At 71.8% G+C, this 55,460-nt stretch carries 54 protein-coding genes and 1 pseudogene (2 of these 55 cut by a window edge); 32 read left to right on the forward strand and 23 right to left on the reverse strand.

All coding sequences use genetic code 11. The features are described 5' to 3' along the window. Together AB0M83_RS07275 and AB0M83_RS07280 are read left to right on the forward strand one after the other, a co-directional pair. Positions 1-1,158: the 3' portion of a PepSY-associated TM helix domain-containing protein gene (locus tag AB0M83_RS07275; RefSeq protein WP_364513798.1), read on the forward strand. The gene continues 174 nt to the left of window position 1, outside the view; only the last 1,158 of its 1,332 coding nucleotides appear in the window; the start codon falls outside the window, past its left edge; the stop codon is at positions 1,156-1,158. Then, a complete protein-coding gene (locus AB0M83_RS07280) occupies positions 1,155-1,769 on the forward strand; it encodes a DUF5134 domain-containing protein (protein ID WP_364513802.1) in 615 nt (204 codons plus the stop codon). The genes AB0M83_RS07275 and AB0M83_RS07280 overlap by 4 nt, the downstream gene beginning before the upstream one ends. A gap of 402 nt (positions 1,770-2,171) precedes the next feature. On the opposite strand, the gene AB0M83_RS07285 is transcribed toward AB0M83_RS07280, so the two are convergent. Continuing rightward, a complete protein-coding gene (locus tag AB0M83_RS07285; RefSeq protein ID WP_364513805.1) occupies positions 2,172-2,399 on the reverse strand; it encodes a hypothetical protein in 228 nt (75 codons plus the stop codon). 73 nt (positions 2,400-2,472) lie between these two features. Beyond that, entirely contained in the window at positions 2,473-3,210 is a 738-nt protein-coding gene (locus tag AB0M83_RS07290; RefSeq protein ID WP_364513808.1) for a zf-HC2 domain-containing protein, read from the reverse strand. 62 nt (positions 3,211-3,272) lie between these two features. On the opposite strand from AB0M83_RS07290, the gene AB0M83_RS07295 reads away from it, so the two are divergent. Then, positions 3,273-3,845 (forward strand): sigma-70 family RNA polymerase sigma factor, encoded by a 573-nt coding sequence (locus tag AB0M83_RS07295; protein WP_364513811.1) that lies wholly within the window; start codon positions 3,273-3,275, stop codon positions 3,843-3,845. A gap of 96 nt (positions 3,846-3,941) precedes the next feature. Here AB0M83_RS07295 and AB0M83_RS07300 read toward each other — a convergent pair whose 3' ends face one another. The 3 genes from AB0M83_RS07300 to AB0M83_RS07310 all read right to left on the reverse strand — a co-directional run bounded on the left by AB0M83_RS07300 (position 3,942) and on the right by AB0M83_RS07310 (position 7,718). Further along, a complete protein-coding gene (locus AB0M83_RS07300; RefSeq protein ID WP_364513814.1) occupies positions 3,942-4,946 on the reverse strand; it encodes an SMP-30/gluconolactonase/LRE family protein in 1,005 nt (334 codons plus the stop codon). 25 nt (positions 4,947-4,971) lie between these two features. Further along, a complete protein-coding gene (locus AB0M83_RS07305; protein ID WP_364513816.1) occupies positions 4,972-6,603 on the reverse strand; it encodes a PQQ-dependent sugar dehydrogenase in 1,632 nt (543 codons plus the stop codon). 146 nt (positions 6,604-6,749) lie between these two features. After that, positions 6,750-7,718: a helix-turn-helix domain-containing protein gene (locus AB0M83_RS07310; RefSeq protein ID WP_364513819.1), complete on the reverse strand. Its 969-nt coding sequence runs from the start codon at positions 7,716-7,718 to the stop codon at positions 6,750-6,752. A gap of 175 nt (positions 7,719-7,893) precedes the next feature. Between AB0M83_RS07310 and AB0M83_RS07315 the strand changes: the two genes are divergently transcribed. Beyond that, positions 7,894-11,301 (forward strand): S8 family serine peptidase, encoded by a 3,408-nt coding sequence (locus AB0M83_RS07315; protein ID WP_364513822.1) that lies wholly within the window; start codon positions 7,894-7,896, stop codon positions 11,299-11,301. Positions 11,302-11,433: 132 nt separating this feature from the next. After that, entirely contained in the window at positions 11,434-11,643 is a 210-nt protein-coding gene (locus tag AB0M83_RS07320) for a helix-turn-helix transcriptional regulator (RefSeq protein WP_364514086.1), read from the forward strand. 246 nt (positions 11,644-11,889) lie between these two features. Here the strand turns inward: AB0M83_RS07320 and AB0M83_RS07325 are convergent, their stop codons facing one another. Continuing rightward, positions 11,890-12,774: an alpha/beta hydrolase gene (locus AB0M83_RS07325; protein WP_364513825.1), complete on the reverse strand. Its 885-nt coding sequence runs from the start codon at positions 12,772-12,774 to the stop codon at positions 11,890-11,892. An 84-nt stretch (positions 12,775-12,858) separates the two neighbouring features. Between AB0M83_RS07325 and AB0M83_RS07330 the strand changes: the two genes are divergently transcribed. From AB0M83_RS07330 to AB0M83_RS07345, 4 genes are all read left to right on the forward strand, one after another. Next, positions 12,859-13,431: a TetR/AcrR family transcriptional regulator gene (locus AB0M83_RS07330; RefSeq protein ID WP_364513828.1), complete on the forward strand. Its 573-nt coding sequence runs from the start codon at positions 12,859-12,861 to the stop codon at positions 13,429-13,431. A 281-nt stretch (positions 13,432-13,712) separates the two neighbouring features. After that, positions 13,713-14,033 (forward strand): MFS transporter, encoded by a 321-nt coding sequence (locus AB0M83_RS07335; protein ID WP_364513831.1) that lies wholly within the window; start codon positions 13,713-13,715, stop codon positions 14,031-14,033. Between the two features lie 14 nt (positions 14,034-14,047). Continuing rightward, a complete protein-coding gene (locus tag AB0M83_RS07340; RefSeq protein WP_364513834.1) occupies positions 14,048-15,016 on the forward strand; it encodes an MFS transporter in 969 nt (322 codons plus the stop codon). A gap of 32 nt (positions 15,017-15,048) precedes the next feature. After that, on the forward strand, positions 15,049-15,603 hold the full coding sequence (locus AB0M83_RS07345) for a DUF305 domain-containing protein (RefSeq protein WP_364513837.1): 555 nt from the start codon (positions 15,049-15,051) through the stop codon (positions 15,601-15,603). A gap of 125 nt (positions 15,604-15,728) precedes the next feature. Here the strand turns inward: AB0M83_RS07345 and AB0M83_RS07350 are convergent, their stop codons facing one another. After that, positions 15,729-16,796 carry a DUF1996 domain-containing protein gene (locus AB0M83_RS07350; RefSeq protein ID WP_364513840.1) on the reverse strand — a complete coding sequence of 356 codons (1,068 nt, stop codon included), beginning with the start codon at positions 16,794-16,796 and terminating at the stop codon, positions 15,729-15,731. A gap of 597 nt (positions 16,797-17,393) precedes the next feature. Here AB0M83_RS07350 and AB0M83_RS07355 point away from each other — a divergent pair. Further along, complete coding sequence (locus tag AB0M83_RS07355; protein ID WP_364513843.1) at positions 17,394-17,585, forward strand: hypothetical protein; 192 nt, start codon at positions 17,394-17,396, stop codon at positions 17,583-17,585. Positions 17,586-17,588: 3 nt separating this feature from the next. Here AB0M83_RS07355 and AB0M83_RS07360 read toward each other — a convergent pair whose 3' ends face one another. Next, positions 17,589-18,797, reverse strand: a complete 1,209-nt coding sequence (locus AB0M83_RS07360) for a hypothetical protein (protein WP_364513846.1) — start codon at positions 18,795-18,797, stop codon at positions 17,589-17,591. A gap of 364 nt (positions 18,798-19,161) precedes the next feature. On the opposite strand from AB0M83_RS07360, the pseudogene AB0M83_RS07365 reads away from it, so the two are divergent. The 3 genes and pseudogenes from AB0M83_RS07365 to AB0M83_RS07375 form a co-directional block, all read left to right on the forward strand. Further along, positions 19,162-19,272: pseudogene (locus AB0M83_RS07365) on the forward strand (NAD-dependent epimerase/dehydratase family protein); the annotation flags it as partial. Between the two features lie 256 nt (positions 19,273-19,528). Then, positions 19,529-19,657: an SRPBCC family protein gene (locus AB0M83_RS07370; protein WP_364513849.1), complete on the forward strand. Its 129-nt coding sequence runs from the start codon at positions 19,529-19,531 to the stop codon at positions 19,655-19,657. Between the two features lie 25 nt (positions 19,658-19,682). After that, positions 19,683-19,976: a hypothetical protein gene (locus AB0M83_RS07375; RefSeq protein ID WP_364513852.1), complete on the forward strand. Its 294-nt coding sequence runs from the start codon at positions 19,683-19,685 to the stop codon at positions 19,974-19,976. A gap of 129 nt (positions 19,977-20,105) precedes the next feature. Here the strand turns inward: AB0M83_RS07375 and AB0M83_RS07380 are convergent, their stop codons facing one another. Both AB0M83_RS07380 and AB0M83_RS07385 read right to left on the reverse strand, forming a co-directional pair. Beyond that, the gene (locus AB0M83_RS07380) at positions 20,106-20,861 is read right to left on the reverse strand and encodes an MBL fold metallo-hydrolase (RefSeq protein ID WP_364513855.1); all 756 of its coding nucleotides are present in this window, start codon (positions 20,859-20,861) and stop codon (positions 20,106-20,108) included. 16 nt (positions 20,862-20,877) lie between these two features. Further along, entirely contained in the window at positions 20,878-21,663 is a 786-nt protein-coding gene (locus AB0M83_RS07385; RefSeq protein WP_364513858.1) for an alpha/beta hydrolase, read from the reverse strand. 92 nt (positions 21,664-21,755) lie between these two features. Here AB0M83_RS07385 and AB0M83_RS07390 point away from each other — a divergent pair, with 92 nt between their 5' ends. Continuing rightward, complete coding sequence (locus AB0M83_RS07390; protein WP_364513861.1) at positions 21,756-22,178, forward strand: MarR family winged helix-turn-helix transcriptional regulator; 423 nt, start codon at positions 21,756-21,758, stop codon at positions 22,176-22,178. On the opposite strand, the gene AB0M83_RS07395 is transcribed toward AB0M83_RS07390, so the two are convergent. From AB0M83_RS07395 to AB0M83_RS07410, 4 genes are all read right to left on the reverse strand, one after another. Beyond that, a complete protein-coding gene (locus tag AB0M83_RS07395) occupies positions 22,143-23,225 on the reverse strand; it encodes a maleylacetate reductase (protein ID WP_364513864.1) in 1,083 nt (360 codons plus the stop codon). The genes AB0M83_RS07390 and AB0M83_RS07395 overlap by 36 nt on opposite strands. Next, the gene (locus tag AB0M83_RS07400; protein ID WP_364513867.1) at positions 23,222-24,082 is read right to left on the reverse strand and encodes a dioxygenase; all 861 of its coding nucleotides are present in this window, start codon (positions 24,080-24,082) and stop codon (positions 23,222-23,224) included. The genes AB0M83_RS07395 and AB0M83_RS07400 overlap by 4 nt, the downstream gene beginning before the upstream one ends. Continuing rightward, positions 24,082-26,766 (reverse strand): bifunctional 3-(3-hydroxy-phenyl)propionate/3-hydroxycinnamic acid hydroxylase, encoded by a 2,685-nt coding sequence (locus AB0M83_RS07405; RefSeq protein WP_364513870.1) that lies wholly within the window; start codon positions 26,764-26,766, stop codon positions 24,082-24,084. Before AB0M83_RS07405 ends, AB0M83_RS07400 begins: the two co-directional genes overlap by 1 nt. Before the next feature lie 125 nt (positions 26,767-26,891). After that, the gene (locus AB0M83_RS07410; RefSeq protein ID WP_364513873.1) at positions 26,892-27,884 is read right to left on the reverse strand and encodes a cyclase family protein; all 993 of its coding nucleotides are present in this window, start codon (positions 27,882-27,884) and stop codon (positions 26,892-26,894) included. 52 nt (positions 27,885-27,936) lie between these two features. Between AB0M83_RS07410 and AB0M83_RS07415 the strand changes: the two genes are divergently transcribed. Then, the gene (locus AB0M83_RS07415) at positions 27,937-28,974 is read left to right on the forward strand and encodes a LacI family DNA-binding transcriptional regulator (protein ID WP_364513876.1); all 1,038 of its coding nucleotides are present in this window, start codon (positions 27,937-27,939) and stop codon (positions 28,972-28,974) included. 27 nt (positions 28,975-29,001) lie between these two features. Here the strand turns inward: AB0M83_RS07415 and AB0M83_RS07420 are convergent, their stop codons facing one another. Next, a complete protein-coding gene (locus tag AB0M83_RS07420; RefSeq protein ID WP_364513879.1) occupies positions 29,002-30,159 on the reverse strand; it encodes a mandelate racemase/muconate lactonizing enzyme family protein in 1,158 nt (385 codons plus the stop codon). Positions 30,160-30,406: 247 nt separating this feature from the next. Here AB0M83_RS07420 and AB0M83_RS07425 point away from each other — a divergent pair, with 247 nt between their 5' ends. The 8 genes from AB0M83_RS07425 to AB0M83_RS07460 all read left to right on the forward strand — a co-directional run bounded on the left by AB0M83_RS07425 (position 30,407) and on the right by AB0M83_RS07460 (position 42,294). Beyond that, a complete protein-coding gene (locus AB0M83_RS07425) occupies positions 30,407-31,306 on the forward strand; it encodes a PhzA/PhzB family protein (RefSeq protein WP_364513882.1) in 900 nt (299 codons plus the stop codon). 23 nt (positions 31,307-31,329) lie between these two features. Continuing rightward, positions 31,330-32,796 carry an aldehyde dehydrogenase gene (locus tag AB0M83_RS07430; RefSeq protein WP_364513884.1) on the forward strand — a complete coding sequence of 489 codons (1,467 nt, stop codon included), beginning with the start codon at positions 31,330-31,332 and terminating at the stop codon, positions 32,794-32,796. Positions 32,797-32,844: 48 nt separating this feature from the next. Continuing rightward, complete coding sequence (locus AB0M83_RS07435) at positions 32,845-34,242, forward strand: MFS transporter (protein ID WP_364513887.1); 1,398 nt, start codon at positions 32,845-32,847, stop codon at positions 34,240-34,242. Positions 34,243-34,252: 10 nt separating this feature from the next. After that, on the forward strand, positions 34,253-35,284 hold the full coding sequence (locus tag AB0M83_RS07440; RefSeq protein ID WP_364513890.1) for an AraC family transcriptional regulator: 1,032 nt from the start codon (positions 34,253-34,255) through the stop codon (positions 35,282-35,284). Further along, positions 35,281-36,084: a CmcJ/NvfI family oxidoreductase gene (locus AB0M83_RS07445; RefSeq protein WP_364513893.1), complete on the forward strand. Its 804-nt coding sequence runs from the start codon at positions 35,281-35,283 to the stop codon at positions 36,082-36,084. The genes AB0M83_RS07440 and AB0M83_RS07445 overlap by 4 nt, the downstream gene beginning before the upstream one ends. Before the next feature lie 359 nt (positions 36,085-36,443). Continuing rightward, a complete protein-coding gene (locus tag AB0M83_RS07450; protein WP_364513896.1) occupies positions 36,444-39,428 on the forward strand; it encodes a hypothetical protein in 2,985 nt (994 codons plus the stop codon). 11 nt (positions 39,429-39,439) lie between these two features. Then, the gene (locus AB0M83_RS07455; RefSeq protein ID WP_364513899.1) at positions 39,440-41,290 is read left to right on the forward strand and encodes a LodA/GoxA family CTQ-dependent oxidase; all 1,851 of its coding nucleotides are present in this window, start codon (positions 39,440-39,442) and stop codon (positions 41,288-41,290) included. Continuing rightward, the gene (locus tag AB0M83_RS07460; protein WP_364513902.1) at positions 41,287-42,294 is read left to right on the forward strand and encodes an FAD-dependent monooxygenase; all 1,008 of its coding nucleotides are present in this window, start codon (positions 41,287-41,289) and stop codon (positions 42,292-42,294) included. The genes AB0M83_RS07455 and AB0M83_RS07460 overlap by 4 nt, the downstream gene beginning before the upstream one ends. 50 nt (positions 42,295-42,344) lie before the next feature. Here AB0M83_RS07460 and AB0M83_RS07465 read toward each other — a convergent pair whose 3' ends face one another. Further along, entirely contained in the window at positions 42,345-42,608 is a 264-nt protein-coding gene (locus AB0M83_RS07465) for a hypothetical protein (RefSeq protein ID WP_364513905.1), read from the reverse strand. Positions 42,609-43,401: 793 nt separating this feature from the next. Here AB0M83_RS07465 and AB0M83_RS07470 point away from each other — a divergent pair. Further along, a complete protein-coding gene (locus AB0M83_RS07470) occupies positions 43,402-43,752 on the forward strand; it encodes a helix-turn-helix domain-containing protein (protein WP_364513908.1) in 351 nt (116 codons plus the stop codon). Positions 43,753-43,972: 220 nt separating this feature from the next. On the opposite strand, the gene AB0M83_RS07475 is transcribed toward AB0M83_RS07470, so the two are convergent. Beyond that, positions 43,973-45,058 carry an acyl-CoA dehydrogenase family protein gene (locus AB0M83_RS07475; protein ID WP_364513911.1) on the reverse strand — a complete coding sequence of 362 codons (1,086 nt, stop codon included), beginning with the start codon at positions 45,056-45,058 and terminating at the stop codon, positions 43,973-43,975. Positions 45,059-45,145: 87 nt separating this feature from the next. Between AB0M83_RS07475 and AB0M83_RS07480 the strand changes: the two genes are divergently transcribed. Then, a complete protein-coding gene (locus AB0M83_RS07480; protein WP_364513914.1) occupies positions 45,146-46,126 on the forward strand; it encodes an AraC family transcriptional regulator in 981 nt (326 codons plus the stop codon). Between the two features lie 12 nt (positions 46,127-46,138). On the opposite strand, the gene AB0M83_RS07485 is transcribed toward AB0M83_RS07480, so the two are convergent. Further along, positions 46,139-46,795, reverse strand: coding sequence for an SDR family NAD(P)-dependent oxidoreductase (locus AB0M83_RS07485; protein WP_364514089.1), 657 nt, complete (start codon positions 46,793-46,795; stop codon positions 46,139-46,141). 26 nt (positions 46,796-46,821) lie between these two features. Here AB0M83_RS07485 and AB0M83_RS07490 point away from each other — a divergent pair, with 26 nt between their 5' ends. After that, positions 46,822-47,136, forward strand: coding sequence for a TetR-like C-terminal domain-containing protein (locus AB0M83_RS07490; protein WP_364514092.1), 315 nt, complete (start codon positions 46,822-46,824; stop codon positions 47,134-47,136). A 6-nt stretch (positions 47,137-47,142) separates the two neighbouring features. Here AB0M83_RS07490 and AB0M83_RS07495 read toward each other — a convergent pair whose 3' ends face one another. Then, complete coding sequence (locus AB0M83_RS07495; RefSeq protein ID WP_364513916.1) at positions 47,143-47,478, reverse strand: hypothetical protein; 336 nt, start codon at positions 47,476-47,478, stop codon at positions 47,143-47,145. A gap of 114 nt (positions 47,479-47,592) precedes the next feature. Between AB0M83_RS07495 and AB0M83_RS07500 the strand changes: the two genes are divergently transcribed. Next, a complete protein-coding gene (locus AB0M83_RS07500; protein WP_364513918.1) occupies positions 47,593-49,089 on the forward strand; it encodes an MFS transporter in 1,497 nt (498 codons plus the stop codon). Positions 49,090-49,101: 12 nt separating this feature from the next. Here AB0M83_RS07500 and AB0M83_RS07505 read toward each other — a convergent pair whose 3' ends face one another. Both AB0M83_RS07505 and AB0M83_RS07510 read right to left on the reverse strand, forming a co-directional pair. Beyond that, entirely contained in the window at positions 49,102-49,953 is an 852-nt protein-coding gene (locus AB0M83_RS07505) for a helix-turn-helix domain-containing protein (protein ID WP_364513921.1), read from the reverse strand. Between the two features lie 56 nt (positions 49,954-50,009). After that, on the reverse strand, positions 50,010-50,912 hold the full coding sequence (locus tag AB0M83_RS07510) for a LysR substrate-binding domain-containing protein (RefSeq protein ID WP_364513924.1): 903 nt from the start codon (positions 50,910-50,912) through the stop codon (positions 50,010-50,012). A gap of 87 nt (positions 50,913-50,999) precedes the next feature. On the opposite strand from AB0M83_RS07510, the gene AB0M83_RS07515 reads away from it, so the two are divergent. Next, positions 51,000-51,788 carry an SDR family NAD(P)-dependent oxidoreductase gene (locus AB0M83_RS07515; RefSeq protein ID WP_364513927.1) on the forward strand — a complete coding sequence of 263 codons (789 nt, stop codon included), beginning with the start codon at positions 51,000-51,002 and terminating at the stop codon, positions 51,786-51,788. Here the strand turns inward: AB0M83_RS07515 and AB0M83_RS07520 are convergent. Then, complete coding sequence (locus AB0M83_RS07520; protein ID WP_364513930.1) at positions 51,739-52,689, reverse strand: LysR family transcriptional regulator; 951 nt, start codon at positions 52,687-52,689, stop codon at positions 51,739-51,741. The genes AB0M83_RS07515 and AB0M83_RS07520 overlap by 50 nt on opposite strands. Before the next feature lie 119 nt (positions 52,690-52,808). On the opposite strand from AB0M83_RS07520, the gene AB0M83_RS07525 reads away from it, so the two are divergent. The 4 genes from AB0M83_RS07525 (at position 52,809) to AB0M83_RS07540 (ending at position 55,011) form a co-directional block, all read left to right on the forward strand. Beyond that, entirely contained in the window at positions 52,809-53,516 is a 708-nt protein-coding gene (locus AB0M83_RS07525; protein WP_364513933.1) for an SDR family oxidoreductase, read from the forward strand. Positions 53,517-53,520: 4 nt separating this feature from the next. After that, on the forward strand, positions 53,521-53,868 hold the full coding sequence (locus tag AB0M83_RS07530) for an SgcJ/EcaC family oxidoreductase (protein ID WP_364513936.1): 348 nt from the start codon (positions 53,521-53,523) through the stop codon (positions 53,866-53,868). Positions 53,869-53,881: 13 nt separating this feature from the next. Further along, a complete protein-coding gene (locus AB0M83_RS07535; RefSeq protein ID WP_364513939.1) occupies positions 53,882-54,181 on the forward strand; it encodes a muconolactone Delta-isomerase family protein in 300 nt (99 codons plus the stop codon). 233 nt (positions 54,182-54,414) lie between these two features. Then, positions 54,415-55,011 carry a hypothetical protein gene (locus AB0M83_RS07540; RefSeq protein WP_364513942.1) on the forward strand — a complete coding sequence of 199 codons (597 nt, stop codon included), beginning with the start codon at positions 54,415-54,417 and terminating at the stop codon, positions 55,009-55,011. Between the two features lie 15 nt (positions 55,012-55,026). Here the strand turns inward: AB0M83_RS07540 and AB0M83_RS07545 are convergent, their stop codons facing one another. Then, positions 55,027-55,460, reverse strand: the end of a protein-coding gene (locus AB0M83_RS07545) for an aminoglycoside phosphotransferase family protein (protein ID WP_364513945.1). Its footprint extends 448 nt past the window's final position; 434 of the gene's 882 nt are visible here — the last part of the coding sequence; its start codon lies beyond the right edge, outside the window — the gene reads right to left on this strand; its stop codon occupies positions 55,027-55,029.

Consider the following 55,460-nt stretch of genomic DNA (forward strand, 5'->3'; position numbering starts at 1 on the left):
GCCGAGCAGGCGGTCTACGACCACGAACTGCACGTCCCGGCGGCGGCCGGGACCGTGCCGCTGGATCAACAGGCGGCGACGGCCCGGGCCCTCGTGCCCGACGGCACCCTGACCGGAGTGCGGCCCGGACCGACGTCCACCGACAGCACGCAGGTGATCTTCGACCGGCCCGGGCTCGAGCCCAGCTTCCACTGGACGGTGTTCGTCGACCCGCACACCGGCGACGTCCGCGGCCAGCTGGAGACCTACGGTTCCGGGCAGGCGATGCCGCTGCGGGGCTGGATCGACGTCCTGCACCGGAGCCTGCACCTCGGCGACTTCGGCCGCCTTTACAGCGAACTGGCGGCCAGCTGGCTGTGGGTGGTCGTGCTGGCCGGGCTCGCGCTCTGGCTCGGCCGGCGCCGCCGCAAGCGCGCGTCGGCGCCGAGCCCGCGGGCCAAGCTGCTGACCTGGCACGGCCGCACCGGCCTGGTGCTGGCGATCGGGCTGCTGTTCTTGTCCGCCACCGGGTTGACGTGGTCGCAGTACGCCGGAGACAGCATCTCCGAGCTGCGCACGCAGCTGGACTGGACCACCCCCTCGGTGTCGGCCACGGTCCCCGTGTCGAGCGGGCGGGACGTCGGGTTGGACGGCGCCCGTGAAGCCACGCTGCGGGCCGGGCTGACCGGCCCGGTCGAAGTGCGCCCGCCGGCCGCGCCCGGCCAGGCCTACGTCGTGGCGCAAATGGGGCGCAGCTGGCCCGTGCAGGCCGACTCGATGGCCGTCGATCCGGCGACCGGAACCATCACCGACACCCTGCGGTTCGCCGACTACAATCTCGCGGCCAAGCTGAGCACGTGGGGGATCGACGCCCACATGGGCTTCCTGTTCGGGATCTGGAACCAGATCGTGCTCACCCTGCTGATGGTCGCGCTGATCGCCGTGATCGTCTGGGGCTACCGGATGTGGTGGCTGCGCCGGCCGACGCGCGGCGAAGCCCGGTTCGGCCGGCCGCCCGCGCGAGGAGCGTGGCGGCGGATCCCGGGACGGGTGCTGGCGCCGGCGCTGGTCGTGGTCGCCGTCGTGGGCTACTACCTGCCGTTGTTCGGGTTGTCGCTGCTGGGGTTCGTCCTCGTGGACGGGTTCCTCGAGGTACGACGGGGGAAGGTGGACGCGTGATCGCGGCGGAGGGTCTGCGCTGGATCCTGACGGTGGTGTTCGTGGCGACCGGGGCGTTCTGCGCCTACCGGTGCACGCGGCAGGGGACCGTCGCGGAGCGGGTGGGCGACGTCCTGCACGTCGTGATGTGCGTCGCGATGGTGGCGATGGCGTGGCCGGTGGGCATGGGTGGCGCGCGGCTGCCGCAGACTGTCCTCTTCGGACTCGCGGCGGTGTGGTTCGCCGGTGTCGCGGTGACCGGTGCGGCACACGCGGACCACGGCGGCCGCCGGGCGGCGGTCTACCACGTGGTGATGATGGCGGCCATGGCGTGGATGGTGTTCGTGATGCCGAGGGCGATGGGCGGCATGTCCGGCGGCGGCGGGATGACGGAGATGCCGGGACACCACGGGATGGCGATGCCCGTCTCCGGCGTCGGCGGCGGCGCTCCGGCCGACGTGCGGGTCGTCGCCCTCGTGCTGCTGGCCGCGTTCGTGGTGGCGGGCCTGGTCTTCCTGTCCCGCGCGTTCGACGACGCGCGGGCGTCGGGGCCACCCCTGCGCTTCCTGGGCCGCGGCGCCGACGGCGCGATGGCGCTCGGCATGGGCCTGATGCTGCTGACCATGGCTTGAGCCGCTGTCCGAAGTGGACGCCTGGCGTGCGTGACCACGGGCCGGATGACGGTCACCGGTGTCCACCCGGCGCCCGGCCGCGGCCGCGGTGACCTGCTGTGGTTCGCCGGGGTCGTCGAGACCGGCTCCGAGCACGCCATCGCCACGGCTGTCGTGACGGCGGCGCGCGCGGAACTCGCCGACCTGCCCGAGGTCACCGGGTTCACGGCGCGCCCGGGCTGGTCGCAGAGGCCACTGTGGACGATCGAGTCGTCCTGGCCGGCAGCCCGAAGCTGTTCGCCGAACGCGAGGCCGGGCGGTCGAGGACCTGCGCGCGGCGGGCGCCCGGGTCGCCATGGGTCGGCGCCGCGATGCCGCTGTCGTCGGTCTTGGTGGTGTCCAGCAGCCTGCGGCTGCGGTCCTTCAGCCGGCCGACGGCGCGAGGACCTTGTCCAGCACGCCGGCCTTCACGTCCGCGACGAGCACCTCGAGCTGTTCGAGGCTCATCTCGATCCGCTGGCCGAAGTCGTCGGTGATGACGATCGCGCGCTCGGGCGGAGCGCCTTCGGCCACGTAGAGCTCAGGGCAGCCGCAGTTGCACTGGCCGCAGAAGGTCGCGATGTGACGGAGGTCGGTCGGCTGTGAGGTCATCGTCGGCTCCTCGAGGTTGAGTTGCTCTCTCGGTAGTCGTCCGGCGAGCCGGGTTGGTTCCCGGCGATCATCATCAGGCCGCGCGACGACGGCTGGCCGGCAGGTGCGGGAACCGGCGACGCCGGCCCTGGCCGCCGTCTTCGGCCCGGGGCTGCCAGCCGAGCGTGACCTCGTTGTGCGCCACGGGCTCGACGCGGGTGCTCGGGCCCGGTGTCGACGTGCGGCGGTGCTGCCGGCGGACGCCGTAGAGGAGCCCGACCCCGGCCACGAGCAGGCCGTGGGACAGCACCCGGGACACGGTGACCTGGCCGTCGAAGAGATCGATGCCCGACACGAGACCGAGAACGGCCACGAAACCGGCCAGGGCGGGCAGCAGCCCCGACGCCGTCGCCGGGCGCATCGCCGCCCAGAGCAAGCCGAACCCCACCGCGAGGTTCCACGCCGCGCTCTCGTTGCCCAGGTGTACCGCCATCGCCGCCATCCCGCCGTGCTCGGCGTGGCCCACGTCCATGCCGAGCAGTTCGGCGAGGCCGAGGCCGCTCTGGACGAGCGCGACGAGGGTCAGGGCGATGCGCAGGCCCCAGCGCTGCGCCGACGGGGCCGGGACCTCGGTGAGGATGCGTTCGGTCAGGTCCGGCACCCGCGGCGCTTCGCGGACCAGCATCAGCCGCCGCAGCCGGACGGCGTCGTCGTGCCAGGCCCGGCAGTGCGGGCAGCCCGCGCGGTGGCGGTCCACCACCGAGTCCGGCAGTGAACCCGCTTCACCGTCGATCCGGGACGAGAGCGCTTCACGGAAGTCGGAGCAGTTCACGTCCACATAGTCGCGCGGAGACCCGTCGGAGTTCCCGGCGGCGTGGGTTACGGTGTCGTGTCGTGGACTCCAGCCGGGATCGTGACGACGAACGGATCACCGCCCTCGCCCTCGCCGCGGCGCGCGGTGACCAGCGCGCCTACGAGGACTGGGTGCGCTCGACCCAGGCCGACGTGTGGCGGTTTGTGGCCCACCTGACCGACTCGGCGGTCGCCGACGACCTGACGCAGGAGACGTACGCCCGCGCGGTGGTCTCGCTCACCCGGTTCGCCGGGCGGTCGTCGTCGCGCACCTGGCTGCTGTCGATCGCCCGGCGGGCCGTGGTCGACCACTTCCGGGCGCGCTCGGCGCGGCCGCGGCTGTCCGGCCAGGACTGGACGGCGGCCGTCGAGGAGGAGTCGGCCCGCAGCCGTGCGGGTTCTTCGGGGTTCGAAGAGGTCGTCGAGGTCGGCTTGCTGCTGGCGGGCTTGGACGGCGAGCGGCGCGAGGCGCTCGTGCTGACCCAGCTGCTCGGGTACACCTACGCCGAGGTCGCGGAGATCTGCGGCTGTCCGATCGGGACGGTACGCTCCCGGGTCGCCCGGGCCCGCGACGACCTGCTGACCGCGCGCGACGAGCGTGGCAACGTCATTTGACCGTCCACAGTGGATCAACTGTGTCGATGGTGGAGAGGCGCCGGGCAGACCGGACCAGCGGCCGGATCCGCTGCGGGCTGCGCTGGCGAGGCGCCTTCAGTACGGGTTGCCGGGCACGTTGAGGCGCACCTGGTAGAGGCCGAACCCGCCACCGGAAACACCGGAGGTGAGGTACAGGGTTCGGCCGTCCGGTCCGCCGAACGCCGCGTTGGTGGTGTTGCGTCCCGCGGAAATGGTGCCGAGCTGCACGCCTGACGGTGAGAAGACGTGGACGAGCCCTTCGTCGTAGGAAGCCCAGTACAGGTTGCCCGCGCAGTCGACCGTCGCGCCGTCGGGAGTCCGCATGCTCGCGAACTTCGTGCGGTTGCCGGTGGTGCCGTCGGGGTAGACGGTGTACTTCATGATCGCGTCGGCGCCGGTGGCCCCCACGTAGAGCGTCTTGCCGTCGGGGGACAGGACGACGCCGTTCGGCTGCGGCAGCGTGTCGTCGACGAGGCCGACCACGCCGTCGCGGACGCGGAAGACGCTGGTGCGGCCGCCTTGCTCGTCGGCGCGGTTGCCGCGCTGGTAGTTCGGATCGCTGAAGTAGGTGGTGCCGTCCCGGCCGGTGGTCAGATCGTTCGGGGAGTTGAACGCGTGACCGAGGTAGTTCGCCGCGACGGTCGTCCGGCTGCGGTCGGTCAAGCTGTAGGAAGAAACGGTGCGGTTGTCGTGCGTGGCGGCGAGCACCCGCGTGCCGTCGGCGGTGATCGCCAGGCCGTTGCTCCCGGAGTCGGCGATGAACGTCTCGAAGGTGGCCGGCGGCGTGTACCGGAGCACCGCCGACGGCTGGACGCCCTGGGGGCCGGTGGGGTTCTGCATGTTCGACAGCAACAAGGTGCCCGTGCGCTGGTCCCACGTGGGCCCTTCGAGGAAATTGAACCCACTTCGGATGAGCTGGGACGCCACCGCCTGGCTCGGCAACGGCGGACCGTAGGTCCCGTCCGGTGCGCACGGTGAGGCCGTGGTGGCGCCGGACGCGGTGGGCGTCACCACGCCCGTGATGACGATCGCCGCCGCCGTCACCGTCCACCTGCGACGGAGTGTCCTGCCGTGAGCCATGACGGCTCTCCTTTCGTGAGGGGGTTCACCGTCCGAGCTCGACCTTGAAGATGCTTTCGTCGCTGTTGTTCGCGATGCTGTCCTTGTCGCCGTGGTTGCTGGTGGTCAGCCACAAGCCGCCGTCCGCGGACGGTTCCACCGTGCGCAGCCGCCCGTACGTGCCGTTGAGGTACTGCTGGACGTCGGTCAGGCTGTCACCGGAAATCGTGGCCCGGTACAGCCGCGCTCCGCGCAGGCAGGCGATGTAGAGGGCGTCGCGGACCACGGCGATGCCGCTGCACGAACCTTCGGCGACGCGGTAGGTGCGCTTGGGCGCGATGAAGCCGGCTTCGGCGCAGCTGCCCGTGGTGCCCTCGCAGCGGGGCCAGCCGTAGTTGCCGCCGCGGACGATCAGGTTGGTCTCGTCCATGACGTTGTTGCCGAATTCCTGTTCCCACAGCCGGCCTTGGGAGTCGAAGGCCAGGCCCTGGGGGTTGCGGTGGCCGTAGCTCCACACCGGGGTGCCGAAGGGGTTGTCCGAGGGGATGCTGCCGTCGGGGTTGATGCGCAGGACCTTGCCGGCGAGGTTCGCGAGGTCCTGGGCCCACTCGCCGTTCTGGCCGTCGCCGGTCGAGATGTAGAGCTTGCCGTCGGGACCGAAGCGCAGCCGGCCGCCGTTGTGGTACTTGTTGCGCGGGATACCGGTGAGCAGCACCTGCGGGGTGCCCGTGAGCACGCCCCCGGTGTAGCGGACGCGCACCACCCGGTTGTCGGTCGAGCTGGTGTGCATGACGTACAGCCACGGGTCGGCCGCGAAGCCGGCGGCCACGGCCAGCCCGAGAACCCCGCCCTCGCCGTCGGTACCCGCCACGTCCGGCAGCCGCCCGGCCACGGTCTTCGTGCCGGTGGCGGGGTCGAGGCGGACGATTTCGAAGGCGTCGCGGCGGCCGTAGAGCACCTGTCCGTCGGGCAGGGTGGTCAGGCCCCACGGCAGGTCGGTTTCGGTGGTGACCCTGGTGACCGAGCACAGCGCCGTGGTGCAGGCGGTGCCCGTGGTGACCGCGATCGCCGTGCTCGGGGCCGATCGGTTGGCCTGGGCGTCGCGCGCCCGCACCTGGTACCGGTAGCGGGTGTCGGCGGCCAAGCCGCTGTCGGTGAACGACGTCGTCGCCGCGCCGCTGGTGGACCCGGCGACTGCGCCGTTGCGGAGCACCTCGTAGCCGGTGACGCCGACGTTGTCGGTGGCCGGCGACCAGCGCACGGTGACCGTGGTGCCCGACGCGGTCGCCGTCACGCCGGCGGGGGTGCTGGGCGGCTCGGTGTCGGCCTGGCACTGCGGCACGCTGACGGTGACCGTGGGACTGGCCTGGGAGACGTTGCCCGCGGCGTCGCGGGCGTTGACGTACAGGCCCCAGGTGGCTCCCGGCACGGCGGTCAGCTCGGCCGACAGCGCCGTGCCCGGCACCGAGGTCATGAGCTGCCCGTCGTGGTAGATGTCGTAGAAGGCCACGCCGACGTCGTCGGACGACGCCGACCACGAGAACGTCACGCCGGTGCACGTCAGGTTCGAGGTGCGGGGATCGGCCGGCGCGGTCGGTGGGGTGGTGTCGGCGTCCGCGGCCGACGCGTCGGGGGACGGAAGCACGGCACCCAGGCCCAGCAGCACCACGGTGGTCACCGCCCGGAGGCCCGTGCGGGTCCTTCTCGGAGTAGCTCGCATGGTGTTCCTCTCTCAGGGACGCGAAGCCACTGGGAGCGCTCCCAGGCACCGTAGCGCACCCGGTTCGCCGCCGACAAGACCGGTGAGCGGTTTTCCAACCACAGTCAGATCCAGCCGCGCCGGGTGGCTTCCATCGCGATCTGGAACCGCGTCCGGGCCCCGGTCCGCTGCATCAGCTTGGTGACGTGGCGCTGCACCGTCCGCTCACTCCAGCCGAGCGCCCGTCCCACGGCCTTGTCGGTCACCCCGGAGGCCAGCAGTGCCAGCAGTTTCGACTCGTCCGCGGACAGCTCGCCGGGGTCGTCGGGGCCGAACCGGACCGGCACGCTGCGCGTCCACACCGACTCGAACAACGCGATCAGCGCGTCCAGCAGCGGCGACGGGTGGATGAGGTACGACGCGGTCAGGGCGGGGTCGCCCGGGCGCATCAGCGGCATGATCGCGAGCCGGTCGTCGGCGATCGCCAGCTTCATCGGGACGTCGCCGGCGATCCGGGCCTGTTCACCGTGCCGCACCCCCAGCTCGATGTCGTCGAGCAGCCCCGGCAGCTCGACCGCGCTCTTGTCGTAGACCACCCGGTACTTGACTCCGCGTTCCAGCAGCGCGAGCTCCACGTGGTTCGGTTCGCCGTGCCCTTGCGGTGCCGCGTACGGCGGCCGGTCGAAGCCGCGCATCTGCACCCGGATGTCCTGCTGCATCCGCGTCCAGCGGTCGTTGACCTCGTCCCGCCCGGAGATCACCTCGACCAGCTCGCCCGGGTGCGCGAACCGGGTGCTCGCGCGGTAGGTCTCCATCAGCGTGCCGATGTGGCGGCGCGTGTCGCGCAGCGCGGCCTCGCGTTCGCGCAGGACGGCCTCGATGGCCCGGTCGGGCGGGACGACCACGTACCGGGGCGGGCGGCCGGCGGAGCGCGTCGCCAGGCCGGCCTCGACGAGCGCCTGCAGCGCCCGCCGGGTCGCGGGCAGCGAGCGGTGCGTGTCCTGGGCGAGTTCGGGGGCGGTCGCCTGGGTGCGCCGGACGAGGGCGTCGTAGGTGGCTTCGTCCGCGCCGCTCACCCCGATCGGTTCCAGCACCGCCGTCGCCCTCCTCGTGTCGGGTTTCCGACACCTGACCGGAATCCGCCGCCTCGATGAGCTTGTCACGCGGTGATCATTAATGCACCGTTTGGAAGTCGACGGCGCGCAACCTCACACGGGGCGCGCCGTCTCGCTTGTCCGCCGCGACCTGACGGAACGAAGGAGTCTCCCCATGTCCCTGTCCGCCTTGCGGACCCGTGGCCGGCACCTGGTGCTCGCGGTGCTCGTCACCGCCGGGGCCCTCGGTGCCGGGCCGGCGGTGGCCGCCGCCGGCCCGCCGCCCGCGGCCGCCCACTCGAAGATCGCCCAGGAACTGCTCGACCGGATGGCCGGTGCCCGATCCGGCCCGGACGCGAAGTTCGAGGCGGTCGTCGTCCTGAAGGACCGCGGGCTGCGGCCGTCGGCCCCCGCGGCCGCGCGCAAGGCGCTCGCCGACTCGGCGGCGGCCATGCAGGCCCCGGTCGTCGACCTCGTCGGGGCCCGCCGGGACCAGGTCGTGGGCACGTTCTGGCTCAAGAACATGGTGTTCGTCCGCGCCACCCCGGACACCCTCGACGCGGTCGCCGCGCTGCCGCTGGTCGACCGCGTGATCCCCAACTTCACGCTGCACTCGCCGACCGAACCTCGGAAGACCCGGCAAGCGGCGGCGGAACCCGGCGCGGCCTGGGGCGTGCAGAAGATCGGCGCCGACCAGGTCCAGCGGGACGGCGGCACCGGGGCCGGGGTGCGGGTGGCGATCCTCGACACCGGCATCGACACCCAGCACCCGGACCTCGCGGGCAAGCTCGTCAGCGCCGACCCGGCGAACCCGGAGCACCCGGGTGGCTGGCTCGAGTTCGCCGCCGACGGGTCCCCGGTCCACTCCACCCCGCACGACAGCTCCTACCACGGCACCCACGTCGCGGGCACCATCGCGGGCGGGCACAGCTCGGGCACGCAGATCGGCGTCGCGCCCGGCGCGGAGCTGATGGCGGGGCTGGTCATCCCGGGCGGCACCGGCACCCTCACCCAGGTGATCGCCGGGATGCAGTGGGCGATCGCGCCCTACGACGCCGACGGCAAGCCGGCGGGCGAGCCCGCGGACGTCGTGAGCATGTCGCTCGGCGAAGAGGGCTACAGCAGCGAGATGGTCGAGCCCGCCCGCAACATCTACCTGGCGGGCGCGTTCCCGGCCTTCGCCATCGGCAATGAGTGCGTCGCGGGCGGCTCGGCGGCGCCCGGCAACGTCTTCGAGGCGACCGGGGTCGGCGCGACCGACGCTGACGACAACGTGCCGGACTTCTCGTGCGGCGGGGTCGTGCGGAAGAAGGACTGGGCCGACGCCCCGGCGAACTGGCCGGACAGCTACGTCGTGCCGGACGTGTCCGCGCCCGGCGTTGACGTCCTGTCGGCGCTGCCCGGCGGTGAATACGGTTTGCTGAGCGGCACGTCGATGGCGACCCCGCACGTCGCGGGCACCGTTGCGCTGATTCTGCAGGCGAACCCGCGCCTGACTCCCGACGAGACGCTGGACATCCTGACCGGCACGGCGTTCTTCGACAACCGCTACGGCGCGCGGCCGAACACCCGCTTCGGCGCGGGCCGGATCGACGCGGCCGCCGCCGTCGCCGAGGCCCGCCTCGCGAGCGGCATCACCGGGACGGTGACCGCGGACAAGTCCCGGGATCCGTTGCGGGGCACGACGATCACCGTGGCGTCCACCGGCCGCTCGTACACGAGTGACGCCGAGGGGCACTTCAAGATCCGCGTGCCCGCGGGCACCTACGACCTGACGCTGTCCCGCTTCGGGTACCACGACCAGCGCGTGCGGGCCGTGGTGACCGGCGGGAAGCTGACGGACCTGCGGATCGCGCTGAAGCCGACGCCGCGGGGCGTCATCACCGGCCGCGTCACCTACGGGCCGACGGGCTCGACGGTGCCGGGCGCGACGGTGCGCGTGGCGGACGTGCTCGACGAACTCACCGCCGTCTCCGATGGAAACGGCCGCTACACCGTCAAGGACGTGCCGGAAGGCACCTACCGGGTGGCCGCCTCGGCGGCCGGGATCTCGACCGCGAACCCGCGCCAGGTCACCGTGAACCCGAGGTGGCCCGCCGCGGCCGACTTCGCGCTGCCGCGGCCGCCGGCGACGCAGCGGGCCTCGGTGACCCGCGACGGCGGCCAGATCCACGCCGAGACCTTCTGGCCCGCCATGAGCGGTGACGGCGGGGTGATCGCGTTCGCCAGCATGTCCTCGGAAATCGCACCCGGCGAGGCGAACGACGACATGGACATCTTCGCCAGGGACACCCGCACCGGCGTGATCGAACGGATTTCGGCCGCGGCGGACGGCACGGGCGCGGACGCGTGGGCGATCAGCCCGACGATCAGCCCGGACGGGCGGTACGTCGGATTCCTCAGCGGTGCCACCAACCTGGTGCCCGGCGACGTCAACGGCGTGCCCGACTCCTTCGCCCGCGACCGGCGGACGGGTGCGAACGAGCTGATCTCGGTGTCCTCCGACGAGCGGCAGGCCGACGGGCTGTCCGGCCAGCCGGTCTTCAGCGCCGACGGCCGGTACGCGGTGTTCCTCAGCCAGGCCACGAACCTGGTGCCGGGGGACACGAACGGCCGGCAGGACGTCTTCCTGCGCGACCGGGTGGCCGGGACGACCGAGCGCGTCTCGGTGGGTGCCGCCGGGGTGCAGGCGGACGGCGACTCGCTGGAGCCGAGCGTCAGCGCCGACGGCCGGTTCGTCGCGTTCGAGAGCGGAGCGGAGAACCTGGTGCCCGGCATTGCCAACGACCACCGCGACGTCTTCGTGCGTGACCGGCGGACCGGGACGACGGAGGTCATCCCCGCGCCGGCCGGGGTGGAGGTGACCCAGCCGTCGCTCAGCGCGGACGGCCGGATGGTGGCCTACGCGAGCAGCGGCCCCGACGCGCCGTCGCAGGTTTCCGTGTACGACCGGCAAACCCGCGCGAGCACGCTGGTGTCGCAGGCGGCGAGCGGGACCGGCGGCGCGGACGCGTACACGGCGAGCCCGAGGATCAGCGGCGACGGGAGTTACGTCGCGTTCTTCAGCTTCGCCGCCAACCTCGTACCCGGCGACGACGGCATGTCGGACGTGTTCGTGCGCGACCTGCGGGCGCGGACGACGGCCAAGGTGTCGGGCGGGGTGGGCGGCCGGCTCGGCGACGCCTACAGCGACTTCCCGTCGATCAGCACCGACGGCAAGTACGTCGCGTTCGAAAGCGAGGCGACGAACCTCGTCGAGGACGACACGAACGGCTACTCGGACATCTTCGTCCACGACCGGGCACCCGGCCCCGAGCCGCGGTTCGCGGTGGCGGACCTGCACACCGACGGCGGCCACGGCCGGTCGCCGGTGCGGATCACCGCGTCGGTGAAGGACGTCGGCGAGGTCGCGGGCACGTACCAGGCGGTGCTGTGGATCGACGGCGCGGTCGCCGCCGAGCGCGCCGTGCCCGTGCGGAAGGACCAGGCCACCCGGGTCTCGTTCGAGGTGCGCGACCTGCCGCGCGGAACCCACACGGTGCGGCTCGGGCCGCTCGCCGGCTCGGTGACCGTGGGCCGGTGAGGGGAGGAGCCGGGAGGGCGTGTCGCGCTCCCGGCTCCTCGCCGGCCGGAAGTACGGATCGAGGGCGGGTCGTTCCGCCGCGGGTGGTGTGATCCGGGCGTGAGCCGTGCCGGAGAGGAGACCGACCGCCGCATGCTGCGTGCCCGCGGCACCCTGGACCGGGACTACGCGAAGCCGTTGGACGTGGCCGCGCCGGCCCGGGTCGCGCACGTCTCGGTGCCGCACTTCAGCCGGACCTTCCGGGCCGCCTTCGGCGAGTCGCCGACGGACTACCGGCGGCGCGGTCCGCTGGCGGACGTGCCGACCTGCTTCGCCATGGCGTGGATGCGGCCGCGGAGCTGATCGTTTCGGATAAGCGTCCCGGCGGTCGCCGAGGCGCAGCACGGCCGCCTCGACCTGGCCGGCCGGGTCGAATCGCCGCCACCACGGATTGTCGTCCTCGCGCATGCCGGTCACCGTGGCCACTCGGACGCTGCCATCGCACACCGGTGTTCCGGCGTCATAGTCCGGCGTTCGCGCGCCCACCTGCCCGCCGCTGCGCGCGGTTGGCGTAGCTGACGAGCAGGAGCGCGAGCAGGGGTTTACGGTTCACGTCCGCGCTTCCGCTTCGGCCAGGAACGCCAGCACCCGTTCGTTGACCGCGTCGGCGGATTCGCCGGCGATGGCGTGGGTCGCTTCGGGCCAGACCTCGACGCACGCGTCCGGCAGCAGGGCGCGAGCGCGAGCGCCCGCCTTGCCGGCGTCGTGGATCACGCTGCGGCCGGCGATCAGCGCGAGGACGGGGAGCGCGATCGACCGGAGCTGCTCGTCGGTCAGCAGTTCCGGGGTGGGCAAGGCGATCCGGTAGGCGCGCATGCCCGCTTCGATGACCGCGGCGACCGGGTCGTCCGGGGCGACCTCGGCGCCGCCGGAGATCCACCGGATGAAAGCCGGGCGTCCCCAGTGGCTGAGGCCGGGTACGAGCGCGAGGGCCGTGCGGAGGAGCAGGGGAACCGGGAGTTCGCCGAAGGTGCGGACCGGGTCGATCAGGGTCAGCGATGCGAGCCGCTTCCCCGAGCGAGCGGCGTAGTTGGCGGCGAGCCAGCCGCCGAAGGAATATCCGACGAGGTGCACGGTCTCGTGGCCGAGCGCGTCGAGGACCTCGGTGAGCCAGGCTGCTTGGCCGGCGCTGTCGCGGATCGGCGCGGTTTGGGTGCTCCGGCCCGGCTCGCCGATCAGGTCGATCGCGTACACGGGGCCGCGGCGCGCCCACGCCGGGAGGTTCGGTGCCCACATGACGGCGGTGCCGGCCCGCCCCGGCAGCAGCACCGCGGGGACCGCCGGCCCCGAGCCGAACCGGTAGACCCGCGCGGTCCCGAAGGACGTCTCGATGTCGTGGTGGGCGGCCGGTGCGGGCAGCGCGGCCAGCCCGCGCTCGTACACCGCGTCGTAGTCCCGTTCGGCCTGCGCGGAGGTGAACCCGCTCAGCTTCATCGCGCCCCCTTGTTTTGCGATACGATCGGATTGTAAAGAGGGTGCGGGCCGGTTCGCAAGCCGACCGTATGGGAAAGGGGACGTGTGCCGAAGGTCGTCGATCACGAGGAGCGCCGCAGGCGGATCGCGGCGACGCTGCGCCGCATCGCCGCCGAGGAAGGCCTCGAGGCGGTCAGCCTGGGCCAGGTCGCGGCGGCCGCGGGCATCTCGAAGGGGCAGGTGCAGCACTACTTCCCGAACAAGGACGAGATGCTGCGCTACGCGGTCCGGACGCTGCGTGACCAGGTCGAGCGCCGGGTCGCGGCGGGGACCTCGGACGCGCCACCGGATCTGCGGGCGGTCCTGGTGGCGCTCCTGCCCCTCGACGACCAGAGCCGGACGGAAGCGTTGGTGGCCAACGCGTTCGTCTGGCGCGCGTTCAAGGACGACGAGATCGCGGCGTGGTTCCGCGCCGGGTACGAGCAGCTGCGCGAGGCGCTCGCCGCCTTCGTGGCAGCCGAGCACGGCTTGACCGGCCTCGACGCCGCCCGCGAAGCGGATCTGCTCTTGGCGCTGACAGCCGGTTTGGCCGACGCGGTCCTGCTCGGTCACCGGACCGGCGAGGAGGCCATCGAGCTGATCGACCGCCAGCTACGGCGGCTCACCGATGGCGGTTGAGCTGCCTTGTTCCACCGGCCGGGGTTCCGGTGCTGCGGCTGGCGCAGCGCGAGCTGATCGAGCACTGGGCATCGCCTCTGGACCCCTGGCCGCCCGCGCCGTCCGCGTTCGGGTCGGGACTGGCGTCGCACCGGCGGTCGGCTTGTGGTGCCAACGCCCCGCACCGCGGTACCCGGGACCGCCTACCCGGTAGCGCACGAAAACCTCGGCGAGGAAGTCCCGGATGAGCTGATTTCGCTGATCGAGCAATCGGTCAATCGATACCGAAGGAAGTCCTGGAAGTGCGGACAGAGGAACAACAAGGTGACGCCAAGGTAAGACTCGGCGGCCGCTTCCACCGGCTCTTCGCTGCCACGCTCGTGTCGGCCACGGGCACCGGTATGCACGTGGCCGCGTTACCCCTGCTGGTCCTCCAGTCCACCAGCAGCCCGGTCGCGCTGAGCCTGGTGGTCGCGGCGGTCGAGATTCCCTGGGTGCTGGTTTCTCTGCACGCCGGTGTCGTCGTCGATCGGCTGGATCGCCGGCGGGTCATGGTGTGGGCGGACGCCGGCCGGTTCGCGGTCCTGGCTGTGCTCGTGGTACTTGTCCTGACGGGCGGGTAAATCTCGCCTGGCTCGTGCTCGCAGCGTTCATCCTCGGCGTCGGGCAGGTCTTCTTCGACATCGCCGCCCAGTCGGCCATTCCCGATTTCGTGTCACGGGACCCACGGCACCTGTCCGCTGCGAACGGGCGGATCGCCGCAGCGGACATCAACGGTGAGCAATTCGCGGGGCCGCCGCTGGGCTCCGCGTTGTTCGGCGTGTGGAACGTCCTGCCGTTCGCCGGCAACGCCCTTTCCTTCGCCGCCAGCGGCGCGCTGATCCTCTCGATCCGGCCGGAGGCCCAGGCCAAAGAGGAGTCCGGCACTCGACGCAAGAGTATCCGGAGGGAAATCGCCGAAGGCATTCGGTGGCTGCTCGGGAACCGCATCCTTCGGGCACTGGCCGCGATCACCTGCCTGAGCAACGTCGTCGCGTCGGCTCAGTTCGCGATGCTGGCGCTCCTGGCCAAGCAGTTCCTCGGGCTACCGGATTTCGGGTTCGGCTTGTTGCTGACCGCCACCGCGATGGGTGCAACGGCCGGGGGACTGGCGAGTTCGGTCGTGAGCAAACGATTCGGCCCCGGCACGGTATTGCTCGCGGGGAAGGCCGGTGTGGGCATGGCCGTCCTGGTACTGGGACTCGTCGCCAATGCCTGGGTCGCCGCTCTCATGATGACGGCGACCGGTGCGCTGACGACCGCGCAGAACGTCGTGACCAGTACGCTGCGCCAGCAGATCGTCCCTCGTCGTCTCCTGGGGAGGGTGCTCTCGTCGAGTAGGATGGTGGTGATGATCGGGGGACCGATCGGCGCGATACTCGGCGGCGTCCTCGCCGACGCGTTTTCCGTTCAGGTCACGTATGTTGCAGCAGGTGTCTTCCTCATCCTGGTGACGCTCGCGGCCTGTCCCAGACTGAACAACCGAGCGCTGGCCGGCGCCACCGACGAATCGGCCGCGCCGACGAAACGGCCGTGCCGAAGCGACGGTAGTCGCGGAGAATGTTGACTTCGCCGGTGAGCATGGCATGTAATCAGTGCATGCGCATTTTTCTCGGCTTGGGCATCCTGGGCATGATATGCGTCGGCGGCTGCGCCACCGGACTCCACAATCACTCCAGCGACCCATCCGCAAGTGCCTCCGTCCCCATTGCGGCGTCGTCGTTCACTGCCACCGACCGCGCTTGGATCGAGATCACCATGGCTATGGACGAGCAGCTCGTTCCCATGCTCGACCTTGTCGACAGCCACACCGGATCCGCGGCTGTCCGCGACCTCCGTGAAAAAGCCGACGCATCGACAAAGTCGGAGCTGTCGGAGCTGCGGCGGCTTCATGATCAGGCCGGCCTTCCGGCGGAAAACCCCCACCAGGGAATGGAGATGCCCGGGATGGTTTCCGCGAACCAGGTCGCGCACGCCGGCGCTTTGCGCGAGGCGGATTTCGACGACTACTTCAAAAAGTGCCTGCGCGAGCACCTGGCTCAAACAGGACGGTTGGCGCTCGGCGAGAAGTCGTCCGGCAAAGAGCCGCAGACGGTGAGCCTGGCTTCGCGAGTCCTGCAAGAACAAGACCATCTCTCCGCGCTGGTCAAATAGTGGTACCGGTGGGACGCGCCGGCGCGATCAGGTCGAACGTGGGTCATTCCCCGTGAAGTTCGAGACGGAGGCCGCCGTGCCGGCCGATCGGGGCGGCACAACACGGCGGCCACTCACCGTCGCTCTCAGCCGCCGGTGAAGCTCGGGGTGGTCCCGCACTTCGCGTTCTGGTTCAGGCAAGTCTTGACCAGTGCGGCCAGTTTGACGTGGTCCCAGCCGTTCATGAAGTCACCGTGCATCGACGACGCCATTCCCGACGCCAACGCGAGGCCGTCGCCGCCCAGGATGTCGTAGTTGAGCATGTACGACAGGTTCGGCACCGCGACCGGGTAGTTTCCCTGACACTTGCCGGCGACCGCGTCCCCCATGTGCGACTTGTGGTCGGGCGAGTCGATGTGCTTGCCGTCCCAGCAATCCTTGAACGTGAGCTGGTAGATCAGGTTTCCGCCAGGGGCGCAAACCGGCCAGTTCCCGTCGGCGCTCCGCCCGACCTCGGCGCTGCCCGCGCACCAGAACTGGTTTCCCTGCCCCTTCTGGGTGGGTACTTGCAGCTTGGCATCACCCTGCACCATCACCAGCCCGGGCGGGAACGGCCGGACGGCCGACGGGTCGGGGAGCCGGGAACCGTAGTAGACGCGCATGCTCTTGAACGGAACGGCCACGCCGTTCCTCTGCAGCTGCGGCACCCAGTAGGCGGCGTTGTCACCCGGGGAGTTGCACGTCGTCGCCCCGGCGGCGAGAAGCGTCTCCGTAGTCATGAAGGCGTCGTTCCTCGGCCCGAAGAACGTGTGCATGTGCGAGGCGCCGGGCAGGCGGGGGAAGACGATCGCATCGTCCTTGGCTTCGTTCGCGATCGTGCAGTCGGTGTGGAACTCGGGGACCCTCGTCGTCCCGGCCGGCACCGGTGGCGGCACGATGCCCTGGTAGTCGGCCAGTTCGCGTTGGTACCGGGCCTGGTCCACATCCACCCAGCCGGCCTCCGCCGCGACGGAGTTGCCCGAAGCTCCGGCGACGGCGGATCTCGGTCCGTCGGTTTCGCTCGCGCCGGCCACGAAGGCCGTACTCCCGGCCAGCGCCAGCGCGAGGGCCGCGGTGAGGACGGCCCGGGTCCGAAGCCGCGACTTCCGAGGTCGACGACCAGCAGCCCAGTTCGACATATTTCGCATGTGCATATCCTTACTTTCGGCCGGCATTTCTTCGAAGCATGGGGACGTGTCACGAAGATCTGAAGCAAAGCAATCGCGGAGACGTCGTAGTTGCCGGTGAAGTGCACGATTGCGCTGAGCAGCCGAACGCGTGCGTTCTCCGCGTCCGCGGCCGCCGATCTCGCGATCGCCGCAGTAGGACCGGATCGTCTCGGACGCCTAGGCCGGCGCACCATTGTTCGCGGTGGAGTCCGCAGCCGCACAGGAGTCCCTAGGCAACGGCTCGACGCCGCGGACACGGGGCAAGACGCGGGCGGAGCGGGCGGCAGATACACCTGCGGCCGCGCTCGGTGGTGCTGTGGTCCGTCGTGGTCGGGAGAACGTCCTTGATCTCATCGAGCCCACCTGGTCAGTCGTGATCCATCGTGTCGCGCACTACGCGCGTCACGATGCGAGCGCACCGCTCGCATCGGCATTCGGATGATGTAGCAGACTTACCACTGAAACTTGGTCACGCCCCATCGGCGAACCGACGGGTATGACGTTCGAAGCAGTGGGGCATCAACCGACCCGAGATGCTGGAGTGGTCCAGGTGGCGGCCGCGGAACCGGTTCCATCGAGGCAACTGTCAGTAAACCGTGTCGATTGGGTGACGTCAAGACGCTTGCCTGCAAATTTCCCACCACCACGCGCCTGCTCGAACTGCTGCGCCGCAAGGAGATCACCGCGCTCGTCGACCGCGTGTTCCCGCTGGAGCAGGCCGCGTCGGGCAGTGCCGGCGTAATCGAGGTGCCCGGGAGAGAGCCATGCGGCAAGTGCGAAGCCCGACCCAGGTGAAGGTCAACTCGGCCGGCTGTCGGACGACTGGAAGATCAGCACGTTGTTGATGTTCACCGTCCAGTCGTTGACGAACCTCTCCGGGTGGAAGTAGGACAACCGGATCTCCTGCATCCTCGCGGCGAGCATGCCGCTGGCGACGCCGGTGAACGCCGGCCGGCCGGGCATCACCTCGAGCAGTACCTCGTCCGCCAGGACCAGCCCGGGCCGCAACGACACGACCAGCGCGGGAGCCACGGGAAAGTCCGACCGGACAAGCACTTCCACTTCGAATCCGGGCGGCCGTGCCGGCATTCCGTCCTGCGGTGACCAGGGCTGTGCCCGCGCGAGCTCGGCGGCGACCACGGCGGCCGCGGTGCCGGGCTGCTCCGGCGCGGCCGGGGACGGCCGGCCCGGAGCCGGCTTGATCTCGCCGAAGGCGACTGTCAACGGGCCGAACCGCAGCGGTCCGGGCGTGGCCGGCCGGACGACCACCTGCGCGGTCCTGGCCAGCCGCTCGTCGTCTTCGTATCCCGCGGGCAGGATCAGGTCCACGTCGGTTTCCGGCCCGAGGTCCTGACCGAGCCCGCGCGCGAGGGCCTCGGATTCGGCAAGCAGGTTGAGAGAAAGGTCCACCACGTCGTCGACCGCGTCGACGAGGTCGCTGCCCAGCTCGTCGATCCGCTCCTCGCGCCGGCCTCGCAGGCCCAGCCGGCTCGAGCGGGGGAGCTGCTTCCGGGCCTTCTCATAGGCTTGGGGGCCGAAGAGCGGAAGCGCCTCGGTCAGCGCCCGGAACGCCGCGTCGTTCACCGTGGCCAGCGCCGCGGGTACGGCGTCGGGACGGCCGGCGGAGAGGGAGCACAGTGCCACGTACCGCTCGGCCACCGCGATCTGCAGCGGGGACTTGGCCGAAGCGGCCGCGGCGGCCTCGCGGAACAAGTCACGCGCGCGGGCCAGCTCGGCGGCCCGCGAGTTCGGCTCGGGCGCGGTGCTCGCGTCGCGCAGCGCCCGCTGCCCGGCGCGCAGCGCGATCGTGTAGCGCTGGTCCAGCAACTCTTCGAGCTGACGGCCGATCCCGGCCAGCTGCTCGCTCAGGCGGTCTTCGCTGGCCACCAGTTCGCCCAGCAGCTCCGAGGCCAGCCCGCTGAGCTCGTCGTTCCCGGTCAGCGCCCGGATCAGCTGGGAAGCGCCGTACTTCGCGGCGATCGTGACGATTGCGGTCAGTGGCTCCACCTGTCTCACCTTAAGCCCACGACAGTCCGAGCCGGCCCGGCCTGACGAAACCCGAGCTGCAGCCACCGTGGCCGAACCGGGACGGCTCGGCCGGGTAATGGGAAGTCGTCAGGCGTAGGTCGGCACGGGCCGGGCCCTCGCCCCGGCACCTGACCTCGACCATGGCCGCCCTCGACGGCTGATGCCCGTGTGGACGGCCGAGCGCGGGTATTCCTGGAAAGAATGGCTCGCATGCCGTATTCGTATGGGGATCGCGGCAGCAACCTCTGTTAGCTTCGAAACGCGAATTCCGCGAGCGGGAAACCGTTTCGTGTCGGCGATTCCGGTCACGACGGGAGCCGGCTTCACTGCTGGAGGTGCTGTTTTGCGCGTGTTCGTCACGGGCGCGTCGGGGTGGATCGGCTCCGCGGTCGTCCCCGAGCTGATCGAAGCGGGGCACGAGGTCACCGGGCTCGCCCGGTCCGCCGCCTCGGCGATCGAGGCCCGGGGTTCGGGCTGCCGCCCTCGCCCTCGCCGGGCGCGGGCTGCGACCGTCGGTCGCGCGGCTGTCGCCGACCGTCCACGGTGAAGGTGACGCCGAAGGCCAGGCCACCAGCAGCACGGCGAGGGCGCGGTGCTGGTCGGGTGCGCTGACGTCGCCGGTCCGGTTTGGAGTGAAACCTCCCCGGATGGGGTATTCGGGGGCGCGGTCACGCGGTGGTGGCCGTGCACGCCGAGGAGAGGAACTGCCTGTGGTCGAAGTGACGCGCACCTTCACCGTCGCGGCGGCACCGCACGAGGTGCTGGAGTACCTGAAGGACTTCGGCAACGCGACCGAGTGGGATCCCGGTACCCGGGTGTGCGACCGAACTGACCTGTGAGCTCGTCCGGTTCGAACCCGGACGGGTGGTCTTCGCCGGCCGCAACGACACCGCCACCACCACCGACGACATCGGCGTCGCCGCCACGGGCGGAGGCGGGAGCACCCTGACCTACCACGCCACGATCGAGTTCCACGGAACCGCGAAGCTCGGCGCACCGATCGCGGAAGTCGTCTTCGAAAAGATCGGCGCCGACACCGAGGACCGCCTCACCCGGGTCTTCGGCACCCCGGGGATGACGACCCCGGTCCCCGCGACCGCACCTGCCGCCGACGCGGACCGGCCGCACCGGCCCTCTGCTCGACAAACCGGAGGATAGGTCGCCGGCCAGGGGATGGCGCGCTTCGGCCTGCGCGCTCACCCGTGGCCGTCTTGTCCAGCCGCTCTTCCTTCGCCGGCTCACCGATCGCCATCCACGCCGTATTCCTACACGCGAACGGCTGTTCGCTTACGGGACCGACACCGTGGTTCCGGGCAGCACCATGCGGACGTCGATCTCCGGGGCGAGCCGGGCGACCGCGTCGGCGTAGTGCCGCGGGTCCTGGTCGCCCTTGGTGATCATCCGGTCGCCCAGCTGTCCACTGTGGAAGGCGTAGTGGTGCGGCACCGCCAAGGCGGGCTTCAGCGCGGCCGTCAGCCCGGCTGCTTCCTCGGCGTCCATGACCACCTGCGCGAAGTTCATCGGCCGGACGCACAAGCCGTTCGTCGGCAGGATGGCCAGGTCGACGGGCCCGAACCGGTCCGGGATGGTGTCCAGCTCCGGCACCCGCAGCGAGTCGCCGCCGAAGAAGACCGTGCGCCCGCCCTTCTGGAGGACGAAGGTGACTTCGTGGACGCCGTGCTTGCCCGGGGTCGCCGTCACGGTGAGGTCGCCGACCGTGGCGGCTTCCCACGCTTCGATGGCGCGGACGTCGCGGAAACCCTTGTCCCGCGCGATGGTCGCGACCGTGCCGGGGCCGATCAGCGGGGTGTCCAGGTCGAAACCGCCGGTGACGAGGGCGTCGAGGTCGCAGTGGTCGTAGTGCTCGTGGCTGACCACGACCGCGTCGACGCGGCCCAGGCCCTCGACCGTCGAGGCGACCGGTTCGCCCTGGTAGTAGGTGGCGGCCTGGGTGAACCACGGGTCGGTCAGGACGCGGGTCCCGCCGATTTCGATCAGCTGGCAGGCGTGCCCGATCCGGGTCACGGTCAACGAGGTCTTCATGGTGTGTCTCCTGAGATCAGTTGCCGAGGTCCAAGAGCGCGCCCAGCAGCTCTTCGGGCGTCTCGACCTGCGGCAGGTGGCCGGTGCGGGGGAGCAGGGTGAACGTCGAGAACGGGATCGCGGCGGCGTAGGCCTTGCCGTACTCCGGGTCGACGATGCCGTCGCTTTCGCCCCAGAGCACGTGGACCGGGACGTCGAGGGCGCCGAGCCGGTCGGCGAGCGTCGGGTCGGCCATGGTCGGGCCGGTGTAGCCGATCAGCGCCAGGACGTCCGGGCTCGGTCCCGTGCCGCCGCCCGGCGGGACGGGGGCCTTGCCGGGGTCGTGGAAGGAGTGCGCGCGGAGCTCGGTGGGGGAGAGGCCGCTGACGTCGGTCGGCGGGTGGCCGTCGACCTCGATGCCGATCCCGTCGATGATCACCGCGCCGCTGACCCGCGGGCTCTTCTGCAGGGCGATTTCGGCGGCCAGCCAGCCCCCGAAGGAGTTGCCGACCACGGTGACGTCGGTGAGGTCGAGCTCCTCCAGCAGCGCGACGTAGGTCCGCGCCAGCGCCTTGACGTCGGTGAGGCTTTCGGCTTTCGGGGTGCCGCCGAAGCCGGGATGGGTGGGCAGCAGCACCCGGGAATGCGTGCGCTCGGCGAGCAGGTCGGCGAAACCGGCCATCGTGGCGACGCCGCCACCGCCGTGCAGGAGCAGGAACGGGCGGGTGCGGTCGCGGTCCTGGAGGGTCACCTCGACCGGGCCGAGCGTGCGGATTTCGGTGCGGGTGGGCCGGAGCGAGCCGGCTGTGGGGCGAGTCGTCATGGGTCCTTCTCGGTGGTGAGGTCGTTACCTAAGCAACCTTATATAAGGTTCCTTAGATAAGCAACCTGACTTCGATCGGTTAGGATGCGAGCATGAAGTACCGCCCCGGTGATGTCGCGCTGGCCGTCAAGCGCCTGCAGTACCGCCACCACCGCGCGCTGAGCCGCGCGCTGGCGCCGCTGAACCTTTCCCTCGTGCAGTGGGACACGCTGCGGCACCTGCACCGCGAGCCGGATGCCTCGCTGCACGACCTGGCGCTGCTGACCTTCCAGACCGACCAGTCCTTCGGTTCCCTGGCCACGCGGATGGCCGAGCGCGGTCTGATCGAACGGGTCCCCGGGCCGGGCCGGGCGGTCCGGCACCGGCTCACCGACAAGGGGGCGCGCTTGCGCGTGGAAGGGCAGGAGCTCGTGGACGCCATCGCCGGGTCTTCGTTCGAGAACCTGTCGGACGCCGAGCTCGACCAGCTCGGCGAGCTTTTAGATCGTGTCCTCGGCCCCGACCCCACGGCTTAGGGTGCCGGACCAGGCTGCTTCGAGGAGGTCGGCAAGGTCCTGCCGGCCGGCCGGGCGTGGGTTCGCGTAGGGCGCCGCAAGAGCTTCTTCGACGACGGCGCGGAGCTGGGCCCGGGTGACCCCGAGCTCGGCGAGGCCGGTGGGGGCGCCCAGTTTGGTGACCAGCTCGTGCAGGGCGGTCACAGCGGCGGGAGCGTCGAGTGCTCTGCTCACGGCGGCGGCCGCGTCCGGTGCGGCGGGCAGGGTGAACGCGGCGACGTGCGGGAGCAGCACGGCGTGCGTTTCGGCGTGGGGCAGGTCGAGCATGCCGCCGAGGACGTGGCAGAGCTTGTGGTGCAGGCCCATCGTCGTCGCGCCGAGGCAGGCTCCGCACAGCCACGCGCCCTGCAGCGCGGCCGCCCGGGCGGCCGCGTCCGGAGTGCCGTTGCCGAGGACTGGCAGCGCCGTGGCGAGATCGCGGATGCCCCGCTCGGCCATGGCCGCCACGGGCGGGGAAGTGTCGGGCGCGTACAGCGCTTCCACGGCGTGGGCGATCGCGTTCAGCCCGCTGGTGACCGCGACGGCGGCGGGTACGGTCGCCGTCAGTTCCGGGTCGTAGACCACCGCCCGGGGCAGCACCGACCGATCCCGCCCGGTCCGCTTGCGTGAGTCCTCGGTGATTCCCCAGACCGGGGTCATTTCGGATCCCGCGTAGGTCGTCGGCAGCGCGACGTAGGGCAGGCCGGCGCGCAGGGCCAGGGCCTTGGCCAAGCCGATCGTCGAGCCGCCGCCGGCGGCGACGCAGCCGTCGGCCCCCAGTCCGGTCGCGACCTCGGCGGCGTCGGTGACCGTGGCCAGCGGGACGTGCCTGCGCGCCCGTTCGAAGACGCCGACGGCGCGGCTTCCCAGGACGGCCGTCGCGTGGTCGGCGAGCTCACGCTGGGTCGACGTGGACAGCACGAGGACGCGGCGCAGGCCGGCGTGCTCGGATTCCTCGGCCAGCCGGGCGACCGAGCCCGCGCCGAAGACGACGCGTGCCGGCAGCGCCTCGTAGACCGCCGCGCTCACGGGACGGCCCGCCTCAGCCGGATGTCGAACCGGGCCCGGCGGAAGGGCGCGGTGACGCCGTATCGCTCGGCCTCCACCGGATCGGTCACTGCGGCGAAGTCGGTGACCAAGCTCGAACGCACCGCGAAGACCGCGTCGCTGTCCACGTAAGGTCCGTCCGCGACGAACATGTGCGTGGTCAGCGGCTCGTGGCCGGCGGCCTCGGCGATCACATGGACGTGCGCGGGCCGGTAGGGGTGCCGGGCGGTCGCGCCGAGCAGTGCGCCGACGGGCCCGTCGGTCGGGATCGGGTAGTGGCTCGGCACGACCGTGCGGAACCAGAACTCGCCGTGGTCGTCGGCGTGGAAGAGCCCGCGACCGTTGCCGGGAGGCTGGCTTTCCGGCTGTTGGACGTCGTAGAAACCGTTCTCGTCGCATTGCCAGACGTCGATCGTGGCCCCGCCCAAGGGACTGCCGTCGAGATCGGCCACCGAGCCGGTGATCACGCAGGGCGTGCCCGTCCCGACGAGGTCGATGGAGTCGCCGAGCTTTCGGACTGGAGATTCGACCAGGTGGAAGGGACCCAGCACCGTCGGCTCGGTGCCGAGGTCGCCGCCGTTGATCGTCTCGACGAGCATCGATACGCCGAGAACGTCGGAGAGCAGCACGAACTCCTGCCTCGTGTCATCGGTCTTGTGCCCGGCCGCGGTCAGGAACTCGATGGCCCGCTCCCACTCCCGGTTCGTGAGGCGCAGTTCCCGGACCGCGGCGTGGAGGTGGCGCGTGACCGTGCCGAGGATCGCTTTCAGCCGCGGGTCCGGCGTGCCGGCGAAGCTGGCAAGGACCGCGTCGAGCAAGGCCTCTTCACCGAAATCCATCACGCACCCCGCCGGCGGTCGGCGAGCTTGGCCGCGAACCAGTCCGAGACGAGAGCGCTGCGTTCGCTCGAGTGGTTGTAGATCGTGTGCTCGCCGTCGTCCCACACCCGCAGGGTCGCGTCGCCGTGATGGGCGGCGGCGTCGAGGAACGGCTGTTGGTCGCCGAGTCCGACGAGGGGGTCCTGACCGCCGTGCAGCACCAGGACGGGGCAGTCGATGCGGTCCTCGGGCCGGAGCGAAATGCGGTCGAAGTTGTCCTGGATCGCGGCCTGGTCGCTGGTGCCGAGCATCGCGGCCGCCTGCTCGACGTAGCTGCGGAAGGCGAGCAGCCGTGGCCGGGCCGGAGCGCCGTTGACGCACACCGCCGCGACGCGCGGGTCGGACGCGGCCGTGGTGGCGGCGTACAGCCCGCCGTTGCTGTTGCCCCACAGCCCGACGGGTCCCAGGTCTTCGCGTCCGGCGACGTGATCGACGAAGGTCCGGTAGGCAGCGCGCACGTCGGCGTCCAGCAGCACGCCTCCCTCGAGACGCGTCCGGCCCTGACCCGGTCCCTCGGCCAGCAGCGCGGCGAGGCCGCGGCGGTTCAGGGCGTCGGCCTGCCGCAGATACGCCGGGCCCCAGCCGCTTTGGCCGCCGAAGACCACGACCGTGCCCAGTACCGGGCCGCGCGGCAGCAGCAGCCAGCCGAACATCCGGCCGCCCGCGAAGGGAAGCTCCACCTCCTGGCAGCGCGGTGGCCGCAGTGCTCCGGCGGCTCGTGTTCCGGCGGCGGACAAGGCCGCGGCCCGCGTGGAAACGGTGGCTGTCAACCGGGAATAGAGTGCGCGCTTGCGGTCGCTGTCGGAGTTGAACGCCATCTGGGCGAACACCAGGCAGGCGATCGCCGATCGGTACGCTTCGTCCGCGGTCACCGTCCGGCCGTCCCGGCCGGCGTCGGCCGCTCGGTGGAGGTGGTGGTCGGCCAGTCCCTCGGCCGCGACGTCCCAGGCCGTTCCGGCGGAGGTGAGGTGCTGCAGTTCGAGCACGTCCCCGAAGTCCATGCCGTAGTCGAGCATCCGGGTCGGCGACATGGCCCGCCAGAGCACCTCGGCCGGCGGGAGGTCGGTCGTCGTGGTCCGGTCGTCGCCGAGCCAGTGCAGGCGGGTACGGAGGTCGTCGACAGCCGCCGGGAGGTCGGCGAGCGCGCCGGCCCAGAAGAGGTGGAAGTCCGGCCGTCCGAGGAACGCCTCGACTTCGTTGTCCCGCAGGAACGCGGCGTAGGTGCCGTCCACGTCGTCGAAGTCCGTGCCGGGTACCGCGGTGGCGACGCCGAGGCGGTCGAGGAAACCCCGCTGGGCCGGGGAAAGCACCGACCGCGGGTCCTTCTCGGCGACCAGGCTGAAGCCCCGTCCGACGACGTCGTCGAACCAGCCCTTCGCCCCGTCCTTGCTCACGATCCCTTGGGGGACCAGGGTTCCGGCCGGCGGGACCGGTCGTCCGTCCGCGCCGTGGTGGACGACGCCGGCCTCGAGCGTCGGGAACGGCGGTGGTGGCGGTGCGGTGCCGTCCCGGAACGCCTGGTCGCGAGCCGCCGCGGCGGCGGGATCGTGGGTGTTCGCCACGCGCCCCAGCGCGCTCGAGATGTCGGTGATCGCCGTGGCGTGCGGGCGGCGCTCGGCTTCGTAGGTGTCCAGCAGTTCCTCGCCGGCGAGCCCGCGCAGGACGAGGTCGAGCTTCCAGCCCAGGGTGAGCCCGTCCCGCATGCCCGAGCAGGCGCCTTGTCCCATGTAGGGCGGGGTGGTGTGCGCCGCGTCGCCGATCAGGAAAACCCGGCCCTGGCGCCAGGTTTCGGCGATCCGGCCCTCGAAGGTGTAGACCACCTGACGCAGGATCCGGACGTCCTCCGGGCCGAGCCCGTGGGTCTCCCGCAGCCACGTCCAGGCGAACTCGGGGCGTTCGAACTCGGCGGCGTCCTCACCTGGCAGGACCGCCAGCTCGAACCGTTGCCGGCTCTTCCCGATCGGCATGTGCATCGAGCCGCGGATCGGGTCGCAGTACTGGGTGAGGCTCGTGAACCGCTCCGGCAGGGGCCGCAGCCGCTCGGTGTCGAGGTTGAGCCAGCGGTCGTCGACACCGTTGTCGCTGCGCTGGATGCCGAGTGAGGCGCGGACGAAGCTGTTGGCGCCGTCCGCGCCCACCACGTACTTCGCGGTGACGACCCGTTCCTCGCCACCGTGCGACCACTGCCCCGTGCGGGACTGCGTCCACGGCCGGGCGGCCAGTTCGACACCGTCGTCGTGCGGCCGGACCGCGACCACCGCCCAGCCCTGGTCGACCTCCACGCGGCCCGACGCCCGCACGTGGGCGTCGATCGCGTCCTCGATGTCGGGCTGGTAGATCGACAGGTGCGCGGGGTGACCGCACGAGCTGCCACTCCAGTCCAGCTCGAGGAGCAGTTCACCGGAACCGTTGAGGTACCGGTAGCTCGACAGCGGCAGCGCGTCCCGGAGGGCGTGGTCGAGGTCCCCGACGGCCTGCACGATGCGCGCGGTTTCGCCGTCGATGTGCGTCAGGCGCGGCAGCCCGTACAGCGCGGGCCAGCGCTCGAACACCACCACCGAATGGCCGGCCTTGCCCAGGGTGGAGGCCAGGACGAGCCCGGAGGGGCCGTAGCCGACGACCGCAACGTCGTAGTCGTGGTTCACGATGAGTTCTCCCGTCGACCCGGAGCGGCTGCGCTCCTGCGAATCGAGGGGGACGGTAGGCCGGAATCCGTGGCGTGCCGATCCGTTTCGCGCCGGTCCGATCCACCGCGCGACGCGAGTTCGGGCTAGACGGTGGCGACGCCGCTGACCGGAGAACCGACGGCACCGGGAAGCCGGAGCGGGGGCGCCGTCAGCAAGAAGCGGGACCGCTCGTGCTCGCGCAGCCAGCGGGCCAGCTCCGCCAGGTACCACATCTCGCCCAGCGGGATGCCCTGCTTGAAGAGGCAGTGGGTGTGCAGCGGGAGCACGGATTCGGCGCCGGGGGCCGGATCCAGGCTGAAGCGCTCCACGGCGAGGTTGTCGGCCACGATCGCCGAGAGCCCGCTGTCGGTGATCCACTGCAGCAACCGGTCGTCCTGGCTGTCCAGCACGGCGCAGCTGCCGTCCAGTGTCTCCTGGGTCAGGTCGTCGCCGAGGTCGAGCATGATGGCGGTGAGTCCGGTGTGGAGGCACAGGATGTCGCCTGCCTCGACGGTCACGTCCTGCGCCGCCATGATCTCGGTGAGCAGGTCGTACCCGACCGCGACGCGCTCGTGGCCGACCGCCCGTTCCAGGTCGACCAGCACGCCCCGGCCCTGAACCCCGGTCTGGGCCATGGTTTCGATGCCGAGCGCGCCGGCGTGCGGCGGCACCGAGCCGGCCGGGTCGCCGATCACGTCGACATCGGCCCGGTACCCGTTGTAGTAGCAGATCGCCGGCTCGCCGGTGCCGTCGAGGTCGAAGACGGCGCCGTGGTGGGCGAAGGAATCCCACTGCGTCGAGTACTGCAGGTAGAGGACCGCGAGGTCGTCGCTGACGACATCGGGCACCGTGGGCAGGAAGCGGTGGTTGTGGCCGAGCGGGGTGCTGCTGAGCACCGGTGGCTTGCGCGGCCCCGCGGCGTACTCACCGCGGGGGAAGTCGAGCGGCAGGCTGAGCGGGAAGGCGATCCCTTCGCGCACCTCGCGGACGGCGGCGAGGCGGCGTCCGGCCGTGATCAGGTTCAGGCGGCCGAGCTGGTCGTCGTCGCCGAACTCGCCCCAGTTCGAGCCTTCCGGCCGCCGGGTCCATCGGGTCATGGTTCTTCTCCTGGTTCGTCTGGTGGCCTGAGGCGGCCCGTACGATGTGCGCATGCCGCAGATGAGGCCGGGTCTCAAGGACGTCGCGGAACGCGCGGGTGTCGGTGTCTCGTCCGTTTCCCGAGTCCTTTCGGGTCACCCGGACGTGAGCGTGAAAATGCGCGACCGGGTCATGGCGGCGGTCGACGCGATCGGCTACCGGCCGGACATCTTCGCCCGCGGGCTCCGGGGCGGGCCCACGATGTCGGTCGGGCTGGTCATCGGGGACATCTCCAATCCGCTGTTGTCGGAAATCAGTCTCGGTGCGGAGCGCGAGCTCCGCCGGGCCGGCTATTCCCTCCTCTTCGTGAATTCGATGAACGACCCCGAACTCGAAGCGCAGAACATCCTGCTGTTCCGGGACCGGTACGTGGACGGGCTGCTCCTGTCGCTCAGCGCCGAGGACGACGCCGGTGTGCTGGCGGCGCTGCAGACCATCGAGGCGCCGCTGGTGCTGATCGACCGGGAAGTCGACGACCCGGGTGACCAGCTGAGGCCGAGCGCGGTGCTGTGCGACCACCGCGGGGGGATGCGGGCGGCCATCTCCCACCTGCTCGATCTCGGGCACCGGCGGATCGGCTGCATCCTGGGCGGGCACGCGCGGTTCGCGCGCATGCGCCGCCAAGGCGTGGAAGAGGCCTACGCCGAGCGCGGCCTGCCGCCGACCTACGGGATCGTCCAGGGCCCGCTCGACGCAGAGCACGGCCAAGCGGCCACGTCGCGGCTGCTGGACATGCGTGAGCAGCCGACCGCCCTCGTCGTCGGCGGGAACCAGCTGCTCAAGGGGTGCCTGCGCGAACTGCGGCTGCGCCGGCTGGTGGTCGGGACGGACCTGTCGCTGGTCAGCTGCGACGAGACCGATCTGACCGAGATGCACGATCCGCCCATCGCCGTCGTGCGGCGGGACACCCACCAGCTGGGCGAGACGGCCGCCCGGCTGCTGCTCCGGCGCATCCGGGAGCCCGAAGACGGCCCCGTCACCACCGTCCACCCCACGCAGTTCGTTCCCCGGGCGAGCGTCGCCCCGGTGCCGGAGGCCGCCGGCGCCTGATCGGCCGGCGGCTCCCGCCAGGTCCACCTAGGCGGCCTCGAGCCGGTGGAAGCGGATGTAGTCCTCGTCGAGCTCCCAGCCCAGGCCGGGGCGGTCGGACAGCGTGATGGCGCCGTCGACCAGGGGTGGCCGGTTCGCGATCAGGTTCCACCAGATCGGGTCCCGCTCCGGATCGAAGCACTCGGCGTAGAGGCCGTGCGGGATCGAGGCGAGCAGGTGGCTCGACAGCTGGGGCTCCTCGTGGTGCGCCATCTTCACGTCGAAGGCGGCGGCCATCCCCGCGACCCGGCGCCACTCGGTGGGCCCGCCCGTCCACGAGGCGTCGAAGTTGCAGACGTCGATGGCGCCGTCGACCATCAGATCGCGGGCACCGCCGGCCGAAAACTCACTCTGGCCCGCGCACACGCGCACGCCGGTGGCGTACCGGACGTCCCGCATCGCGCGCCGGTCGTTGTGCCACTGGCAGGGTTCCTCCAGCCAGTGCAGGTCGAGATCGGCGACCCGGCGGGTGAAGGTGATCGCTTCCTGCACGGTCCAGCCCTGGTTGGCGTCGGCGGCCAGGATGAAGTCGGGCCCGGCGGCCTCGCGGGCCCGGCGGAACCGCTCGGCGTCCTCGACCGGGTCCGCGCCGCCCACCTTGAACTTCATCCCGGCCATGCCCCGCTCCCGCAGGACGGCGATCTCGTCCTCGATGCCGAGCGGGCTGTCGTAGTAGCCGCCGATCGAGATCATCGGCACGGTGTCGCGGTAGCCACCCCAGAGCCGCCACAGCGGCTGGCCCACGAGCTTGCCCACGGCGTCCCAGATCGCGCTGTCCACGCACGCGGACGCGACCAGGCCGAGCCGGCGGTCCCGCAGGATGTCGAAGGTCGCGGGGCGCGCGAGGGACCAGCAGCGCTCGACCGCCCTCGCGTCCTGGCCGATCAGCCGCGGCTCGATCTCCCGGTGGATGATCGCGTCGATCTCGAGCAGGGCCGCGTCCTCGTCGCCGGCGTAGGCCTCGCCGACGATCCCCTCCTCGGTGTGGACGCGCGTGACGATGGTCGACCGGTGGCTCATCTGGTAGTAGCTGCCGCGGAAGACCCGGGCGAGCGGTACGCGGATCGCGACGGTCTCGATCTTGCGGATGGTCAGGCCCGGCAACGTGCGGTTTTCCGCCGCGACCGGCGATACATCGAGCGGCATGGCTGATCAGACTCCTCTGTCGAGCGACTGGGAACGTTGCCAGATTAGCAGTCGCGAGAGGCCCTTCCAAACGTGCTTGCAGCCGCCCTCATTTGTGGCACGTTACGTCGCTGAACATTGCTTATGGTCACTCGATCCGGCATCTGGTCGATCGCTGACCCGACTGGTAAGGTTTCCAGTCGAGGCCGCGAGCGCTGCTGCGTCGGCGGCCGGAAGCCAGGAGCGGACACACGACGGAGGTCGAGTCATGACGACGATCGATGCGGAACTGCGCCGGAAGAACCGGGAGGCCGTCGAGACGTTCATCGACACGAACAAGCGCGACCAGTACCTCGACCAGTGGGCCGACGACGGCGTGAAGGAACTGCCGTTCGCGGTCCTGGAGGAAACGCGCTGGGCCGGGATCGCCGAGGTCCGCCGCAACAGCGAGGAGAACGCCGTCCGGCGCTCCGGGGGCGACGCCACCCGGCTCGACCTCCGCATCTTCGAAAGTGCCGATCCGAACGTCTTCTGGGTGACCAACCGGTGCTCCGAGGAGAAGACCTTCAACGGGGCGCCCTACCCGCAGCGGTACGTCCACCAGCTCGTCCTGCGGGACGGGAAGGTGACCCTCTACCGCGAGTTCTTCAGCTCCCTGGTGCTCGAGCGCGCGCTGCTCCGCCAGGCCCCGCCCGCGCTGCCCGCCTGGACGCCGGTCGCCTACGACCCGCCGCGGGAGTTCGACGAGGCCGCGGCGGCCGCCTCCGCGGAAAGCGCGCGCGTCGTCGAGGCCTGGCTGGCGGCGGACCTGTCGGACCCGAAGTCGCGCGACGAGCTGTGGGCCGAGGACGCCCTCTTCGAGTTCCCGTTCGCCCCGCCGAACCAGGCGAAGGCGGCCTGGCGGGGCCACGACGAACTCCGTGCCCGCGCCGAATGGTTCGCCGAGAACTTCACGGGTTGCGCGCACGTCGACGTCGAGCTGTTCCCGTCCGTGGACCCGGGCCTGGTGTGGGCGCGCAGCCGGATGGCCGGCACGGCCACCGCTTTCGGCCGGCCCTACCCGCAGACCTACCTCAGCGCGTTCAACGTGCGCGACGGCCGGGTTCAGCTGGCGCAGGTCTACCACGACCCGCTGCTGGTGGCGACCGTGCTCCCGCTGGCCGGCTGAGCATGCGAGACGGGAGCGCAACGGTGACCGAATACGAGCTCGCGCTCGGCGGGACCTGGCGGCCGGCGGTGTCCGGGGCCACCTACGAGACGGTGAACCCCTACACGGGGCAGGCCTGGGCGCGGGTGCCGGACGCCGGCGCGGCGGACGTCGACGCCGCCGTCCGCGCGGCGCGGGCGGCGCTCGACGGCGAATGGGGACGGCTGACCGGATTCGACCGGGCCGCGCTCATGCGCCGCCTGGCGGACGTCGTGGAGCGCGAGGCCGAACGGCTGGCGGTCGTCGAAACCACGGACAACGGCAAGCTCCTGCGGGAGACCCGCCAGCAGACGGCCGGGCTGGCCGGCTGGCTGCGCTACTTCGCGGGACTCGCCGACAAGCTGCACGGCGAGACGATCCCGTCGGCCAAGCCGAACTACTTCGTCTACACGCGCGAAGAACCGGCGGGCGTGATCGCGGCCATCGTCCCGTGGAACTCGCCGCTGGCCCTGCTGCACTGGAAGCTGGCGCCGGCCCTGGCGGCGGGCTGCACGCTCGTCGTCAAGCCGTCGGAGTCGACGCCGGCCTCCGCGCTGGAGTACGCCCGGCTCTTCGAAGAAGCGGGTTTCCCACTCGGAGTGCTGAACGTGCTCACCGGGCAAAGCGCGGAACTGGGCCGGGCGCTGGTCGACCACCCCGGCGTCGACAAGATCGCCTTCACCGGATCGCCCGCGGTCGGCGCGGCGATCGCCGCGAGCGCGGGCGCCCGGCTGACGCCGGTCCTGCTGGAGCTGGGCGGCAAATCCGCCCAGGTCGTCCTGCCGGACGCCGACCTCGAGGCCGCGGCGAACGGCGTGATCGCCGGCATCTTCGCCGCCGGTGGGCAAACCTGCATCGCCGGCTCCCGGCTGGTGGTGCACCGCGCCGTCCGCGAGCGGCTGCTCGGCCTGATCGTCGAGCGGGCCAAGGCCATCCGGCTGGGCGACCCGCTCCTGCCCGGCACGGAGATGGGGCCGCTGGCGAACCAGCGCCAGCTCGACACCGTCCTGGGTTTCATCGACCGCGCGGTCGCGGCGGGCGCCTCCGTCGTGACGGGCGGCCGGCGTGATCCCGAGCTGGGTGGGCTCTTCGTGGAGCCGACCATCCTCGCCGACGTGGCGCCGGACGCCGAGATCGCGCAGAAAGAGGTGTTCGGGCCGGTGCTGACCGTGCTGGACGTCGCGAGCGAGGAGGAGGCGATCGCCGTCGCCAACGGCACCGCATTCAGCCTCGGAGCCGGCCTCTGGACCTCCGACGTCGGGCGAGCGCACCGGGTCGCCGCCCGGCTGCGGGCCGGCACCGTGTGGGTCAACAGCTACCGCGCGGTCGCGCCGAACGTGCCCTTCGGCGGCAGCGGGGCCAGCGGCTGGGGCCGCGAAAACGGCCGCCACGCCGTCGACGAGTTCCTCCACACGAAAGCGGTGTGGATCGAGACCACGGGCGAGGTCCGCGACCCGTTCGTCGTCGGCTGACCGCCGGCATCCCGTCCGTCCCCCTCTGGTCAAAGGAGATCAGGAACCATGGCCACCCCCACCGACCCGCCGCCCCCGGCGGGCGAGCTCTCCCCGCGCCGCTCGGCCCGCGCCATCCTCGCGGGCAGCGCGGGCACCTTCATCGAGTGGTACGACTACGGCCTCTACGCCTACGTCGCGGGGATCGTCTTCGCCCCGCTGTTCTTCCCGCCGAGTGCCGGCAGTGCCGCGACGATCGGGACCTTCGGCGCGTTCGCCGCGGGCTTCGTCGCACGGCCGATCGGCGGCATCGTCCTCGGCGCCTTGAGCGACCGGTGGGGCCGGCGCCCGGTCCTGCTCGCCTCCATCGTGCTGGTCGGCGTGGCCACCGCGGCGATCGGGTTCGTCCCGCCGTACGCGTCCATCGGCGTCTGGGCACCGGTGCTGCTGGTCCTCTGCCGGGTCGCCCAGGGCTTCGGCACCGGCGCCGAGCTCGGCACCGCGATGGTCTACGTGAACGAGTCCGCCCGCCCGCGCACCAAGGGTTTCCAGACGTCGTTCCTCTACAACGCCACGATGGCCGGGTCGATCCTGTCCCTGGTCTTCTTCGCCGGGATCAACCTCGCGATCGGCCAGGCCGCGTTCGTCGCCTGGGGCTGGCGCGTCCCGTTCCTGTTCGCCGGGGTGCTGACGGTCATCGCGCTCCTGCTCCGCCGCGGGATGGAGGAGACCGCGGAGTACCAGCGCGTCAAGCAGGCCCGCGCGCAAGGACGCCTCGCGCAGAGCCGGGCGAATCCGCTCGCCGCGATCAAGGCGGCGTTCACCGCGAGCCCGCGGAACTACCTCGCGGCTTTCCTCATGCCCACCGCCAGCAACGTGATCGGTTACGTGGCCAACGCGTTCGGCATCAGCTACATGGCCAACCAGCTCAAGCTCAGCTTCTCCCAGACGGCCCTGGCACTGCTCGTCATGTACGTGGCCGGCGTCATCGCCTTGCCCCTGTGGGGAAAGGCGTGCGACCGCTGGAGCGCGAAGACCGTCCTCCTCATCGGCGCGGTCGCCGGGATCGTGCTGGCGTTCCCCTACTTCGCGCTCCTCACCACGCGGAACATGACCTTGGTGGTCATCGCCGGCGCGGTCCTCTGGGCGGCCTGCTGGTCCCCGAGCGTCGTCGCGCAGCTGGTGATCGGCCCGGTGCTCTTCCGCACGGAGTCGCGGGCCGCGGGCTTCACCTCGTCGCGCGAGCTCCAGCAGGCGCTCGTCGCGGGGCCGACTCCGCTCCTCGCGGCGGCCCTGATCATCCAGCTGGACGGCGCGCCGTGGTTGGTCGCGGGGCTGATCCTGGTGGCCCAGGTCGTCACCGTGGTCTCGATCAAGCTCGGCAGGCCGCAGCTCTCGGCGGCCGAAATCGGTGCGGTGCCGGCACATCGGGGCCTCGCCGCCGAGCGCGAGCCGGCGAAGGCCTGAGGCCGGGCCGATGTCGAGTCCGGCCTTGCTGGAGCGGTACTCGGTGCTGCGCGCCTGCGACATCGACGCGTTCCGGGCGTCGGTGTCGCAGGTCCTCACCCCGCACCGGCTGACCCCGCATCGGGTACGCGGCGTGGTGACCGCCGACGTCGCCGTTGCCTCGCTGGGTCCGCTGTCGCTGGTCTACGGCCAGCACCGCGGGGCCGAACTGGAGGTCGCGCTGACCGAGCAGGTCGACTACTACGACGTCAACCTGTCCTGGGGCGGGCACAATCGCCTCACCTGCGGCGCCGACGAGATCGTGGTGGACCGGGACACCGCCGGGATCATCTCGCCGTCGATGCCGGTGAGCATGCGACTGAGCGCCGAGTACCGGCAGCTCCACGTCCGGATCGAGCGCGCCGCGCTGGAGGCCCGGCTCGAGGAGCTGCTCGGCCGCCCGGTCACCGCGCCGCTGGTGTTCCGCCCCGCGATGGACCTGCGCGCCCCGGCCGCCGGGTCGTGGGCCCGGGCCGTGGCGCTGCTGGTCGGCGATCTGGGCACGGGTACGGGCCTGGCCGCGGCCTGGACCCTCGGCGACCACCCCTGGTCGGCGTTCCTGATGAGCGGGTTGCTGCTCGCCCAGCCCCACAACTACACCGCCCGGCTCGCCGGCAGCCGGGCCGGCGCCCACCGGCCCGGGCCGCTCCGGCGGGCCGTCGAGCTCATCGAGACCCGGCCCGGCAGTGACCTGTCGCTGGAGCGGCTCGCGCGGCACGCGGGAGTGAGTTCCCGTTCCCTGCAACGCCATTTCCACGACCACGTCGGCGTCTCGCCACGTGAGTACGTCCAGCGCACCCGGCTCGCGCGCGTCCGCGAAGAGCTCGCCGCGGCCGGCCCGGGATCGGGCGTGACGGTGACGGAAGTGGCCCTGCGGTGGGGCTTCACCCACGTCCCGCGCTTCGCCGACGCCTACCGACGCCGCTTCGGCGAGCCACCCTCGACCACCTTGCGCGCGCTCCCCAAGGACGCGCACACCGACTCCCTCCAGGAGGAACGATGACCACACAGGCTCTCCCGTCCGTGACGGTGCCCCTGCAGTACGCGGACCCGGCCGAGCCCGCCGGGATCTTCTACGCCGGCCAGCACGCGGCTTCCACGGCCCGCTTCCGTTCCGTCGACACCACGATCACGAACGCCCGGCCGATCCGCGAGGACTTTCGTCTCGACGTCCAGGGGTTCGCGCTGGTCGAACACCGGACGAAGGTGCAGGACTTCACCGACACCGAAGAGGTGGAGCGGGTCTACCAGGCCGAACTGGAGGAGCTGGTCAAGGCGGCGACCGGCGCGGTGAAGGTCGTCGTCTTCCACACGATGGCGCGCTTCGAGGACGGCGAGAAGCGGGGCGAACGCCCGCCGGCGCGCGCGGCGCACGCCGACTACGACGGCGCGAGCTTCGAGGTCTGGATCCGCCGGGCCATGGGCGCCGAGGCCGACGAGTGGCTGTCGGGACGCTGGTCCGAGATCAACGTCTGGCGCGGCATCCGCCCGGTCGAGCGGGTGCCCCTCGCCGTCGCCGACGCCCGCACCACCGGCCTGGACCAGTACGTGGCGGTTCCGATCCACGAACGCCCGGACCAGCCGATGCCGTTCACCGGGCTGAACCTCGTGCACGACCCGAAGCAGCGCTGGTACTACTTCCCGGACATGCAACCGGACGAGGCATTGCTGTTCCGCCTCTGGGACACCGACTCTTCGGTGCCGTTCCCGGTGGCGCACAGCGCGATCGACGACCCGACCTCGCGCCCGGACGCCGCCCCGAGGGCCAGCGTGGAGGCACGCACGGTGGCGTTCTTCGGCTGACGACCTCCGTCACGCTCGGCCGGTCGCGTGGCCGCGGATGTGTGCGATCACGGCGTTCAAGGCGGCTTCGAGAGCGTGGGTGCCCTTCGTCGCCGAGCACGTCGAATTCTTTCCTAGCGCGATCAACCCGACGACATCCTCGCCGTCTGCCGCGAGCTGGACCAGTACATGCCCGTCCTGGACGGCGAAGCATCCAGCCCCCGCCGGCGGGCCACGAACTCCCGGGGTGCGAAAAAATACCCGGAAAGCACGATCTCGCTCCATGGTGCGGTCTTTGGTGCGCGCGAGCCGGATTGCCCCGGTTCGTTGCTAGCTTCGCCCCAAGGCCGAATCCCGCCCGAATTACCCGGGGGACCACCATGGACGAAATCTTCAGGCTGTTGCTGCTGCGCCCGCCCGCACCCGGCGTCGCCATGACCGTGACGCCGGGGGCGCAGTTCGCCGCCGCACTCAGGGAAGCCAACCAGAGCGAGGATCCGAAGGCGGGACGCCGGCAGGCCGCGACCACGCTCGTCGAGTCCGCACGCGGGTTGAAGACGATCACCGATCTGGCGCTCGGCACCAAACTGGTGACGATGGACGCGCTCATCACCGGCACCGCTCCACCCAATCCCAGTGCGCTCCCGTCGGTTGTCAACCAGATCTTCGGAATGTCGCCGAGCCAGGTCATCGGCGCGCCGGAATTCACCACCGACCGGGAGCGGATCGCCGACAACCTGATCGCCGCGGTGATCCTCTCCGCCGACGGCCCCCTTTCCGCGGTCCGGCTGGAGGACCTGCTGACCGTCCTCGTCGTCGTCGAGGCGACGGCGAAGCAGGACCCGGTGCTCGCCAAGCCCGACGGGCTGCGCGTCCTGCTCGCCCGGCCGGCCGTCATCGCCGCGGGCGTGCTGCCCGCCATCCAGGCCGTCGCGGCGGTGCGCCCCGCGGACGACCAGGAGCGCCGGCTGGAAACCGAGGCCGGCGACGGCCGGGAAGCGGAACTCCGCACCCGGGTCGACGACCTGCTCGCCCTGAACCACGCGCTCGCCGCCGTCGCCCCCGAGGACATCGCCGTTCCGCGGGCCGGGGAACGGCCGGCGCCGGAAGGACGGGACACAGCCGGCACGGACCCGGTCGCCGTGCTGCGCGCCCGCCTGGTCGAGCAGCTCCTGGCGGGCGAGATCGACGAACCGCCCGCCGCGTTCTCGGCCAGCCTCGGCGTCCTCAGCGCCACCGCGACGGCGAGCGCGCTCCCCGTCATCCCGGGCGGTGCCGGCCCCCGGCTCGTGCTCACCGCCGGGGCCGTGGCCGCCCTCGGCCCCGGGAACCGGGCCACGGCCGAGTCCCTGGGCCTCGACCTGACGGCCGTCCCGCTGCCGACCGCGGTGGCGCGGGTGCACACCGAACTGTCCTCGAACTACACCGAGCTGGCCGAGTTCGCGCCGGCCGGTGACGTGTACGCCGTGGTCGGCGGGACGGTCCAGCGGTTGCCGGAACGACCTTCCCCGGCCCTGGCGCCCACCGCGGTGCCGACGACCCACGGCACGCTCAAACCGGTCGGCGTCGGCGACCTGCTCGTGGTGCGCCAGCAGCTCAAGCGGTACGAGGGCGGCGAGGTCGGCCACGTCGAGAACGTGCTGCGCGGCGAGGCGAAGAAGCGCACCCACCTGCGCTCCCGCACCACCGAGCAGACCGACACCACCGAAGAGGTCCTCGAATCCACCGAGGAGCGGGACAACCAGAGCACCGAGCGCTTCGAGCTGAAGCAGGAGGCGGCCACGGTCCAGAAGGAGGACTCCACCTTCAAAGTCGGCCTCTCCGTCTCCGGTTCCTACGGCCCGACGATCGAATTCAAGGCTTCCACGGACTTCTCGCTCAACAAGTCCAAAGAGGAATCGGCGAAGACGGCCACCGGCTACTCGAAGGAGATCTCCAACCGGGCCGCGTCGAAGGTCACCGAGAAGCACCGCGAGGAGCGGATCCTGCGCACGCTCGAGGTCTTCTCCGAGACCAACGAGCACGGCATCAACAACGCCACCGGCAACGGTCCCGTCGTCGGCGTCTACCAGTGGGTGGACAAGGTCTACGAGTCGCAGGTCTACAACTACGGCAAGCGGATGATGTTCGACCTGATGATCCCGGAGCCGTCCGCGTTCTGGCAGTACGCGATCACGACCTACCCGAAGCCGGGCGCGACGCTGGTCCGGCCTGTCCCGTTCACGCTCCGGCCGAAGGACCTCAACAGGGACAACTACGGCGACTACGTCCAGCGCTACCAGGCCGCCGGGGTGAACCCGCCGCCGGAGGAGTTCCAGACCGTCGCCAAGACCTTCGAGGGCACGTCCTCGCACGACGAGCACGTCCTCACCAAGACCGCGGAGCTGCCGCTGCCCGCCGGCTACTCGGCGCTGACCGGATTCGTGGCTGCCACCGGTTCCATCTGGGACGACTGGCTGGACAGCTGGGGCGTCGACGTCGTGCTCGGCGATCGGCTGGTCTCCTGGAAGAAGCAACCGCTCGAAACCCAGCACGTCACCATGGGCACCGAAGAAGGCGCTGTTCCGCTGACCGTCTCGGCATTCGGCTGGGCCACGCTGACCCTCGCCGTCGAGGTCACCTGCAAGCGGACTCAGCGGGCACTCGACGCCTGGCAGCTCGCCACCCACCAGGCGATCACGCAGGCCTACCTCAAACTGGACCGGGACTACCAGGACGCACTGGCCGCGCTGCAGGTGCAGACGGCCAGCCAGATCCTCGGCCGCAACCCGATCGAGAACCGGCTGATCGAACGCACCGAGCTGAAGAAGCACGCGATCGCGGTGTTCACCGCCCAGCACTTCGGCGCGTTCGGCGCGGTCCAGTCGTCGGTGCCGGAGGGCTACCCGGAACCCAGCCTGACCGAGGCCGAGCTCCAAGGCCGTTACGTGCGGTTCTTCGAGCAGGCCTTCGAATGGGAGCACATGACCTACCTGTTCTACCCGTACTACTGGGGCCGCAAGGCGAACTGGGCGGCGCAGGCCGTGCTGCAGGACACCGACATCCAGTTCTCCGAGTTCCTGCGGGCCGGGTCGGCCCGCGCGGTCGTCCCCGTGCGGCCGGGGTTCGAAAGCTCGATCGCGCACTTCCTCAACACCGGCGAGATCTGGAACGGCACCGAACCGCCCACGATCACGGACCCGACCTACGTCGGCGTCATCACCGAGATCAAGGAACGCGACCAGGCCAAGGGCCTCGAGGTCGCGCAGGGCGATCCGTGGGACGTCCGCCTGCCGACGACCCTGCTCCGCCTGCGCCCGGACGGATCACTGCCGCAGTGGCGGAAGAACCCGGACGGGAGCTGGAGCCCGGTGGGCGACAACTGAGCGGAGGAGAGATGGCCAAGCCGCCGCGCTACCGCATCCACCCCGCGATCGGCGTCGCCCGGATGGGCAACGCGCCGAGGGAGCAGTTCTTCATCGGGCCCGAGGTGCCCTACCGGAACGCCACCGGAGCCGCCGGGATCGGCACGGCCGTGCCGCCGTTCAAGGCCCGACCGGGCAACGAGCTCAAACCGCAGGCCGCCCGGTTCCGGGTCTTCGAATACACCGAGTCCGGCGGGAAGTACACCGTGTCCCGGGAGATCACCCTCGACGAGAAGGACGTCGTCGAGCTGACCTGGCAGGTGCACCTGGCCAACCGCAAGGCGTCGTTCTTCGAGTTCAACGGGCTCACCGGCTCCCCGCTCGTGCCGAAGGCCGGTGCCCGCCGCAACGCCGCGCTCAGCGGGCCGAACCCCCGGACGCTGGAGATCGATCCCGGGCCCCGGAAGATCACCGGCCGGGCGAAAGGCCCGGTCACGTTCACCAAGGGAACCTCCTCGAACCCGGCGAAGGAGCTGTGGCCGGACCCGCAGCCCTCGCCGCCGATCGAGTACCTCGGCGAGCTGCGCACCGACGGCGCCGGGCGGCTGGTGGCGCTCGGCGGCAAGGGCGTCGCGGGCAGCCGGGCCGGCGCGAAGATCAAGAGCTACGCCAACAACGACGGCTGGTTCGACGACGCGTCGGACGGCCCGGTCACCGCGGTCCTCCGGCTGCGGGGACCGGACGGGAAGCCGCGGCCCGTCCCGGTTTCCGGCGCGTGGCTGCTCGTCGGGCCACCGGACTTCGCCCCGGCCGTCCAGACACCGGTGACGTTGTACGACGTGCTCCTCGATCTCGCGGCCACGCGGCTGCCGATCCCCGCGGACGAAACGGTTTACGACACCGGAGAGTCGTCGCAGCTGCGTGCGCTGGCCGCGGACCTGGGTGGTGGCGGCACCAAGCTGACGAAGTTCAAGGTCGACTTCGACCGGGACGTCATGCCGATCCTGCGGCGCTCGGTCCTGGCCACGTGGACGTTCGGGCCGCTCGCCGATGCGCACACGCAGCTGGGTGCCGGACCGGGGCTGGCGGCGATCTGGCCGCAGCTGTCCGATCCCGCCCAGCCGAACAACCTGCGTGCGACCACCCTCGCCTACCTCCGAAAGCCCGGCACGCCGGGACTCACCGGCAGCGACACCATGCCCAAGCTGCTCGGCGACGACCCGTACGGCAAACAGAGCACCGGCCGCTGGGGCCTGACGCTCACCGGCACCCAGCTGGCGATGCTGACCGAGTGGGCGAAGGGGAACTTCATCGCGTCGGCACTGGGCCAGGGCCACTTCACTTCGCCGGTGTCGCCACCGAGCGTCACCCCGCACGGCCTGGACCGCGCGGCGCTGGAGTCCTGTTCCGGCGGCGCGTTCTTCCCCGGGATCGAGGTGGGCTGGCAGATCCGCGCCCCCGAGCTGTTCGCGGAACCGTTCCGCGTCAAGCACGGCGCGCCCTCGAAGTACGTCGGCGACATGGGCGTGACCGTGCGGGCCGGCCACTTCAGCAGGCAGATGGCCCTGCCGTGGCACGCGGACTTCCTGCAGTGCAAGAACGAGCAGCAGCGGGTCTCGAGGGACGAGTACGGGTGGTGGCCGGCGCAGCGGCCGGATGCCGTCTACCCGACCGTCGCCGAGGCGGAGAAGCGGGACGCGAGCGGTGCGCGCACCGGCAAGATGCTGCCGTGGAGCAGGCCCGGCACGCCGCCATGGCCGGGCGGATCGGGCGACGTCCCCTCGTACGACGAGATGCTCGCGAACTGGTGGAAGTTCGGCTTCGTCGTGATGACTCCCCGGGGGAGCTTCACGGAGTCGGAGCGCCACGGCACGATCCCGTGACCGCGGACGTGTGCGTGGTCGGCGCGGGTCCGGCGGGCGCCGCGGCGGCCATCGCCCTCGCGCGGACCGGCGCCCGCGTCGTCCTGATCGGGTCCGCGAAGGCGCCGCCAGCCGGCACGCTGGAGCTGCTGTCCGGGCACGCCCGCCACTGCCTGGACATCCTCGGCCTGACCGGCACCGTGGCCGCGCGGGCGCCGGTCTGCGCGGCGACGATCTCCCGGTGGGGCGGCGCGGACTTCGCGGAGCGGGCCGGCATCCTCGAGCCGGCCGGTCCCGGCTGGGTGGTCGACCGGCACTGGCTGAACCCGGTCTTCCTGACGGCCGCGCGGGCGGCCGGGGTGCGGCACCTGCCGGCCCAGGTGACCGGCGCGGTCCGGGACGGGCTCGGCTGGACCCTGCACTGCGCCGACGGTGCCGCCGTCCGGCGGATCACCGCCCCGCGGGTGATCGTGGCGTCCGGCCGGACCGGCCGGGTCGCGGCGCGCTTCGGCCTGCCCCGGACGACCGGGCACCGGATGGTGGCCATGACGGCCTGGCTGCCGGGCGATCCGCTGAGCCTGGGGCACCGGCTGCTGGTCGACCACGGCCCCGGCGGCTGGTGGTACGCGCTGGGGGACACCCAGGGGACGTCGGTCGTCCACTGCACGGACGCGGACCTGCTGCGCCCCGGCACCTGGCGTGCCGCGGCCCGCGACGTCGGCTGGGCGGAGACGCTGCGGCCGGCTCGCCTCCCGGCGCTGCGGGCCGCCCCGACCGGGCGGGCCGTCGCCGCCACCGGCCCCGGCGTCACGCTCGCCGGGGATGCGGCGCTGGCCGTGGATCCCCTCTCCGGACAGGGCCTGACGCTGGCCCTCGAAACGGCGCTGGCGGCCGCGCGCGACGAACGCGGCTACGGCGACTGGCTGGCGGAACGGACCCGCGCGCACGCACGGCAGTCACGCGCGGTCTACGGCCTGGCCGGCGACACCCGCGAGTTCTGGCGACGGCGCGCGGTGCCGGGGTGACGCTCGGGATCGTCGCCGGTCGACCCGGCCGGCATCGCGCTGCCGGCCGGTCAGGCGCCGAGACGGCTGTAGATGCGGCTGGCCAGGGACGCGGCCAGCTGGTTCAACGCGGCGGGGGGATCGAGCTGCGCGAACTGCCCGAGCAGTTCCGCCGCGGCGTAGGCCTCCGCTTCCGACAGCACCGCGGCGCACCGCTCCCGGCGTCCCCGGTCCAGCAACCGCGTCAAAGCTTCGGCGTATTCGGCCAGGTCACGCACTGCGGCGAGGCCGTAGCGCTCGTCGAGCGGACTCTGCTGCCCGATGTCGTCGCTCATGGCCGTACGCCCTCCTCGTCACCCAATCGACTGTCTCCAGAAAATCTATGTCGGCCGGGGTAGACATTCAACGGCGGGTGTGTGTACTGTTCTTCTCGTAGCGAGAGAGACAACGTCAAGCAGGCGCGGGAGAGGACGTAACTGCCCGCGAGGTGAGACAGGGCGGTCAGGCAGCACGGAGCCGATCAAGGGAACAAGGTTTCGGCTGGTGACCGCGAGCAGTACTCCAGGACCGGGTCGTGAAGAGGTTTGACCAGGTAGTACCGGTCCCGGAGCGGTAGTGCAGGACCGGGCGGAGCAGGTGCGCCCGTGAAGATCGGCAGTGTGCAGTTGTAGTTGTATTTGCTGTTGTTTGTTGTTTGTGCAGTGGTAGTTGCAGGACCGGTCAGGTGGCCGGAGCCGATCAGTGAACGGGGCTCCGGGCAGTGACCAGCGGCGTCAGGCGTGCTGGGACCGATCAGTGGAAGGGTTCCCGCCGGTGGCGTTCGCAGCAGGTGAAGTAGCAAGAAACGCAGTAGCAGTACCGAGTAAGTGGAAAACACCGGAAAGAAGGGAACGGGAGCATCATTGGATCGCCCGCAGCGGTTGGTCTTTGCCGCGCGGGTGCCGCAGTCCCATCGAGTTCGGAGGTGGTGCTCGGTCACGAATGAGCGATCCCCGCGCAGACCGGCTTTCGGCCGGACGCGGGTGCAGGACGCCGGCGGTCGCGCCGGTTGACAATGGTGAAACCCAACCCTTTGAGGACCCCGGGTGCCGCAGTGGCACCCGGGGTCCTTTGTGATGTGGAGGCCGAATGATTCCTGACCAAGAAGGACCCGGCACGCCGAGCGCGGCCGACAAGTTCGACGACGAGAACTACCCCGGCTACACGATGGGCCGGGCCGCCGACATGCTCGGCACCACCCAAGGTTTCCTGCGCAGCCTCGACGAAGCCGGCTTGATCACCCCGCAACGTTCCGCCGGCGGGCACCGCCGGTATTCCCGCCACCAGCTGCGCCTGGCCGGCCGGGTGCGGGAACTGGTCGACCAGGGCACCCCCATCGACGCCGCCTGCCGCATCATCACCCTTGAAGACCAGCTCCACGAGGCGCAACGCCTCAACCGGTCCCCTCATCTCGATCCCGAGAGCAGCACCGCCGACTGACGGCACGCGGCGTCCGGGTGGGACGCCGCGGACAGCTTTGTCCCCTGACCGGCCCGCCGGCCGAACCGTCCGGCGGCCGGGCACCAGGTGGTGACCCGCTTCCTAGCGGCATGGGCGGATATCCGCGCGAATCCGCGTAGCCGGCGGAAGTCCCGAGAGACGTTCCCCACTCCCCGCGGTGATCCGGCTCGGCCACGCCGAAGCGAACCCGCGGAACGCTCTAGACCGAGGCGCGTTCCCGGTCGAAGGGCGCGGTCAGCGCCGTGCCGGCGGCCTCGACGGCGAGGTACCCGTTCAAGTGGGGGTGACGGCTGCCGACGGCGACGTCGCGCCAGAACCGCTGGAGGGCGTTCGCCGTGGCGAAACCGCTCGCGCCGTGCAGATCGAGCATCCGGTCGAGCGCTTCGCGGCAGTCTCGAGCGGCGTCCGCGAGCGCCATGCGCAATCGGGGCGTGTCCTCCTTGGCCAGCTCGCTCGCGTCGGACTCGCGCGCGACCGTGAGCATCGAGTTTTCGGCCCGGTCCACCAGGTGGGCGGCCTCCGCCAGCCACTGGCGGGCCCCGGGTGACTCGCCCATCCGGCCGTACCCGCTCATGAACGGCTTGCGGTCCGAGGCGAACATCGCGAGGGTCGCGTCGAGGGCACCGCGGGCGGCGCCGACCACCGGGCCGAGCACCGTCATCGAGTACAGCATCAGGCTGTTGACGGGGAAGGGTTCGGCCGCCACCACCCGTTCGGCCGGAACGAAGACGTCGTCGGCGACGAGGGTGTGGCTGCCCGTGCCGCGCATGCCCGCCATGCTCCAGGTCCGCTCCACGGTCAGCTCCGCGACCGGGACGACGGCGAAGGAGAACACGCCGTCGACGAGCAGGGCGACCGAGGCCCAGGTGGCGTCCTCGCACCCGGAGGCGTTCGGCCAGCGGCCGCTGACGTGCACGCCCTCCGGCCCCCGCCGGCCCTGGGCACCCGGGACGCCCGATCCGCAGAAGAGCGCGTCCGGGTCGCCGAAGAACTCGGGCGACCGCGCTCCGGCGAAGCAGCGAGCCGCGATGTCCTTCGCGGTCACGCACGTCCCGGCGACCCAGGCCGTGGCCGGGCACGCCCGGCCCAGTCCGGTGAGGCACCGGGCGACGGTTTCGGCGCCGGCCCAGGCGCCGCCGTGGTCCCGCGGGGTCCGGAGGGCGAAGACCCCGTGCCCGCGCAGCGCGTCCAGGCTTTCCGGAGCGGGCCGGGCGCCCTCTTCCGTCTTCTCGGCGTAGGTGCGCAGGGTCTCGGCGGCCGCGTCCGCCGTGGTGTTCTCGTTCACGCCGTCGACCCAACCAGCGGCCGGGGGTGGCCGGCCATACGCGAACCGCGCCGGTTCATACGCGGCTGTGCGCCTACCATCGAGCGCATGGACTTGATCAGTGAGGTCATTCGCGCCGTCCGGGTCGGCAGTGCGAACGCCCGCCTGATCCGGCAGACCGATCGCCGCGGCGTCCGGTTCCCCGCCTTCGCCGGCAGTGGCTTCCACATCGTCCTGCGCGGTACCTGCTGGCTGATCACCGAGGACGCGGAGCCCGTCGCCCTGCGCGCGGGCGACATCGTGCTCACCTCGACCGGCGTCGAGCACGGCCTGCACACGTCTCCCGGCGCGCTGGAAAACCTGCCGGCCGTGACGATGGGCCCGTTCCCGCCGGCCGACGGGCCCGCGGAGTTCGAGTTCCTGTGCGGTGCCTACCGGCTCGAGCGAGGCCGCGTGCCGCAGTACCTCCGCGCGCTGCCCGACCCCCTCGCCGTGTCCCCGGACTACGACCGCGACCCGGAGATGCACACCCTGGTCGACCTCCTCGCCGCCGACGTGTCCGAAAGGCGGCTGGGTGGGGGAGCGACCCTGCCCGCGCTGCTGGACCTGATCCTGGTCAAGGTGCTGCGCCAGTGGCACGACCAGCACGACGCGTACGGGTGGCCGCAGACCGACGACCCGGCGGTCGCCGCCGCCCTGCGGCGAATCCACGAGAACCCCGAGCGGCCGTGGACGCTGGCGGGGCTCGGTGCGGCCGTGGGGTTGTCGCGCTCGGTGTTCACCAGGCGCTTCACCGCGGTGGTGGGCCGGCCGCCGATGAGCTACCTCACGAGCTGGCGACTCGACCGCGGCGCCGGCCTGCTGCGCGAGACCGACGCCTCACTCGCCACGATCGCCCGCCGCGTCGGGTACTCGAGCGAGTTCGCGTTCTCCGGCGCCTTCCGCCGGGAGTACGGGATGTCGCCGGGCCGCTTCCGCCGCCCGCCGGAAACCTCCCGTGCCTCGGTATCCGGACGTCCGGACGACGCGCCCGGCTCCACATCGGACAGTGCCGGGCCGGGCCTTCGCCGGCCCGCGAACATTTCGTAGCTCTGTGCCCGGTCACCACGGCACGGGCTCGCCGTGCCGGTCCAGGAACTGCAGGCCGGGCGCGCCGCCCTGCGCTTCGAGGACGTCGACGACCGCCGGGACGCTCTCCTCGGGGGCGAGGGGCGCGTCGGGGCCGCCGAGCCGCGTGCGGTTGTGGCCGGGGTCGATGAGCAGCTTGGTCCGCCCGTCGCCCGCGGTTCGCGTCGCGTAGCTGCGCATCAGCTGGTTGAGCGCGGCCTTGCTGGCCTTGTAGAGCTCGTGGCCGTCCTCGGTGTTGCGCGAAACACTGCCCTGCTCGGACGACATGACCGCGACGGTGCCACCGGGCACGACGAGGTCGCCGAGGGCTTCGACGGTCCGCAGCGGGCTCAGCGCGTTGGTGATCATGACCTCGGTGAACGTCTCGGCCGGGACGTCGCCGATCGGCACGTTGCCCCGGTCGATCGCGGCGTTGACGAAGAGCAGGCCGAGCCGGCGCCCGGCCAGCCGCTCGCGCAGGGCGGCGAGCTCTTCGGCGCTCGTCATCTCCAGTGCTTCGATCTCCAGCCGGCCCCCGGCGGCCAGGGTCCGCAGGCCGGGACTGTCGCGGCGGGTCGTGGCGATGACGTGCCGGCCGCGGCGGACGAGCTCCGCGGCGAGGACGAGCCCCAGGCCCCGGGAGGCGCCGATGACGAGGGCTTGGCATCCGCGGCTACCTGCGGGCGTTCGCGCGGTTCCTCACCCGCGACCCGGCGGGCAAGGTCCTGCTCGCGCTCCTCGCCCAGGCGCAGCACGATCCGGCCACCGCCCGGAGCTTCCAGGAGCGCTACCTCGGTCCGCGCCGGGACGAGGAACGCGCCCTGCTCACCCGCGCGATCGACGCCGGGGAGATCGCCCCGAAGCTCGGGCCCGACGCCGCGCTGGACGCCTTGGTCGGCCCGATCGTCTACTGCGCCCTGACCGGGTCGAGCGTCCCCCGTGGACTGGTGAGCACGCTCGTCGAGGACGTGCTCAGGCCTCGTCCGAGCTGACGGCCCTCACCGCCGTTCCTCGATACCGGTGTAGCGGCCGGGCATCACCATGCAGTACAGCCCGCCGGTTTCGTTGGTCAGGCAGTAGACCGGCCGGTCCGAGTCGGAGCCGGCGGTCGGATCGCTCTGGTCGCCGATGTGCTGGATGGTGATGTGCTGCGGGTCCTTGGGCGGCGCCGGCAGCGGCGGCTTGTCCCACGGGTGCCACGCCAGCAGGCCGCCGCCGATCCCGGCGACCAGGATCGCGAAGGACAGCAGGCCGGTCCCGGCCCGTGACTTGGCCGGCTGCGGCTGCGGCTGCGGCGGGGACGGCTGCGGTTCGGGGCTCTCCGGGTTCGACATGCCGGACAGTCAACATCATCATCGTCGAGAACCGAGACGGGACCCGGCCCCGAGTCTCGGTACCCGGACGTAACGTCGGGGCGAGACCGGTGTCGCGGACGAAGGGCGAGGTGCGTGCGGGCGGAGTCCGAGGTCACCGACGAGGTCGTGCTGTCGACCGGCCGCCGCGTCTGGACGGTCGGCGTGATGTGCACGGCGGTCGGCCTGGTGATCGCCATGGTGACGATCGTGAACGCGGCGCTGCCCGCGCTGGCCGCCGACACCGGCGCGAGCCAGGCCGGACAGACGTGGATCGTCGACGTCTACACGCTGGTGCTGGCCGCGCTGGTGCTGCCGGCCGGCGCGCTGGGGGACCGGTACGGACGCCGCGGCGTGCTCGTCGCCGGCCTGCTCGTGTTCGCGGGCGGGTGCGCCGCGCCCGTCTTCCTCGATACGTCGTCGTGGATCATCGCGGCCCGGGCCGTCACCGGGCTCGGCGCGGCGATGATCATGCCGGCCACGCTGTCGATCATCACCGCGAGCTTCCCGCCGGAACGCCGCGGCCGGGCCATCGGGACCTGGGCCGCGGTGGCCGGGGTCGGCGGGCTCGGCGGGCTGGTGCTCGCCGGGGTGCTGCTGCAGCACTTCGCGTGGCACTCGGTGTTCCTCGGGCCGGCGGTGCTGTCCGTGGTCCTGGTGGCCGCGAGCCTGACGGTGCCGACTTCGCGCGACCGCCGTCCGCACGCCTTCGACGTGGTCGGCGCGGTGCTCAGCGCCCTGGCGATCGGCGCGGTGGTGTTCGGCATCCTGCGCGTCGCCGATCTCGGCTGGGGCCACGGCGTCGTGCTCGGGTCGATCGCGGGCGGGCTGGTGCTGGGCGCGCTGTTCGTGGCGTACGAGCTGCGGCGCGCGGCCCCGCTGCTGGACGTCCGGCTGTTCGGCAACGCGGCCTTCGCGGCCGGGTCGGTTTCGGTGACCGTCCAGTTCACCGCGGCGTTCGGGATGTTCTACGCGCTGGCGCAGTACCTGCAGCTGGTGCAGGGGTATTCGGCGCTGAAGTCGGGGCTGGCGCTGTGGCCCGTCGCGGTGACGCTCTTCCCGCTGTCGCTGGCTTCGGCGCCGCTGGTCCGCCGGTTCGGGCTGCGCACGGTGACGTGCGCCGGGCTCGCGGTCGTCGTCGCGGGCATGGTCCTCATCGGACAGCTGGACGCCGGAAGCGGTTATGCCGCCTTGGCGATCGCGGTGTGCGTGCTGGGCGCCGGCATCGGGGTGACGGCCCCGGCCGCGACGAGCGCGATCCTTGACAACGTGCCACCGTCGCAGTACGGCGTGGCCTCGGCGGTCAACGACGCGACGCGCGAAGTCGGTGCGGCGCTGGGAATCGCGCTCACGGGCAGCGTCCTTTCCGCCGGTTACACGGATGCCGTTCGCGCGGCGACGGTGGCGCTGGCACCGCCCGCGCGGGAGGCGGCGGAGGGGTCGTTGGCGGGTGCGCTGGCGGTGGCGGTGGATGGGCGCTTGGCGTCGGCGGCGCGGGCGGCTTTCGCGCACGGTATGGGGATCAGCATGCTGGCGTTGGCGGCTGTGGTGGTGGGGGGCATCGTCGCGGCCGCGGTGCTGGTGCGCCGGTAGCGGTCCCGCTGGTTACCCGGTGACGGGCTCGGCGGTCCACGAAGCCAGGATCCGCAACGCTTCGCGGGCCGGCGAGCCCGGTTCCGCCGTCAGGACCATGAGCCGCTGGCCGCTGCCGTCCGGGCTCTCCCACATGTCGCAGTCCAGCGTCAGGTCGCCGACCACCGGGTGGTGGTAGCGCTTGACGCCGTAGCCCGCGCTCGTCACGTGGTGGGCCGCCCACCACGTGCGGAACTCCGGGTGCTGCACCGCCAGCTCGCCGACGAGGTCCGCCAGCTCCGGCGCGTCCGGGTCGCGTGCGGCCTCCAGGTGCAGGGCCGCCACCGCCGTGCGGGCCGCCTCTTCCCAGTCGGTGTGGAGCGCGCGCACCGAAGCGTCCGCGAAGAGCAGGTACACGTAGTTGCGGCGGTTCGGCGGGTAGCGGGCGAAGTCGGTGAACAGCGCCGCCGCCGCCTCGTTCCACGCCACGACGTCCAGCCGGCGGCCCAGCACCATCGCGGGCGTCTCCGCCAGCTGGTCGAGCAGCCGCTTCATCGCGGGGCGCAGTCTTTCGGCCGCCCGGCGCCGCGGCCGGCGGAAGGGCTTGCCGGCCAGTTCGTACACATAGGACTGCTGGTCGTCGCTCAACCGGAGCGCGCGGGCCAGGGTGGCGAGCACCGACGAAGAGGCCTGCACGCGCCCCTGTTCGAGCCGCGTCAGGTAGTCGACGCTGATCGCGGCGAGCTGCGCGACCTCCTCCCGGCGGAGTCCGGCCACCCGGCGGGGTGAGGCGGGTTCCGGCAGGCCGACGTCGTGCGGGCTCAGCTGGGCGCGGCGCGCCTTCAGGAAGTCGCCGAGCTCCTTCGGCTGACCGGTGGGCTCCATGGCCCCGATTCTGCCTCGGGCCGGCCGGTCCCGGGTGGGCAGGTTTCTTCCCCCGATCAGCCGCGCAGTTCGGCCGCCTGCTCGCGGAGGGCGTCGACCACCGCGGTGGCGCCGGCCGAGCGACCGTGCCGGGTGACGGCGACCGCGGCCCGGCCGCGCCAGGCCGGGTCCTCGACGGAGACGACCGCGACCCCCGCCGGGACCGACGCCGCCGCCACGCCCGGCAGCAGCGCGATGCCGAGGCCGGCCGCCACCATGCCCAGGCGGGTCGTCCAGCCGCGGACCGCGTGGCCGACACGGGGCTCGGCCAGGGTCGGCCACGCGCCGAACTGCGGCTCTCCGCGCCCGCCGCGGCCGACGATCCACGTCTCGTCGCGCAGGTCCGCGACGTCCACGAGCCGCCGGTGGGCGAGCCGGTGCCCGGCCGGCACGGCGACGCGCAGATCGTCCTCGGTCAGGACGTCCTGGTGCAGGCCCGTGAGGTCGTACCCGGGCAACCCGTCGCCGACGCCGATCACCACGACCTCGGTGCGCCCGCCGCGGAGCCGGGCGAGCAGCGCCGGGGTGGCTCCTTCCTCGAGCGTGACGGCCAGCCCGGGGTGGCGGGTGCGCAGCACCGCCAGCGCGCGCGGGACCAGGACCGCCGCCGCGGCCGGGAACGCGCCGATCGCCAGGCGCCCCGCCAGCCGGTCGCGCAGCCCCGCCAGTTCCTGCTCCGCGGTGTCGAGGACGGCCAGCGCGGTGGTCGCGTGCCGGGCCAGGAGCGCCCCGGCCGGGCTCGGCCGCACCCCGCGGGCGTGCCGCTCGAACAACGCCGTGCCCGCGGCGGCTTCCATCATCGCCACCTGCCGCGAGATGGCGGACTGCGTGTACCCGAGGGACGCGGCCGCCGCGGTGAACGACCCCGTCGCCGCCACCTCGCGGATCACCCGCAGGCCGGCCAGCGTCACTTCCGCCATGCCGCCAGCCTACCCATGAGCGATCCGCACAGCTCCTGTGCGAAGACATCGCTGGTGCGCATGCCCGCGCGAGCGCAGCATGGAAGCATGATTTGGTTCATCACAGGATCTTCGAAGGGCTTCGGCCGCCACTGGACCGAGGCCGCCCTCGAGCGCGGTGACCGGGTCGCCGCGACCGCGCGAAACCCCGCGCAGCTCGAGGACCTCGTCGAAAAGCACGGCGACGCGGTCCTCCCGCTCGAGCTCGACGTCACCGACCGCGCCGCCGCGTTCGCCACCGTCCGCCGGGCCGCGGACCACTTCGGCGGCCTCGACGTCGTCGTGAACAACGCCGGCTACGGCCACTTCGGCCGCGTCGAGGAACTCACCGAGGACGACGTCCGCGCCCAGCTGGAGACCAACTTCTTCGGCGCGCTGTGGGTCACGCAGGCCGCGTTGCCGATCCTGCGGGCGCAGCGTCGCGGGCACATCATCCAGGTCACCAGCGAGGGCGGGGTGATCGCCTTCCCGGGCATCGGCGCCTACCACGCGTCCAAGTGGGCGCTGGAAGGCCTTTCCGAGTCCCTGGCGCGGGAAGTCGCCGAGTTCGGCATCCACGTCACCAACCTCGAGCCCGGCCCCTACGCCACCGAGTGGCTCGACGTCGGCTCGCGCCGGAGCACGCCGAACCCGGACTACCCGGCCGCCGGCGAGGGCCACTGGGACGTCGGCGACCCGTACGCCACCCGGGCGGCCGTGCTCGACCTCGTCGACGCCGCCGACCCGCCCCGGCGGATGTTCCTCGGCAAGTCCCTGGCCGCGGTCACCGCGGAGTACGAGAACCGGCTCAAGACGTGGAACGACTGGCAGGACGTGGCGGTGCGGGCGTTCGGCTGAGGGCCGCGTGCGGGTCGTCGGCGGGCAGCCACCCGAGGTCCGGCGAGCCGACGTCCCGGGTGAGCGCCGCGATGGTCGCGAGGACCGGCGCGCGCGTCTCGTCCCGCCGGGACACCAGCGACCACGTCCAGAACGGCGCCGGATCGACCACCGGCCGGCGCGCGAGGTCCGGCGGGGCCGGCGTGGTCTGGCCCTTCGGGTTGTTGAGCACCGGGCGCCGCAGCCGGCGGACGTGGTCGAAGAACGCCGGACCCGTCGACCCGCCCTCCTCGACGTGCACCACTTCGGCGCCGGTGGCCGCCGCGAACTCCTCGGCGTAGGCGTTCCACGACGCCCAGCTGGCGGTGTCGGCGTCGACGAGCACGACGACGTCCTTCGCCCGCACCTCGGCGGTCCGGGCGCCGGTGCCGAACGCGTGGAGCCGGTCCGCGCCGAGCAGGCGGGCTTCGAGGCCGTGTCCGGCCAGGTCGGCGGCCCGCGCCCAGCAGATCGCCAGGTCGATGCTCCGGTCGGCGACCCGCTTGAGCTGGGCGTGCGACGGCAGCACCCACGTGTCGACGTGCAGGTGCGCGACGCCCGCGACGCGGTCGAGCAGATCGGCCGGGCGCCAGTTGACGTAGCCCAGCCGCACCGGCTCGCGCGCGCCGATCCCGGCGGCCGAGCGGCGGAGCTCGTCGGCCTGCTCCAGCAGCGCGACCACCTGCGGCAGCAGCGATTCGCCGCATTCGGTGAGCGTGACCGAGCGGCGGTCGCGGTCGAAGAGACGGACGCCGAGGTCGCGTTCGAGCGCCTTGATCTGCTGGGACAGCGAAGGCCCGGCGATGCGCAGCCGCTCGGCGGCCCGGCCGAAGTTCAGTTCTGTGGCGACGGCCACGAAGTACCGAAGCTGGCGTAGCTCCATACGGGCAGCTTAGTGCGGTGGGAGTCCAGGCCTTCCAGGTGAGAGCGAACCGGTCGTGGCGAAGCGGGTCCGCCCGGCACATCCTCGGCTCAGGAAGCACCACTCACCAGGAGGTTTTCATGAGCATCCAGAAGGTCGCGGTCGTCACCGGAGCTTCGCAGGGCATCGGCGCGGCCGTGGTCGAGGCGTACCGCAAGCTCGGCTACGCCGTCGTCGCGAACTCGCGGTCCATCACCCCGTCGGGCGACGCCGGGATCCTGGCCGTCGCGGGCGACATCGCCGACCCGGCGGTCGGCGCCCGCGTGATCGACCAGGCCCTGGCGACGTTCGGCCGCGTGGACACGCTGGTCAACAACGCCGGCGTCTTCATCGCGAAGCCGTTCACCGAGTACACCGCGGCCGACTTCGACCTCGTGACCGGCGTCAACCTGCGCGGCTTCGTCGAGGTCACCCAGCGCGCGATCGCCGCGATGCTGGAGGTCGGCGGCGGGCACGTCGTCAACGTCACCACCAGCCTGACCGACCACGCGAACAGCGCGGTCCCGTCGGCGCTGGCGTCGCTCACCAAGGGCGGCCTGAACTCGGTCACGAAGTCCCTGGCCATCGAGTACGCCACGCGGGGCGTCCGCGTGAACGCCGTGTCGCCGGGCATCATCCGCACCCCGATGCACCCGGAGTCGACGCACGAAGCGCTCGCCGGCCTGCACCCGGTCGGGCGGATCGGCGACCCGGGCGACATCGTCGACGCGGTCGTCTACCTGGAGGGCGCGCCGTTCGTCACCGGCGAAATCCTGCACGTCGACGGCGGCCAGAGCGCGGGACACTGACGTCATGGACATCCTCACCGGGGTACTGGACGCCTGGAAGTCCGCGGTCGACGCGCACGACCCGAAGCGCGTTGCGGCGTCGTTCACCGAAGACGCGATCTTCCAGGGCCTGCACCCGTACAGCGTGGGCCGGGACGGCGTGGCCGCGTACTACGACTCCCAGCCGCGGGGCATGACGGCGGAGTACCGGATCGTGGAGACCCGCCGGCTGGCCGACGACGTGCTCCTCGGGTACGCGAGCGTCGACTTCGCGTTCACCGACCGGGAGACGATCTCGGTGCACCTCAGCGTGATCGTCCGCCGGGTGGGCGATGCCTGGCTCATCGCCCACTACCAGGTTTCGCGGCTCTGAAAGGAGCAGGACCATGGAGTTCCTCGTCGACATGAGGACGACCGTCCCGCCGGGAACGAGTGCCGAGACGGTCGCGGACACGCGGCGTCGCGAGGCGGCGCGGAGCGGGGAACTGGCGGCGCAGGGCCACCTCCGGCGGCTGTGGAAGCCGCCGGAGGGGCCGGGCGAGTGGCACACGATCGGGCTGTTCGCCGCCGCCGACGAACCGGAGGTGCGGCAGGTGCTCGAGTCGATGCCCCTGCACGCGTGGATGGAGGTGACGGTGACGCCGCTGAAGCCGCACCCGAGCGACCCGGGCACGGGACGGCCGTAGCCGCGCCGGCCCGTGTTCCGCGGAGCGCTACCATCGCCGTCCCGAAAGGACTGTCGTGGCGCGGTTTTCGCGAACCGCGCGGAGCGAAGGGCCGGGGCCGGACGTTCGGCCGGCGACGGTGGCGAAAAGGGCAAGCTTCGCGCGGGGCGGTTGACGTTTCGGCCGTCTCCCACCATGCTCCGGGCCCACGAACGCCCGCAGCCGGACATCCGGCTCAGTCAGGAGGAATTTCCGTGACGATCGCCCCGACGGTGCACGCCCGGCGAACCAAGGCGAGCTGGTTCGTCCCGATGCTGCCGGTGGTGGTCATGGGCTTGACCGCGTGTGGCTCGGCCGGGGTCAGCGGGTCGGCGGCGCCGGTGGCGAGCGCGTCCGCTTCGCCGGCGAGCGCTTCCCCGCAGACGTCCCCGGCGCAGTCCGCATCCGGTGCCGGGACCCCCGAGGCCGCTCTCGAGCGCTGGGTGACCCAGGTCTTGCAAGAGCAGTACAAAGAGGCGTGCCTTTCCGGCGCACCGGTGCTGCCCGACGGCCAAGACGCCGAAACGCTGTGCGCCAACCCCAAGGCGCTCTCGAGCGTCAAGTCGCTGCACGAGGCTTGGGCGAAGCCGGGCGTCAAGCTGCCCCCGGAGGGGAAGGTCGAGGTCGGCGAGGTGACGGCGAAGGGGAACGAGGTGACGGTGCCGGACACGGCGGTCAAGGTCGACGGCCGGACGCTGCGCAGCCTCGAACTGATCGGCGCGACCGGGGACACGGGCTCGTTCAGTCTCAGCTTCAAGATGCAGAAGCACGAAGGGGCTTGGTACGTCCAGGACTTCGACCTCAAGTTCTGAGCCGTGCACGGGGGACTACCGGGTTAGTGCGAGCAGTGCGTCGATCGCCGGCGCCGGACCGCCGTTCCTGAGGTGCGCGACGGCGAACATCGGTGCGATCACCCGGCTCCAGGCGTACAACCGGTCCCCGTCGAGCCCGCACGCGGTCGCCACCCGGTGACATCGGGTGGCGACCTCCTCGTGCCCGGCACCGGACACCACGTAGTCGACGGCGTCGAAGCACGGATCACCCAGGCACGCCTTCGGATCGATCGCGACCAGACCCCGTGACGGACCGCCGTCGAGGGCGTTGCCGAGGTGCAGATCGCCGTGCAGCAGCACGATCCTGCCCTGGGTGTCCAGCAGCGCCTCGCAGCGCCGGATCGCCCGCTGCCACGTGCGGCGGTCGATCCGCGCGCCGACGACCGGCTCGGAAAGCCGTCGGCCGATCCGGGCGAAGGCCTCGTCGC

The sequence above is a fragment of the Amycolatopsis sp. NPDC051106 genome, from assembly GCF_040682775.1.
Taxonomy (GTDB): Bacteria; Actinomycetota; Actinomycetes; order Mycobacteriales; family Pseudonocardiaceae; genus Amycolatopsis.

Bases quoted from the DNA above. Each gene is read 5' to 3' on its own strand.
- AB0M83_RS07285 (WP_364513805.1), bottom strand. From the start codon at position 2,399: ATGACCTCACAGCCGACCGACCTCCGTCACATCGCGACCTTCTGCGGC.
- AB0M83_RS07300 (WP_364513814.1), bottom strand. From the start codon at position 4,946: ATGGCTCACGGCAGGACACTCCGTCGCAGGTGGACGGTGACGGCGGCG.
- AB0M83_RS07315 (WP_364513822.1), top strand. From the start codon at position 7,894: ATGTCCCTGTCCGCCTTGCGGACCCGTGGCCGGCACCTGGTGCTCGCG.
- AB0M83_RS07320 (WP_364514086.1), top strand. From the start codon at position 11,434: ATGCTGCGTGCCCGCGGCACCCTGGACCGGGACTACGCGAAGCCGTTG.
- AB0M83_RS07325 (WP_364513825.1), bottom strand. From the start codon at position 12,774: ATGAAGCTGAGCGGGTTCACCTCCGCGCAGGCCGAACGGGACTACGAC.
- AB0M83_RS07345 (WP_364513837.1), top strand. From the start codon at position 15,049: ATGCGCATTTTTCTCGGCTTGGGCATCCTGGGCATGATATGCGTCGGC.
- AB0M83_RS07350 (WP_364513840.1), bottom strand. From the start codon at position 16,796: ATGCCGGCCGAAAGTAAGGATATGCACATGCGAAATATGTCGAACTGG.
- AB0M83_RS07380 (WP_364513855.1), bottom strand. From the start codon at position 20,861: ATGAAGACCTCGTTGACCGTGACCCGGATCGGGCACGCCTGCCAGCTG.
- AB0M83_RS07385 (WP_364513858.1), bottom strand. From the start codon at position 21,663: ATGACGACTCGCCCCACAGCCGGCTCGCTCCGGCCCACCCGCACCGAA.
- AB0M83_RS07390 (WP_364513861.1), top strand. From the start codon at position 21,756: ATGAAGTACCGCCCCGGTGATGTCGCGCTGGCCGTCAAGCGCCTGCAG.
- AB0M83_RS07400 (WP_364513867.1), bottom strand. From the start codon at position 24,082: ATGGATTTCGGTGAAGAGGCCTTGCTCGACGCGGTCCTTGCCAGCTTC.
- AB0M83_RS07410 (WP_364513873.1), bottom strand. From the start codon at position 27,884: ATGACCCGATGGACCCGGCGGCCGGAAGGCTCGAACTGGGGCGAGTTC.
- AB0M83_RS07415 (WP_364513876.1), top strand. From the start codon at position 27,937: ATGCCGCAGATGAGGCCGGGTCTCAAGGACGTCGCGGAACGCGCGGGT.
- AB0M83_RS07420 (WP_364513879.1), bottom strand. From the start codon at position 30,159: ATGCCGCTCGATGTATCGCCGGTCGCGGCGGAAAACCGCACGTTGCCG.
- AB0M83_RS07425 (WP_364513882.1), top strand. From the start codon at position 30,407: ATGACGACGATCGATGCGGAACTGCGCCGGAAGAACCGGGAGGCCGTC.
- AB0M83_RS07435 (WP_364513887.1), top strand. From the start codon at position 32,845: ATGGCCACCCCCACCGACCCGCCGCCCCCGGCGGGCGAGCTCTCCCCG.
- AB0M83_RS07440 (WP_364513890.1), top strand. From the start codon at position 34,253: ATGTCGAGTCCGGCCTTGCTGGAGCGGTACTCGGTGCTGCGCGCCTGC.
- AB0M83_RS07445 (WP_364513893.1), top strand. From the start codon at position 35,281: ATGACCACACAGGCTCTCCCGTCCGTGACGGTGCCCCTGCAGTACGCG.
- AB0M83_RS07450 (WP_364513896.1), top strand. From the start codon at position 36,444: ATGGACGAAATCTTCAGGCTGTTGCTGCTGCGCCCGCCCGCACCCGGC.
- AB0M83_RS07455 (WP_364513899.1), top strand. From the start codon at position 39,440: ATGGCCAAGCCGCCGCGCTACCGCATCCACCCCGCGATCGGCGTCGCC.
- AB0M83_RS07465 (WP_364513905.1), bottom strand. From the start codon at position 42,608: ATGAGCGACGACATCGGGCAGCAGAGTCCGCTCGACGAGCGCTACGGC.
- AB0M83_RS07470 (WP_364513908.1), top strand. From the start codon at position 43,402: ATGATTCCTGACCAAGAAGGACCCGGCACGCCGAGCGCGGCCGACAAG.
- AB0M83_RS07480 (WP_364513914.1), top strand. From the start codon at position 45,146: ATGGACTTGATCAGTGAGGTCATTCGCGCCGTCCGGGTCGGCAGTGCG.
- AB0M83_RS07495 (WP_364513916.1), bottom strand. From the start codon at position 47,478: ATGTCGAACCCGGAGAGCCCCGAACCGCAGCCGTCCCCGCCGCAGCCG.
- AB0M83_RS07505 (WP_364513921.1), bottom strand. From the start codon at position 49,953: ATGGAGCCCACCGGTCAGCCGAAGGAGCTCGGCGACTTCCTGAAGGCG.
- AB0M83_RS07510 (WP_364513924.1), bottom strand. From the start codon at position 50,912: ATGGCGGAAGTGACGCTGGCCGGCCTGCGGGTGATCCGCGAGGTGGCG.
- AB0M83_RS07515 (WP_364513927.1), top strand. From the start codon at position 51,000: ATGATTTGGTTCATCACAGGATCTTCGAAGGGCTTCGGCCGCCACTGG.
- AB0M83_RS07520 (WP_364513930.1), bottom strand. From the start codon at position 52,689: ATGGAGCTACGCCAGCTTCGGTACTTCGTGGCCGTCGCCACAGAACTG.
- AB0M83_RS07525 (WP_364513933.1), top strand. From the start codon at position 52,809: ATGAGCATCCAGAAGGTCGCGGTCGTCACCGGAGCTTCGCAGGGCATC.
- AB0M83_RS07530 (WP_364513936.1), top strand. From the start codon at position 53,521: ATGGACATCCTCACCGGGGTACTGGACGCCTGGAAGTCCGCGGTCGAC.
- AB0M83_RS07535 (WP_364513939.1), top strand. From the start codon at position 53,882: ATGGAGTTCCTCGTCGACATGAGGACGACCGTCCCGCCGGGAACGAGT.